Origin of the sequence: Rothia nasisuis (assembly GCF_928381405.1) — a bacterium.
GTDB classification, from domain to species: Bacteria; Actinomycetota; Actinomycetes; order Actinomycetales; family Micrococcaceae; genus Rothia; species Rothia nasisuis.
Window position 1 is genome coordinate 1 of the sequence record NZ_CAKMSB010000015.1, and the last position, 52,521, is coordinate 52,521.

The 52,521-nt window shown below is 58.8% G+C and carries 45 protein-coding genes and 3 tRNA genes; 19 read left to right on the forward strand and 29 right to left on the reverse strand.

Annotated elements, in window-relative coordinates; translation table 11 throughout:
• A partial coding sequence (locus tag L6966_RS10615; protein ID WP_237233357.1) for a pentapeptide repeat-containing protein occupies positions 1 to 1,241 on the reverse strand: 1,241 nt, incomplete at its 3' end.
• A gap of 17 nt (positions 1,242 to 1,258) precedes the next feature.
• On the reverse strand, positions 1,259 to 1,597 hold the full coding sequence (locus L6966_RS10620) for a putative quinol monooxygenase (protein ID WP_237233358.1): 339 nt from the start codon (positions 1,595 to 1,597) through the stop codon (positions 1,259 to 1,261).
• 230 nt (positions 1,598 to 1,827) lie between these two features.
• Between L6966_RS10620 and L6966_RS10625 the strand changes: the two genes are divergently transcribed.
• On the forward strand, positions 1,828 to 3,519 hold the full coding sequence (locus L6966_RS10625) for an ABC-F family ATP-binding cassette domain-containing protein (protein WP_237233359.1): 1,692 nt from the start codon (positions 1,828 to 1,830) through the stop codon (positions 3,517 to 3,519).
• 79 nt (positions 3,520 to 3,598) lie between these two features.
• On the opposite strand, the gene L6966_RS10630 is transcribed toward L6966_RS10625, so the two are convergent.
• Positions 3,599 to 4,696 carry a branched-chain amino acid aminotransferase gene (locus L6966_RS10630; protein ID WP_237233360.1) on the reverse strand — a complete coding sequence of 366 codons (1,098 nt, stop codon included), beginning with the start codon at positions 4,694 to 4,696 and terminating at the stop codon, positions 3,599 to 3,601.
• Between the two features lie 111 nt (positions 4,697 to 4,807).
• The gene (locus L6966_RS10635; RefSeq protein ID WP_237233361.1) at positions 4,808 to 5,866 is read right to left on the reverse strand and encodes a 3-isopropylmalate dehydrogenase; all 1,059 of its coding nucleotides are present in this window, start codon (positions 5,864 to 5,866) and stop codon (positions 4,808 to 4,810) included.
• 141 nt (positions 5,867 to 6,007) lie between these two features.
• On the opposite strand from L6966_RS10635, the gene L6966_RS10640 reads away from it, so the two are divergent.
• On the forward strand, positions 6,008 to 6,517 hold the full coding sequence (locus tag L6966_RS10640) for a hypothetical protein (RefSeq protein WP_143539082.1): 510 nt from the start codon (positions 6,008 to 6,010) through the stop codon (positions 6,515 to 6,517).
• Between the two features lie 45 nt (positions 6,518 to 6,562).
• Here the strand turns inward: L6966_RS10640 and L6966_RS10645 are convergent, their stop codons facing one another.
• From L6966_RS10645 to thrC, 3 genes are all read right to left on the reverse strand, one after another.
• Complete coding sequence (locus tag L6966_RS10645) at positions 6,563 to 6,913, reverse strand: hypothetical protein (protein ID WP_237233362.1); 351 nt, start codon at positions 6,911 to 6,913, stop codon at positions 6,563 to 6,565.
• 130 nt (positions 6,914 to 7,043) lie between these two features.
• Positions 7,044 to 7,304, reverse strand: coding sequence for a type II toxin-antitoxin system RelB/DinJ family antitoxin (locus tag L6966_RS10650; protein WP_237204488.1), 261 nt, complete (start codon positions 7,302 to 7,304; stop codon positions 7,044 to 7,046).
• Between the two features lie 190 nt (positions 7,305 to 7,494).
• Positions 7,495 to 8,922, reverse strand: coding sequence for a threonine synthase (gene thrC / locus L6966_RS10655; RefSeq protein WP_237233363.1), 1,428 nt, complete (start codon positions 8,920 to 8,922; stop codon positions 7,495 to 7,497).
• Positions 8,923 to 9,044: 122 nt separating this feature from the next.
• Here thrC and L6966_RS10660 point away from each other — a divergent pair, with 122 nt between their 5' ends.
• The 4 genes from L6966_RS10660 (at position 9,045) to L6966_RS10675 (ending at position 14,609) form a co-directional block, all read left to right on the forward strand.
• A complete protein-coding gene (locus L6966_RS10660) occupies positions 9,045 to 10,361 on the forward strand; it encodes a sensor histidine kinase (protein WP_083091294.1) in 1,317 nt (438 codons plus the stop codon).
• Between the two features lie 28 nt (positions 10,362 to 10,389).
• Positions 10,390 to 11,160 (forward strand): response regulator, encoded by a 771-nt coding sequence (locus tag L6966_RS10665; RefSeq protein WP_237233364.1) that lies wholly within the window; start codon positions 10,390 to 10,392, stop codon positions 11,158 to 11,160.
• Between the two features lie 80 nt (positions 11,161 to 11,240).
• Positions 11,241 to 11,990: an ABC transporter ATP-binding protein gene (locus L6966_RS10670; RefSeq protein WP_237233365.1), complete on the forward strand. Its 750-nt coding sequence runs from the start codon at positions 11,241 to 11,243 to the stop codon at positions 11,988 to 11,990.
• A gap of 3 nt (positions 11,991 to 11,993) precedes the next feature.
• Positions 11,994 to 14,609 (forward strand): FtsX-like permease family protein, encoded by a 2,616-nt coding sequence (locus L6966_RS10675; RefSeq protein WP_237233366.1) that lies wholly within the window; start codon positions 11,994 to 11,996, stop codon positions 14,607 to 14,609.
• Positions 14,610 to 14,694: 85 nt separating this feature from the next.
• Here L6966_RS10675 and L6966_RS10680 read toward each other — a convergent pair whose 3' ends face one another.
• On the reverse strand, positions 14,695 to 15,615 hold the full coding sequence (locus L6966_RS10680) for a hypothetical protein (protein WP_237233367.1): 921 nt from the start codon (positions 15,613 to 15,615) through the stop codon (positions 14,695 to 14,697).
• 112 nt (positions 15,616 to 15,727) lie between these two features.
• Between L6966_RS10680 and L6966_RS10685 the strand changes: the two genes are divergently transcribed.
• The gene (locus L6966_RS10685) at positions 15,728 to 16,789 is read left to right on the forward strand and encodes a hypothetical protein (protein ID WP_237233368.1); all 1,062 of its coding nucleotides are present in this window, start codon (positions 15,728 to 15,730) and stop codon (positions 16,787 to 16,789) included.
• Between the two features lie 107 nt (positions 16,790 to 16,896).
• On the opposite strand, the gene metG is transcribed toward L6966_RS10685, so the two are convergent.
• The 5 genes from metG to L6966_RS10710 all read right to left on the reverse strand — a co-directional run bounded on the left by metG (position 16,897) and on the right by L6966_RS10710 (position 23,924).
• On the reverse strand, positions 16,897 to 18,438 hold the full coding sequence (metG, locus tag L6966_RS10690) for a methionine--tRNA ligase (RefSeq protein ID WP_083091301.1): 1,542 nt from the start codon (positions 18,436 to 18,438) through the stop codon (positions 16,897 to 16,899).
• Positions 18,439 to 18,513: 75 nt separating this feature from the next.
• Positions 18,514 to 20,109, reverse strand: coding sequence for a phosphoglycerate dehydrogenase (serA, locus tag L6966_RS10695; protein WP_083091302.1), 1,596 nt, complete (start codon positions 20,107 to 20,109; stop codon positions 18,514 to 18,516).
• A 271-nt stretch (positions 20,110 to 20,380) separates the two neighbouring features.
• Positions 20,381 to 21,409, reverse strand: a complete 1,029-nt coding sequence (gene ilvC / locus L6966_RS10700; protein ID WP_083091303.1) for a ketol-acid reductoisomerase — start codon at positions 21,407 to 21,409, stop codon at positions 20,381 to 20,383.
• 167 nt (positions 21,410 to 21,576) lie between these two features.
• A complete protein-coding gene (ilvN, locus tag L6966_RS10705; protein WP_083091304.1) occupies positions 21,577 to 22,086 on the reverse strand; it encodes an acetolactate synthase small subunit in 510 nt (169 codons plus the stop codon).
• Positions 22,083 to 23,924 carry an acetolactate synthase large subunit gene (locus L6966_RS10710; protein ID WP_237233369.1) on the reverse strand — a complete coding sequence of 614 codons (1,842 nt, stop codon included), beginning with the start codon at positions 23,922 to 23,924 and terminating at the stop codon, positions 22,083 to 22,085. Before L6966_RS10710 ends, ilvN begins: the two co-directional genes overlap by 4 nt.
• Before the next feature lie 432 nt (positions 23,925 to 24,356).
• On the opposite strand from L6966_RS10710, the gene L6966_RS10715 reads away from it, so the two are divergent.
• The gene (locus L6966_RS10715) at positions 24,357 to 24,809 is read left to right on the forward strand and encodes a hypothetical protein (protein WP_083091306.1); all 453 of its coding nucleotides are present in this window, start codon (positions 24,357 to 24,359) and stop codon (positions 24,807 to 24,809) included.
• A gap of 86 nt (positions 24,810 to 24,895) precedes the next feature.
• On the opposite strand, the gene L6966_RS10720 is transcribed toward L6966_RS10715, so the two are convergent.
• The 3 genes from L6966_RS10720 to L6966_RS10730 form a co-directional block, all read right to left on the reverse strand.
• Positions 24,896 to 24,968 (reverse strand) — tRNA-Lys (locus L6966_RS10720).
• A gap of 195 nt (positions 24,969 to 25,163) precedes the next feature.
• Positions 25,164 to 25,236: transfer RNA gene (locus L6966_RS10725), tRNA-Lys, on the reverse strand.
• A 129-nt stretch (positions 25,237 to 25,365) separates the two neighbouring features.
• Positions 25,366 to 25,983, reverse strand: a complete 618-nt coding sequence (locus tag L6966_RS10730) for a MarR family winged helix-turn-helix transcriptional regulator (RefSeq protein WP_180377821.1) — start codon at positions 25,981 to 25,983, stop codon at positions 25,366 to 25,368.
• 225 nt (positions 25,984 to 26,208) lie between these two features.
• Between L6966_RS10730 and bcp the strand changes: the two genes are divergently transcribed.
• From bcp to L6966_RS10770, 8 genes are all read left to right on the forward strand, one after another.
• On the forward strand, positions 26,209 to 26,679 hold the full coding sequence (gene bcp, locus L6966_RS10735; protein ID WP_083091308.1) for a thioredoxin-dependent thiol peroxidase: 471 nt from the start codon (positions 26,209 to 26,211) through the stop codon (positions 26,677 to 26,679).
• A gap of 69 nt (positions 26,680 to 26,748) precedes the next feature.
• A tRNA-Leu gene (locus tag L6966_RS10740) sits at positions 26,749 to 26,830 on the forward strand.
• 124 nt (positions 26,831 to 26,954) lie between these two features.
• Positions 26,955 to 28,733 carry an ABC transporter substrate-binding protein gene (locus L6966_RS10745; protein ID WP_237233370.1) on the forward strand — a complete coding sequence of 593 codons (1,779 nt, stop codon included), beginning with the start codon at positions 26,955 to 26,957 and terminating at the stop codon, positions 28,731 to 28,733.
• 113 nt (positions 28,734 to 28,846) lie between these two features.
• Entirely contained in the window at positions 28,847 to 30,358 is a 1,512-nt protein-coding gene (locus tag L6966_RS10750) for a malate:quinone oxidoreductase (RefSeq protein ID WP_083091310.1), read from the forward strand.
• Between the two features lie 174 nt (positions 30,359 to 30,532).
• Complete coding sequence (locus L6966_RS10755; RefSeq protein ID WP_083091311.1) at positions 30,533 to 31,639, forward strand: YihY/virulence factor BrkB family protein; 1,107 nt, start codon at positions 30,533 to 30,535, stop codon at positions 31,637 to 31,639.
• Positions 31,640 to 31,762: 123 nt separating this feature from the next.
• Positions 31,763 to 32,542 (forward strand): alpha/beta fold hydrolase, encoded by a 780-nt coding sequence (locus tag L6966_RS10760; protein WP_237233372.1) that lies wholly within the window; start codon positions 31,763 to 31,765, stop codon positions 32,540 to 32,542.
• A gap of 90 nt (positions 32,543 to 32,632) precedes the next feature.
• Positions 32,633 to 33,724 (forward strand): S-(hydroxymethyl)mycothiol dehydrogenase, encoded by a 1,092-nt coding sequence (locus tag L6966_RS10765; RefSeq protein WP_237233373.1) that lies wholly within the window; start codon positions 32,633 to 32,635, stop codon positions 33,722 to 33,724.
• A 16-nt stretch (positions 33,725 to 33,740) separates the two neighbouring features.
• Entirely contained in the window at positions 33,741 to 34,388 is a 648-nt protein-coding gene (locus L6966_RS10770; protein WP_083091314.1) for an MBL fold metallo-hydrolase, read from the forward strand.
• A gap of 95 nt (positions 34,389 to 34,483) precedes the next feature.
• Here L6966_RS10770 and L6966_RS10775 read toward each other — a convergent pair whose 3' ends face one another.
• Genes L6966_RS10775 through L6966_RS10785 form a run of 3 tightly spaced genes read right to left on the reverse strand, consistent with a single transcriptional unit; the run spans position 34,484 to position 40,151 of the window.
• Positions 34,484 to 35,878 carry an MFS transporter gene (locus L6966_RS10775; protein ID WP_237233374.1) on the reverse strand — a complete coding sequence of 465 codons (1,395 nt, stop codon included), beginning with the start codon at positions 35,876 to 35,878 and terminating at the stop codon, positions 34,484 to 34,486.
• Entirely contained in the window at positions 35,875 to 39,009 is a 3,135-nt protein-coding gene (locus L6966_RS10780; protein WP_237233375.1) for an AAA family ATPase, read from the reverse strand. Before L6966_RS10780 ends, L6966_RS10775 begins: the two co-directional genes overlap by 4 nt.
• On the reverse strand, positions 39,006 to 40,151 hold the full coding sequence (locus tag L6966_RS10785) for an exonuclease SbcCD subunit D (protein WP_083091317.1): 1,146 nt from the start codon (positions 40,149 to 40,151) through the stop codon (positions 39,006 to 39,008). The genes L6966_RS10780 and L6966_RS10785 overlap by 4 nt, the downstream gene beginning before the upstream one ends.
• Positions 40,152 to 40,199: 48 nt before the next feature.
• Between L6966_RS10785 and L6966_RS10790 the strand changes: the two genes are divergently transcribed.
• Positions 40,200 to 41,315: an ADP-ribosylglycohydrolase family protein gene (locus tag L6966_RS10790; RefSeq protein WP_083091318.1), complete on the forward strand. Its 1,116-nt coding sequence runs from the start codon at positions 40,200 to 40,202 to the stop codon at positions 41,313 to 41,315.
• A gap of 35 nt (positions 41,316 to 41,350) precedes the next feature.
• On the opposite strand, the gene L6966_RS10795 is transcribed toward L6966_RS10790, so the two are convergent.
• The 7 genes from L6966_RS10795 to clpS form a co-directional block, all read right to left on the reverse strand.
• Positions 41,351 to 42,232: a phosphotransferase gene (locus tag L6966_RS10795; RefSeq protein WP_083091319.1), complete on the reverse strand. Its 882-nt coding sequence runs from the start codon at positions 42,230 to 42,232 to the stop codon at positions 41,351 to 41,353.
• Positions 42,233 to 42,263: 31 nt separating this feature from the next.
• The gene (rdgB, locus tag L6966_RS10800) at positions 42,264 to 42,896 is read right to left on the reverse strand and encodes an RdgB/HAM1 family non-canonical purine NTP pyrophosphatase (protein ID WP_237224344.1); all 633 of its coding nucleotides are present in this window, start codon (positions 42,894 to 42,896) and stop codon (positions 42,264 to 42,266) included.
• Positions 42,893 to 43,633: a ribonuclease PH gene (gene rph, locus L6966_RS10805; protein ID WP_272878800.1), complete on the reverse strand. Its 741-nt coding sequence runs from the start codon at positions 43,631 to 43,633 to the stop codon at positions 42,893 to 42,895. The genes rdgB and rph overlap by 4 nt, the downstream gene beginning before the upstream one ends.
• A gap of 76 nt (positions 43,634 to 43,709) precedes the next feature.
• Positions 43,710 to 44,573, reverse strand: coding sequence for an MBL fold metallo-hydrolase (locus tag L6966_RS10810; protein ID WP_083091322.1), 864 nt, complete (start codon positions 44,571 to 44,573; stop codon positions 43,710 to 43,712).
• Between the two features lie 33 nt (positions 44,574 to 44,606).
• Positions 44,607 to 45,551, reverse strand: coding sequence for a glutamate racemase (gene murI, locus L6966_RS10815; RefSeq protein WP_083091403.1), 945 nt, complete (start codon positions 45,549 to 45,551; stop codon positions 44,607 to 44,609).
• 177 nt (positions 45,552 to 45,728) lie between these two features.
• Positions 45,729 to 46,286, reverse strand: a complete 558-nt coding sequence (locus tag L6966_RS10820; RefSeq protein ID WP_083091323.1) for a DUF2017 domain-containing protein — start codon at positions 46,284 to 46,286, stop codon at positions 45,729 to 45,731.
• A gap of 2 nt (positions 46,287 to 46,288) precedes the next feature.
• On the reverse strand, positions 46,289 to 46,630 hold the full coding sequence (gene clpS / locus L6966_RS10825; protein WP_083091324.1) for an ATP-dependent Clp protease adapter ClpS: 342 nt from the start codon (positions 46,628 to 46,630) through the stop codon (positions 46,289 to 46,291).
• Positions 46,631 to 46,792: 162 nt separating this feature from the next.
• Between clpS and L6966_RS10830 the strand changes: the two genes are divergently transcribed.
• The gene (locus L6966_RS10830; protein WP_257618011.1) at positions 46,793 to 48,097 is read left to right on the forward strand and encodes a nicotinate phosphoribosyltransferase; all 1,305 of its coding nucleotides are present in this window, start codon (positions 46,793 to 46,795) and stop codon (positions 48,095 to 48,097) included.
• Positions 48,098 to 48,212: 115 nt separating this feature from the next.
• A complete protein-coding gene (locus L6966_RS10835; RefSeq protein ID WP_237233376.1) occupies positions 48,213 to 48,839 on the forward strand; it encodes an isochorismatase family protein in 627 nt (208 codons plus the stop codon).
• Positions 48,840 to 49,181: 342 nt separating this feature from the next.
• On the opposite strand, the gene L6966_RS10840 is transcribed toward L6966_RS10835, so the two are convergent.
• From L6966_RS10840 to L6966_RS10850, 3 genes are all read right to left on the reverse strand, one after another.
• Positions 49,182 to 49,622: a MerR family transcriptional regulator gene (locus L6966_RS10840; RefSeq protein WP_083091327.1), complete on the reverse strand. Its 441-nt coding sequence runs from the start codon at positions 49,620 to 49,622 to the stop codon at positions 49,182 to 49,184.
• Positions 49,623 to 49,637: 15 nt separating this feature from the next.
• On the reverse strand, positions 49,638 to 50,654 hold the full coding sequence (locus L6966_RS10845) for a zinc-dependent alcohol dehydrogenase family protein (protein WP_083091329.1): 1,017 nt from the start codon (positions 50,652 to 50,654) through the stop codon (positions 49,638 to 49,640).
• A 129-nt stretch (positions 50,655 to 50,783) separates the two neighbouring features.
• Positions 50,784 to 52,521, reverse strand: a 1,738-nt coding sequence (locus tag L6966_RS10850; RefSeq protein WP_237233377.1) for a DEAD/DEAH box helicase, incomplete at its 5' end; no start/stop codon positions are given.

The window sequence follows — 52,521 nt, forward strand, 5'->3', positions numbered from 1 at the left end:
CCCTCCAGACCAGCACGTATCAGATCCGCCCCCGCCAGATCAGCACCCACCAGGTACGCCCCCTCCAGATGAGCATCCCCCAGGTTCGCCCCCGCCAGATCAGCACCCACCAGGTACGCCCTCTCCAGACGAGCACCAATCAGGTTCGCACCCCGCAAGTCCCGCCTGCTGAGGTCAAGACCCCGCAGGTCAAGGTAACTGAGGTCAAAGGTGCCCTGCTGGCCGTCTGGGGTTTTATATTCAACATCTTCCTTCTGAGCGCTAGTAGAAACACTATTTTTCTTTCTCTCAACTTCAGGAAAGATATCCTGAATCACAGAATTGAGGGTTCGAATATCGACTTCACTGCGCTCTGAGGAATTTTTTTCGTCTGAGGTATTCTTTTTAGCTGTGCTATTCTTTTCATCTGATTCTTGATAGACACCAAAGAGCAGCTTCAGAATATTCCGCTGCTGACTTTCTTTCTGCAGAGCAATCAGATCTGAGGTTTTTGATAGCGTCTCCCAGTCCCTATAGAGTGAGGCCAGCTGAAAGTAGCTAGCAGACACTAAACCGCTTGTGTCCTTATCATCTCCGCTACTATAGCGGCGGGCAATGACCTCATGCAGGCGGTCATTGAGATTCTTAATCAGCTCCGCGTCCAGCTTCTGCTGTTCTCTTTCCCCCTTGTCATTCTCTAGTGCTCGCTGGTGTTCCAGCTGGGTTTCAAGGTTCCTCTGCTGGCTCTCTAGCTGAGTTTTAAGATTCTCCTGCTGAGCGATTCGATTTTCTTCACCCGTCCTATAGCTAACGACAACAGACACCACCACACCCACAGCGGCAATCAGGGCCGCAAAAGCTGTAGCTATCCCCTGCCGGGCTTCCTTCCAATCCCCGTTATAGGTAGCAAGAGTAAGAACCAAAACAGCTAGAGCAGAGACCAGAAAAAGGGCAGGAAGAACCGCCACAACAATACGGAAAAGCTGCCTATTTTCCCTATCAGCTGACTTCTTGACAGGAGCGCCCCGGAGACTTAGAGCACCTATAATAAAGACTATAATTACCGCAAGGCACCAAACAACCACACCTTTCCTATTAAATATAAGATTCCTATAGTCGAACCCAAATACAGCTCCTGATAAAAGCCAAGCATAAATTATAAAGCCAGCACCCCAAGCAAGCGTGACGAGCCAAGAACTCAAATCACGGCCCCTGACCGGTCTTTTCTCTGACCTATTTTCTACCGTAGGCTCTTTTGCCATCTCACCCTTCCTAGCTATCAAGAATTTTCAGATATAAAAGCCTTGTCCTGCTCGGTAAAGCTCTCCTGGTCACTAACATAGCGGTCAGCTCGCATAGTCAAACCGTATTTTTCCCGTAGCTCCATAATGGTCTGCATCATGGGCGAAGCATGGTGCGCGTCGAGGGATGTCTGATCTTGCCAGCTATCAAAAAGCAGCAGGCTCTGGGGGTCCTCCAGGCTCAAAAAATAGCTGTAGGCCAGGTTGCCGGGCTCCTGGCGGATAGCTTCAACCGTCCCCGAATCCAGCATTTCACGTGCAAAAGCGCGTAGCTTACCTTCTTCGCCCCGGTAATGAACAGCAACGGTGATAGACATCGTCCTACCTCTTTTATCCGCTTGATGAGAGAACTGCTACCACTCTACTCCCCGCATTTTCTACTAGGGAATCTTGACAAGTAATCTGCACGCTTTCTAAGCTAACCTTGTTCGTATTCCCTACGGAAGGCACCCCAGTGGATTTTTCAGCGGCTCTCTAGACCACGCTGAAACCCCTCACCGCGGTTTTCAGTATCTCTCCTCTTTGACGCTGAATGGATCGCACCCTTATGCCTATTTCCGCACCCGAACACCACCTCTTCTTTAACAACCTCAGCCTGACCTGGCCCGATGGCACCCCCTGTTTTGAGAACCTCACCGGCGCCATCAGCGCCCCGGTTACAGCCCTCATTGGCGATAACGGATCCGGCAAATCAACCCTGCTCAAGCTTCTAGCTGGCACCCTAGAACCAACGAGTGGCAGCATCAGCCGGCCCGGTACCGTGGCCTACCTGCCCCAGGATTTAGGGCTTACCCCGCAGACCACCATCGCCGACCTCTTCGGTATCACCGATATTCTCGACGCGCTCACCGCGCTAGAGGCCGGCGACTACTCAGAAGAGCTCTACGAGCGAATCGGTGATAACTGGGACGCCGCCGAGCAAGCCCAGGCTGCCCTGGCCGCGTCCGGCTTCTCTCCCGCCCTAACCACTACCGATGCCCGCGCTCTCATGCGGCGTACCGTCGGCACGCTCTCAGGTGGCGAGGCCGTCACCGCAGCCCTCACAGCCCTAGTTGCCACCCGCCCCGGCGTCCTACTATTGGATGAGCCCACCAACAACCTCGACGCCGACGCCCGCACTACTCTCTACCGGCTCCTAGACACTCTGCCCTGCCCCGTGCTCCTGGTTAGCCACGACCGCGACCTGCTAGAGCGGGTCGATGAAGTTCTGGAACTCAGGCAGGGGGCCTTACGCTCTTTCACCGGTACTTACAGCGCCTACCGGCAGGCTATCGACAGAGAGCAGGACGCCGCCGCCCGCCATCTGCGTGAGGCCAAGCAGGTTGAGCGGCAGGAAAAGCGGGAGCGTATTGAAGCAGAAACCAAGTTAGCCCGTGCAGCCCGGGCTGGGGCGACCGCCCAGGCTAGCCGGCGGGGCTCGCGTATGTCGATGGGGCTGGCTGCTTCCTCAGCCCAGCGGTCAGCCGCTAAGGTTCGGCAGACCCACCAGGGCAGACTTGACGCTGCTACTGCCACCCGGAAGGCCCGGGAACGGGATATCCGCGAGGACCAGGCCATCTATCTTGACCTGCCCGACACCCGGGTGCCAGCAGGTAAACGAGTGCTGGAACTGACCCTGCGGCAGGGTTCCAGCATGGATATCCCCGTCCACCACATCGAGCAGGAGCAGGCCCCTAACGGGGCAGAAACCGCTCCTCCCCTGCCCGAGAATGTTACCGTCCAGGGCCCAGAGCGCCTACGGCTGGCCGGAGCGAATGGCTCAGGCAAGAGCACTCAGCTCCGTGCCATCATGGGCGATGCCCAGGCAGCCGACACCGCCCACTACACATGCGACTATCGGGTAGCGAACACCGGCTACCTGCCTCAGCGGCTGGCCCTCCCCCAGGACCAAAGCATGCTGCAGCTGGTCATGACGGCCAATCCTACGCTGACCGAACAGCAGGTGCGCGACGACCTAGCCCGACTGCTCTTCCGCCGGGAACGAGTACACCTCCCCGTGGGAGTGCTCTCCGGCGGTGAGCGCTTCCGCGTGGCACTAGCAACCGTCCTTTTAGCCAGCCCGGCACCCCAGCTACTGATTCTTGATGAGCCCACCAACAACCTTGATATGGCCTCGGTGGACTGGCTGGTGCAGGCACTAGCCTCCTATGAAGGGGCTCTGCTGGTGGTCAGCCACGACCAAGCCTTCTGTGCGCAGCTAGGCCTGACGGGTGTCCTAACGCTCCCCAAAAACCACTAGAAAAGACCATTTAAACTAGAAAAACCCACCTAGTTGGTGGGTTTTTCTGATTTAGATGGTACCTACCGGGGGGGGGAGGCTAGACCAGCTTGACGTTCCAGCCGAAGCGGTCCTCGACCTTGCCGGTCTGAATACCTACCAGCTCTTGACGCAGGGCCATGGTGACCTGGCCGCCGTCCGCACCTGATGCCGAAGGAATCTCAAAGTCAGCGGCCTTGAGCTTACCCACGGGGGTAATCACAGCAGCGGTACCGCAGGCGAAAATCTCGGTAATCTCACCACCTGCTACGCCCTCGCGCCACTCACTCAGGGTAATCTTGCGCTCCTCCACGGTGTGGCCGCGGTCCTCAGCCAGCTTGATGATGGACTTACGGGTCACACCGCGCAGGATGGTGCCAGTCAGCTCGGGGGTGACGATACGCCCGTCCTTAAAGACGAAGAAGACATTCATGCCGCCTAGCTCTTCGATGGCGTCATCGCGGTTGGGGTCCTTGAAGATGACCTGCTTGCAGCCCTGAGCCTCGCCCTCCAGCTGGGCTGCCAGTGAGGCTGCGTAGTTGCCGCCGCACTTGGCCTCGCCGGTGCCGCCCACGCCAGCGCGGGCATAAGTGGTGGAAAGCCAGATATCAACGGGCTTGGGGGTGCCAAAGTAGTTACCGGCGGGTGAGGCAATGATGAAGAAGGAGACCTCATGCGCAGGTCGGATGCCCAGGAAAGCCTCGGTGGCAATCATGAAGGGGCGCAGGTAGAGGGATTCGCCCTTGCCGGAGGGAACCCAGTCGGCGTCAATGGTTACCAGTTGGCGGATAGCCTCAACAAAGAGCTCCTCGGGCAGGTTGGGCAGCACCAGGCGGTCCGCTGACTTGTTCAGGCGGGAAGCATTCTCTTCGGGGCGGAAGGTGGTGATGGACCCGTCCGCCTGGCGGTAGGCCTTGATGCCCTCAAAGATTTCCTGGCCGTAGTGGAAAACGGACGCCGCCGGGTCCAGGCTCAGGGGTCCGTAGGGCAGAACCTGGGCATTGGTCCATTCACCGCCGTCGGTGTGGCTGCCACGCCAGTCGATGCGTACCATGTGGTCAGTGAAGAAACTTCCGAAGCCGGGGTTGGCGAGGATTTCGGCGCGGCGTTGGTCGCTGGTGGGATTGGGGTTGCGGTTAATCGTGAATTCGAGTGACATACTCATCCTTCAAGCTGTTTGACGGGGTTCACTCTTCTAGGGTACCCCAGGGTCTTTCACTCTGTTAGCTAGCTTATGCAAGACCCCACCGGGTTACGGTGGGGTCAGGGCTTAGCCCAGCTGGGCAAGGATTGCGTCGCCGATTTGATCGGTGGCGCGGGTTGCGCCGGGGTTGGCGGCCAGGTCAGCTTCAACGGCCTGCTCAATGCGGGCGGCTGAAGCCTCGTAGCCTAGGTGGCGCAGGAGCATGGCAGCTGCCAGGACGGTCGCGGTCGGGTTGGCCTTGTTCTGCCCGGCGATGTCGGGGGCTGAGCCGTGCACGGGCTCAAACATGGAGGGGTAGGTGCCGCTGGCGTTGATGTTGCCGCAGGCTGCGTAGCCAATACCGCCGGTAATGGCACCGGCCTGGTCGGTAAGAATATCCCCGAAGAGGTTATCGGTGACGATCACGTCGAAGCGGGCGGGGTCGGTGGTGAAGAAGATAGTGGCTGCGTCGATGTGCAGGTAGTCAGTGCTGACCTGGGGGTATTCTTTGGCGACCTGATTGAAGATGCGGTTGTAGAGGGCACCGGCATTGACCAGCACGTTGGTCTTGTGGATCAGGGTCAGTTTTTTCTTCTCGCGGCTGGCTGCCAGGTCGAAGGCGTAACGCACCAGGCGCTCGATACCGTAGGCGGTGTTGACCGAAACTTCGGTGGCGATTTCAGCGTCGGTACCGGCGCGCAGTACACCGCCGTTACCGGCGTAGGGGCCTTCGGTACCTTCACGTACGACCACAAAGTCAATGTCGCCGGGGTTGGTCAGGGGTGAAACAGCGCCGGGGAAGAGACGGGAGGGGCGCAGGTTGATGTAGTGGTCGAAGGAGAAGCGCAGGTTGAGCAGGATTTCTCGTTCGATCAGGCCGCTGGGCACGGCGGAGGAGCGCGGGTCGGCGCCCACTGCGCCGAAGAGGATGGCGTCGTGCTGGGCCAGGGCGGTCTTGGTCTCTTCGGTGAGGGTTTGACCGGTGGCGAGCCAGTGTTCTGCACCGAGGGGGTATTCGGTGGAGGTGACGGTGATGTTTTCGAGTTCGGCGGCGCGGGTCAGGACGCGGTGGGCTTGGGCTACTACTTCGGGGCCGATGCCGTCGCCGGGGATTACTGCCAGGTTGATGGAGCGGGTTTCAGTCATGGTTTAAGGCTAGTCCTGCGAGCGCAGCTTTGCCCATATTTTGACTGGTGGTTTCATATATTGGGCCTAGGGAAGGTTATAGTATTTGAAGAGACTTCCGCGTCTACGTCATTCCATGAGTTCAGAAAGATGATGCCTTTCATGAGTCAAGACCTTACTGTCCCGGTATATCCGCTGACTTCCGACGAAATTCTCGTCCACCTTGATCAAGAAGGCATTGGCTATAACGATTTTCTTCCCATGTATCTCACGCATAGTAAGTGTCTGCCTTTTACAGAAATAGGTAACCTTACCGTCCGAATTGCTACGCTTGCAGAATTTGGTTTTACTCGTCCTGTGGAGTTTCCAGAGCTTTTGAAAGGCATCGAGAGTCAGGGCTACAGCGCATGCCCTCCCACCACCGGCTTCTACCTAAGAATGATGCTCTCTGACCAAAACCAGAGTACAGACTCAGTGTTATCGGCTGGTCGCACTCCCCAAGGAGCTATCAATGTCCTGACCCAGAAATTTACCGAAGAATTTGAGGTACCTAGGATGCTCTACCTGCGTAATGTGGACGGGAAGTTATGGCTCCGTGCCTCCCGATTTACCGATGACTATGAGCATCCGTTGGACTCTGTTTTTGCGGTTTTAGTAGCAACAAAATTTTAGCTTCCAGCACCTTTACTCCCCTCCCGCAGGGCGGGGAGGGCGAGGCTAGCGCCGCAGGGTACTGGGGGCAGGAAGATCGATCACAGGGGCGTCGGTGGTGGGAGCGACTTCAAGAGTGGTAAGCCTGCCACCAGCCAGATGGGCGAGGACGAGCGCGTCTCCGTCCTTGGTGCTTGCAGCCAGGTAGGTGCGGGGTAGGTCCTGATTGATGGGCTCGCCCGGGTAAAGCAGGTTGTAGGTGAGGCAGGTGCCGCAGTCGCAGGCCTGCACTATCTGAGCTTCTTTAAGGGCAGCAATTGCTGCCTCGCGTTCTGATGTATTCGGTTCACGGTCGCTTGGGGTGTGGGGCTTGGCCAGGCGCAGCACCGCCACAAAGAAATCTTTTTCGCTGAACATAGGGAAACTATAACAATCAAATTACCCCCCGCTAGCTAGTCTCACGATTTATACAAGTGACTGACATAGAAGCGAAGGAGGGGTTTGCGGTGCTTTGGCGTCTCTTTTGAACTGGCTGGTTCGGTGGATTTTAGTCAGCATCAGTCAAATCAGCCATGAGAGCCTCAACCGATGTGAAGGTTTTTCCGTGCCGCTGCTCAGCTTCCTGGCGTGCTCGTACATTGAGAGGGTTCTCGCGGTGCGGAGTAAAGGGCAGACCGTTATCAACGAGCGACTGTTTTAGGAACATATTCAGTGCGGTGCTGAGGTCGAGGCCGAGGTCGCTGTAGAGTTTTCGCACCTCTTCTTTAGTGGCGCTATCGGTGCGGAAGGAAATTGTTGCATCAGTCATGAGTGCTCCTGTTATTACAGTGTCATTACATTTGCACCATACTCGCGTGAATCTATCTTTTCAAGACTTTTGCCGAGAAACTCATGCGTTCGAGCACCCCAGCAACAAGAAACCACATGCCTTGTCACCAGCCCCAGAATTTAATCGGGGCTCAACAAGGCAGGTGGTTCTATAAGAGGTGAGCGAACGGTTAGACGTTCTTCTCAATCAGCTCCTTGACCGCCTTAACCTTGTTGGGCAGGTCAATGACGTGGCGGTCGGCTTCCATGATGCCGGCAAAGCGCTCGGGGATGGCAGGCTCAGAGCCGGTGGCCTCCAGGATGGTTTCAGCGAACTTGACCGGCAGGGCGGTCTCCAGGCAGATAATGGGGGTCTCAACTTTCTGAGCCCAGTCGCGGGCGACCTTGACGCCGTCCGCAGTGTGGGGGTCAAGCAGCACGCCCAGGCGCTCGTGGGCATCGCGAATGGTGGCGACGCGGTCGGCGTGGGTGGAGCGGCCCGAGGCGAACCCGTAGCGCTCAGCAGCTTCGGCAAAGGCAGTATCCTCGCTGAGTGAGAAGCCGCCCTGGCGTACCTTGACCCCGAAGAGATCGGCGGTGCGCTCGGCGTCCTGCCCCAGCATGTCGAAGACAAAGCGCTCGAAGTTAGAGGCGCGGGAGATATCCATGGAGGGGCTGGAGGTCTCAAAAGTATCAGCCGATGAACGCACCCGGTAGTCACCGGTACGGAAGAACTCATCGAGCACATCGTTCTCGTTGGTGGCAACAATCAGGCGGTCAATGGGCAAGCCCATCTGGCGGGCAATATGGCCAGCGCAAATATCACCAAAGTTACCGGTGGGAACGCAGAAAGAGACCTTCTGGTCGTTGGTTTCAGTGGCCCGAATCCAGCAAGAGACATAGTAGACAATCTGAGCCATCAGCCGCGCCCAGTTGATAGAGTTCACCGCGCCAATACGCTTTTCTGCCTTGAAGGCGGCATCGGCAGAGATAGCCTTGACCACATCTTGGCAGTCGTCAAACACGCCGTCCAGGGCAATATTGAAGATATTTTCGTCATCCAACCCGAACATCTGCGCCTGCTGGAAGGGAGTCATGCGCCCGGCAGGGGTAAGCATAAAAACCTTGATGCCGTCGCGGCCGCGCATAGCGTACTCTGCGGACGAGCCAGTATCACCCGAGGTGGCTCCCACAATGTTAAGAGTCTCCCCGCGGCGGGTTAACTCGTATTCAAAGAGCTCACCGAGTAGCTGCATGGCCATGTCCTTGAAAGCAGCAGTGGGCCCCTCGGAGAGGTGGCCGATGAGAATACCGGGCTCCAACTCCGTGACCGGCACAATCTCCTCTGAGGCAAACTTGGGGTAGGAGTAGGCTCGGGCAGTCATGGCTTTAATATCGTCAGCCGGAATATCATCGATGAAGAGTTGCAAGACCTCAGCGGCAAGCGCAGCGTAGCCTTTCCCAGCCAGCACAGCACGCCAGCGGGTTAGGGTAGCGTCATTGAGAGCGGGGTAGGTTTCGGGCAGGTAGAGGCCCCCGTCAGGAGCGAGGCCGCCGAGCAGGATGTCGGTAAACTTGGCCCCCGTGTGCGAGGCATCGCGGGTGGAGATATAGAGCATGCCTCTAGCCTACCGAATGCGGGCACCGGGAGTGGTGAGGTGCTCATACTGCGGTATGAACTCAAGGCGGAGTTCACCGCTTAGAGCAGGTAGCTACCCGGTGGAGATTCTAGACTGAGTTTGTGAGCACTTTTGAACTTGAACCGGGCGGCCTGGCACAGACTATGCGGCGGAAAAAATGGGTGAATGGCTTAACCGTTGCCCTGAGCCAGATTATGCTTGTTGGGTTTATCGGGGTCGCGGGGCAGACCTCACCGCAGAACTGGTGGTACTCGGTTACCGTGTGGGTGCTGGCAACTTTTAGCCTCTACTGGCGGTACTCGCGCCCTCGCTTGGTGACGACGCTGGTGGTGCTGTGTCTGCTGGCAACTGTGCCTCTACCTCTCCCCGCCCTGGATGTGTGGTGGACTGCTCCAATCATTGCCTACCACTGGGCTCGCTACGGCAGCCGGCGGGTTCGCCTGGCAACGCTTGCGGTTGCCACCGTGGGATCCCTGATAGGTGGCTGGGTTTTTGCCCGCTCTATGACGGTGTATGACCAGGGTGCTTTGGAGCTCTGGATTGGCTTCCTGTTTGGGTGCTTCTGTTGTTTGACGGTAACGGTGATTGCCTGGTTCCTGGGTGATACCCGGCGCCTGCGTGAGAACCGCCACCGTGCACTGATCGAGCGCACTCGGCAGCTGGAGCATGAGCGGGAGCAGGAACGCGTTATGGCCGCCCTCGATGAGCGTGCCCGTATTGCCCGCGAGATGCACGATATTGTTGCCCATTCCCTCTCGGTCATTATCACCCAGGCTGACGGGGCACGTTTTGCAGCCATTGCACGCGCCCAGGGGGCTGGGCACGCCCCTGTCACCGAAGATCACGGGAACACCGGCAGCCTGCCCGGCACCCCGGGGCAGGTCAGTGAAGCCCAAGAACCCGTTGAGATCCAGGCCCTGAGCACAATCTCGCAGGCCGCGCGGTCGTCGCTGGAGCAGATGCGTTCGCTCTTGGGGGTGCTTCGCACCGATGAGGGCCGTTCTTTTGAGCCCCTACCTGCCCTGCATAATATTCAGCAGCTAGTTGAGCAGATGCAGGGTTTAGGCTTTACCGTAGAGTTTTTTGCTCAGCCCGACCTTGAAGAAAAATTACCGCAGGGTGCTGAACTCACCAGCTACCGCATTGTGCAGGAGGCCCTGACCAACGTGCGCAAACACAGCCCTACCTCGCCTTTAGTCACGGTGAGACTCAGTGAAGGTAGGAGCGCAAGACGGGGTACCTTAGATATAGATGTGGTCAATGCGGCCGAGCCGTCCCCGTCAGATTCTATGCCCGGTGCACGCCGCGGCCTGCTGGGTATGCGCGAGCGCGTTGATATGTACGGGGGTTCCCTGCATTACGGGCGGCAGGCGGACGGCTCTTTTAGGGTGTTCGCGCAGATTCCTTTTGCTCTCTGAGGCCCCAAGACGATTGAGTGGAAGTACTATGAACGAAGCGATTAAGGTTATGTTGGTTGATGACCAGCAGCTGGTCCGCTCTGGGCTAGCTATGCTGGTGGGCTCACAGCCCGATATGCACGTTGTGGGTGAGGCCTCAAACGGGCACGCTGCCCTTGATTTGGCCAAGCAGCTCGCAGAGCAGGGGCAATCCCCGCAGGTGGTACTCATGGACGTCCGTATGCCGGTGATGGACGGTATTGAGGCGACGGCTCAGCTCACCGCCCGCTACCCGCAGGTGCGTATTATCATGCTGACGACCTTTGACATTGATGACTACGTGTATGCGGCTGTGCAAGGTGGTGCTAGCGGCTTTCTGCTCAAGGACGCTCCGCCCGAGCAGCTTTTGGAGGCTGTCCGCACAGTGTGGCGTGGAGATGCCGTCATTGCCCCTTCTGCCACCAAACGTTTGCTAGAACACATGATTCCGCACCTGGCTGGTGGGTTAGTTCCCCAGCTGGGCACCGACGACCGGTCAGGCGCATCCGGCCCAACGGCAGACCCCGGTACGCAGGGCAGTCACCAGCACCCCCATAGCGCAGCCATTGCCAGCCTCACCGCCCGTGAACACGAGATTTTTTTGCTCATGGCCGCAGGGCTGAGTAACGGTGAAATTGTTGAAGAACTGGTGGTCTCAGGGGCTACCGTCAAAACCCATGTCTCGCATGTGCTGGCCAAACTGGGTGCCCGCGACCGGGTGCAGGCGGTGATTATGGCCTATGAGGCAGGCCTGGTAGGTTCTTCTCATACCTCGGGCTGAGTGTTGGCCTTGAGGTTGTAGCAGGCTTTTCACACTCGGGGCTGATGTGCCGGGCAGGTAAGCTCTGACATGCTGGAGCTATGACTACACACAACATTCCCATCGCGGTTTCAGCCCGGAACCTCTCAAAAACCTACGGGCACGGACCCGGAGCTGTTGAGGCCCTACGCTCACTCGACATTGACTTTGAACGTGGTAAGTTCACAGCAATTATGGGCCCCTCCGGGTCAGGTAAATCCACCCTCTTACACACCCTCGCTACCTTAGATGAGCCCACTGCCGGAGCCGGCACATCCATACAGATTAAGGGGGTAGAAACGGTGGGTCTCAAGGACGCTGCCAAGGCAGAGTTTAGGGCCAAGAATATCGGATTTATCTTCCAGTCTTTTAACCTCATTCCAACCCTCACCGCAGGCCAAAACATTGACCTGCCCCTGGGGCTAGCCAAAATTAAAGTCGATACCATTTGGCGTGATGAGCTCGTTCGCACCCTGGGCATTGAGGACCGTCTCAAGCACCTGCCCGACCAGCTCTCCGGCGGTCAGCAACAGCGCGTCGCCATAGCCCGGGCGCTCCTACCTCGCCCAGCGGTCATCTTTGCCGACGAGCCCACAGGTGCCCTTGACTCAGCCTCCAGCGCTGAGGTTCTCACCCTACTTCAGCAGGCAAGCCGTCTGCAGGGGCAAACTATTTTGATGGTCACGCATGACCCCGTCGCGGCCTCCTACGCTGACCGGGTGCTCCTGCTCAAGGACGGTCAGTTTGCCGGTGGTCTTGAAAACCCCACACAGACCAGTGTGCTGGCTGCCCTGGCAAGGTTAGGTGAGTAAGGTATGGCAACCACGCTTAACACCGTAGCCCTATCAAACCTGGGTAAGCACAGGGTTCGATTTGCGCTCACCTCACTCGGCATCGCACTCTCGGCCTTCTTTCTCACAGCCGTCCTGCTACTCAACGCCTCACTGTCTGCCACACTACGTGCCGGGTCAGAGTCCAACTACAGCAAGGCTGACTTCGTGGTCTCATCAACCGGTCGGTTCAACGCTGATTTTTCACTATCCCAGACCGTTACCCCCAACATCGTTCAAGCTCTTGAAGGCGTAGCAGCGGTAGACCAGGTGTGGGCACGAACCACCATCTACACCCATATGGCCGTGGAACGTGAGGAAGGGGTCTGGGCACGGAGCTACCAGGCTCGGTCTGATTTACCCGGCTCCGCTGAGATGTTCCCCCTCGATATCGCAGAGGGTACCTACCCTCAGTCTGCACAGCAGGTAGTCATACCCAGTACCTTGGCAGAAGAATATAGGCTATCGGTAGGTGAAACCATTGAGCTGGCTGACCTAGATAGGGTGGTCAAGGATCAGCTGTATCTGCAAGAAAATCACCCCATGAAGCCCTTCACCGTCAGCGGCATCTACACAGTCTCTCCCTATGGGGATGAACAGAGCAGGGCCGTTTTCACTCCGGTGCCCGGTGGTTCCGGAGTCAGTGTCTACGACTTTGCCTCGGGCCTCGCTCAGTTCAACGGAGGCGGTGACAACGCCGAATACGACCAGATTCTTATCACCGTTGACGGTGCCCCCGAGGTTGCCCGCGCACAACTACAGGAGGCACTCACCCCCTACTCCGACATCGTCCTTGCCTCCAGGGCTGAGCAGGTCACTCAAGAAGTTGGCAACAGGCTGGGTACGGCCAGCAACTTCACCATCATTCTGCTGGTCTTTTGGCTGCTTGCGCTGGGGCTCTCAGTGTTTATTATCGCCAACACTTTCAAGGTTCACGCGGCGGCACGCGCCCGGGAACTGGCTCTGCTTCGGGTGCTCGGTGCCCGCCAAGGATCGCTTGTGGGCATGCTCCTGCTTGAAGCTGGCATGCTCGGTGGGCTCTCTTCACTTGCGGGTACAGCCGTCGCCTACCTCCTTGCATTCGCGCTGAGTTTCGTATCCACAGGCTTTCTACTGGTGCTTTCACCGGTTGCCGGTCTCACCGCCCTGCTCGTCTGTATTGCCACTACAGTCCTGGGCGCACTGCTACCTGCCTGGCAGACACGTGCTCTCTCACCGGTAGCGGCTCTCACTCCCCAGATGCAACCTGTAACCTCCACAGCAAACGGTCTCAGACGAAGCCCCCTGGTGGTGGGGTTAGTTTTTCTGACGCTTGCGGGGCTGGTTCTGCTGGTGTGGCAGGGAGAACCGCTCGGGTATGTTACTGCCACCACTCTGATAGCTATCGGGCTCATCTGCTTTTTCCCACTGGCTACCCACCTGGGTTCCCATGCCCTGATCCGGTGGGCTACCCCCTACTCGTCCTTGCACCTTGCAGCAAGCAACATCCGCCAGTCCCCTACCCAGGCGGCGGTGGTGGGCAGAATTATTTTCACCTGTTCCGCCGTTCTTGCAGCTATGCTCACCGGTGCAAGTACCGTTCAGCAGAGCATCACCCACGAGATTGAGAGTCATATGCCCTTTGGGGTGGAGGTGCCAGCCCAGCTTGAGACCCTGGACGCGGCCATCCGGCTACAGGAAAACGCGCAGGAGATACCTCAGGTGAAAGCCGCCGTGGTTGCCTACCCGCAGGCCTCAGTTGCTTCGAACGAAGCCGGAATGCCAGACCTTACGGTCTACTCAGCTGACCTAGACCAGGTGCTCAAGGCTGGCCCAGAAAGTTGGGAACTCGAACACCCGGATTCCACCATGTTGGTCGGCCGCCTCATCGCTGAAAACAACGGCTGGGATGAAGGATCGAAGGTTAGGGTGACCGGCACCCAACAAAACAGCCAGGAACTCACGGTGCATGTAGTGCCGCAGGATTTATATGTGCCCCTGGTTCCTCGCGAGGTTGGGCGGTCTGTGAGCGGTAATAGTCCCATCGTTTCAGACAGCTCTGTTCGAACCGAGGGAAATCTCTTGCTCTCTTTCAACCGCGATGCCAGCGAAGATGACCAGGATACTGCCCTCACCCAGATTGAGGAGCTGACCGGTAGCGACCAGCTTGGTTTCTCTGGCCACGTAACGCAAACTCGAACACTAAAACGTGACATGGCCACCGTTATCAATACGGTACTGGGTCTGCTCAGCGCAGCGCTGCTCATCTCTCTGATCGGTATCGCCAACACCCAGGTGCTCACTGCCTACCAGCGGCGCCGCCCCTACGCGCTACTGCGGGCAGCGGGAATGAGCACCGTCACACTTCGCAAGGTCATCAGTTTAGAGACAGTGCTGATTGCCAGTACCGCCGTGCTTCTCGGTATTCTGGCTGGAATCGCTACCGGCCTGCTCCTACTGCAGTCTATTGAAGGTCTTGACCTCACCTACACGGTGAATGTTCTAGGGCTCCTGTTGGTTGCAGTGGGCGGCCTGGCGCTGGCTTGGCTCACAGCCCTGATTCCAGCCGTCCGTGCCTCGCGGTACCCACCGGTGAAAGCTCTTGCAGAAACAGCCTCCTAGAGCTCGGTCTGCGGCAGTGCTGGGCCCTACCCTCAGACCGGGGTGGGGCCAGCTTGATTCATAAGCCCGGACGCCCCGGCCGGCTCTAGCTACCGGAGGGGCTCTCGCTGGGAGTAGGTAGGGTCACCGGCGAAGTGGTCTGAGGGTTTGAGGCATCGGCAGCCACTCGCTCACTAGCGGTAGCGTGAATAGCGTGCAACTCCTCAGAGAACTGCTCCAGGCGCTGATAGACCGACTCATAGTAAGAGTTTTTGATGTCTGATACTGAGGAGTCAAAGTTCAGTGATTCGCGGCAGAAAATATCTCGCTCAAGCATACTCTTGGCAGTTTTCTCATCGAGCAGGCTGGCGGCGTAGACTGCTGCGTCAGTGCTGGTGGCCTGATCAAATCCGTCTTCCTGCATGCACCCAGCCCAGTCGCTTTGTAGCTGTATATATTTTTCGTCAGCACGCAGGGATTCGGCAATTGCCTGGCCAAACTGAGGCGCGAGCAGGGCCGCCTTGATGCCGTTTTCAGCTGACCCGTAGATGTACTCGTAACTCTGAGCCATACAGCCGGCGGAATCTATCTCACCGCTGGAATATTCCATGAAGGTTACGGTAAAGGTCTGGCCGCCCTGCCCCAGGTAAGAGGCCAGCCCTGCGTCATCAAACTCGGCAGTAGCCCGTAGCTTGGTGTCGGGTAAGGCCTCGTAACCACTCTCAATCAGTTCCTTGGTGGAGCGGCCGGTGTATACAGCGGTCTCCAGCGACTGGGCAGACTCTGGCTCAGCATACGTACCACCAGCGGCCTTGACGCAGCGTTCCACGAAGCCCCGCCGAGCTTTCTCGGCGTCAGCTGGTGGATAAACCCACCCCTCTAAAGCGGTAATGTGCTCAGCGTTAGCTTCTTCAGCGGTGAGCTCTTCAAAATTTTGGGGCGGGGAGGAACACCCCGCAACTAGCAAAACTGTGCTCACGCTGAGAACCGACAGGCCTTTTCCACAGCGGTTCGTAAGTAATGACACGGTGCCCCTCCCTAGATACTCAGCCTCAATTCTAACTACTATTAGTAAGCGTGAAGCGTGCCGATGACGGGTACGATCACGAAGTTCTCGTCACAGAAGGTACAAAAGATTCATGGTACATACAGAACACGCAGATTTGACAACTTCTCGCCGCGGTCTCATGCGTTTTGCCGCGTTCACCGGCGTAGCTGGAGTCACCTCTGCGGCTCTGACCGCTAATCGTAGCGCCACCGCGGCCGATGCCAGCTCCGCCATTTTTCCTTCAGATTTTAGCTACCCCACCGTATCGGGTCCTTCACTTGCCCTCTGGGGCAGTTCTTCCTTTGAAGGAGCCCACGCTGATCAGGGGGTACCAGCGGGATACGATGCCACAATTGCAACCCAACTAGCAAGCTACCTCAACATTCCTGTGCTCATGTTCGGCCGTGGCGGCGAAACCTCTACCATGGTGGCAGCCCGCCGGGGTGTACCTGAGTCCATGTATAAACTGGTCTTTCCCAACGACACAATTCCAGCCTCCGGCTCCGTCGTCGTTACTATCTCCGATGGCAGCAACCTGGCCTGGGGCTCAGCAGCTCACCTACCCGGCTATGTTTCAGCTGTACCCGGCGTCCTCACCGCCGGTAGCGTCGAGGGCACCTATACGTTCACCCGCACCGTGCCGGGCGAAGCTATCTACGCCCCGGCTGAGACCCCGGCCTCCTGGTTCCACTCCTACCAAGAGATGATTAGCCGCTCCTCCTACCACGCTATTCAGGTGGGCCGAAACAACATGGGTGACATAGCCCGAATCAAGAAGGACACCGAGGCCTGCTTCGCCCAGGCGCCCAAACGCACCGTAGTGGTGGGGCACTTCGCTTCGCGCGGGGACGGAACCGATTCAGATCGTGCCCAGCAGGTGCGTGCCTACAACAGTTGGGCGGCAGAGACCTACGGCAACCTCTTTATGAACCCTGAGACCTACCTTCGGGAGACCACCCAGCAGTCCTGGCTCCGTTACGGTGCCCTGTCTGGTTCAGGCGTCTGGTCATCAGATGCCGACCGTAAGGCCTATGACGAGGGCAAGGTTCCGCCTTCGCTCTTCTCCTCAGACGGCCTCCATCTCAACGGCTGGGGGTACATCGCCCTGTCACAGATGATTTACTACAAAATCACGGAGCTTGGCTGGTTCTAATACCGCTTCTAACACCCGAGACCAAGGGCGCCGTACGCTCCCCTTCCTCACGGAAACGGAGCGTACGGCGCTCTTGATTCTATCTACCGGGTCAGGACGCAGGACGTTTAGGCGTCCTTGGGCTCCTCGTAGCGGGGGAAGACGGGGGCGGGGGCGGGCAGCTCCGTGCCAGTAGCCAGAGCGGTGCCCAGGCCTGCAAAGACACGATTCTCGGGGGCCACTGCCAGCAGGTCAAGCAACTTACCCATGGAGGTAGGCATGACCGGCTGGGTGAGAGTGGCAACAATACGTAGCACCTCAGCGGTCACGTAGAGCACCGTATTCATACGCTCCGGGTCAGTCTTGCGGAGCTTCCAGGGCTCCTGGGCGGTGAAGTAGCGGTTGGCCTCACCCACCACCTGCCAGATGCGTTCGAGGGCGCGGTGGAAGGCCTGCTCGTCGAAGTCGGCACGGACAGGCTCGTACAGGGCCGCTGCCATATCTAGCATGGCGGTATCTTCGGCCGTGAAGTCACCGTGGGCAGGCACCTTACCCTCGCAGTTCTTGGCGACCATAGAGAGAGAACGCTGGGCCAGGTTGCCCAGGTCGTTGGCCAAATCTGAGTTGATGCGGTTCTTGATACCTTCGGCTGAGTAAGAGCCGTCTTGGCCAAAGGAGACATCGCGGAGCAGAAAGAAACGCAGCTGATCCAGGCCGAAGCTGGCAACCAGGTCAGCGGGGTCAACCACGTTGCCGATGGACTTGCTCATCTTCTCGCCATCGACCAGCAAGAAGCCGTGACCAAAAACTCGCTTGGGCAGTTCAATGCCTGCTGACCAGAGGAAGGCAGGCCAGTAAATAGCATGAAAACGGGTGATGTCCTTGCCAATCAGGTGCAGGTCAGCAGGCCAGAAGGTGCTAAAGAGTTCACCCTCAGTATCGGGGTAGCCCAGACCGGTGATGTAGTTGGTCAGGGCATCCACCCACACGTACATGACGTGCTTTTCGTTGCCGGGTACGGGCACGCCCCAGTCGAAGGTGGTGCGAGAGATGGAGAGGTCGGTCAGGCCGTTCTTGATGAAGGCGGCCAGCTCGTTGCGACGAGATTCAGGGTAGACAAAGCCCTCAGTCTCATAGAGTTCCAGCAGACGGTCGCCGTACTTGGAGAGGCGGAAGAAGTAGGATTCTTCCTCTGCCCACTCGACCTCGGTCCCGGTTGCAGTTGCGTAGCGTACCCCGTCCTGCACCTCGGTTTCGTCCTCGGTGTAGTAGGCCTCGTCGCGCACCGAGTACCAGCCGGCGTACTTATCCAGGTAGATATCGCCGTTCTCTTCCATCTTCTTCCAGATGGCCTGGGAGGCTGAGTAGTGGTCGGTATCGGTGGTACGGATAAAGCGATCGAAGTCAGCGCCAACCAGCTCAGCCATGGCACGGAAGCGGGCCGCATTCTCATCAGCTAGTTCTTTAGGGGTTATACCCTGCTGTTCGGCAGTGGTCTGCATCTTCTGCCCGTGCTCATCAGTACCGGTCATGAAGCGCACGTCGAAGCCGTCAAGCTTCTTAAAACGGGCCATGGTATCAGCAGCAATTACCTCGTAGGCGTGCCCGATGTGGGGGGCCCCATTGGGGTAAGAAATCGCAGTGGTGATGTAGTACGGGGTAGAAGTCATGGTTACAACTTTACCCGCTCACACCAACCACTGCGAACGATATTTCCACGGATGAAAAGCGCTGTGCGCTTCCGTTTAGTCAGCCAGATTGATGGTGGCTGCGCGGGAGGCGTTGACTACGCGCTTGATGGATTCGAGAACCTCGGCTGACAGGGCTGAATCCAGAGCCAGGACGCAGAGGGCTTCAGCCTTCTTGTCGTTGCGCGATACCTGCATACCGGCGATATTGATGGAGGCGGTGCCCAGCAGGGTACCGATGGAGGCGATGACGCCGGGGCGGTCCTCGTATTCAAGCACCAGCATGTGGTCGGTGATGGGGATTTCCACGTCGAAGCCATTGACATTGGTCAGCTTTTCAATGAGCTTGGGGCCGGTGACGGTACCCGCTACCTTGACGACCTCGCCGTTGGCTAGAGCACCGGAAAGCACGGTTTCATTGCGAAAGTAGTCGGTCTCGGTGGTGGTAACCAGCTCAACCTCAACACCGCGCTGCTCAGCCAGTACCGGGGCGTTCACGTACGAGACCTTGTCTGAGACAACGTCGGTGAAGACGCCCTTGAGGGCTGAGAGTTTGAGGGAGGTCACATCCTTGGTGGCGATTTCACCGGCAATCTTGACCTCCACGCGGGTGAGGGCTTCGTCGCCGCCGATGGCGGTGAGAATGCGACCAATCTTCTCGGCAAGGGGAACGCCGGGGCGGACGTCCTTGTCGATAGCTCCGCCTGCCACGTTGACGGCATCAGGTACCAGGTCGCCCTCAAGGGCCAGGCGCACAGACCTGGCTACAGAGATACCGGCCTTTTCCTGGGCCTCAAAGGTGGAGGCCCCCAGGTGGGGGGTGGCAACGACGTTGGGCAGGGTTACGAAGGGCACGTTCTTGGCGGGTTCCTTGACGTAAACGTCAATGGCGGCCCCGGCAATCTCGCCTGTGCGCAGGGCTGTATCCAAGTCGGCTTCGTCGATTAGGCCACCGCGGGCAACGTTGACCACGTAGGCGGTCTTCTTCATCTTTGTGAAGCTCTCGGCGTTAATGAGCCCCAGGGTCTCGGGGGTACGGGGCATATGGATGGTGATGAAGTCGGAGCGCTCTACCAGTTCGTCGAGTTCAACGAGTTCAGCGCTAAGGGATGCTGCGCGGGCTGAGGTGACGAAGGGGTCGTAGGCGATAATTTCGGTGCCGAAAGCCTTAAGACGCTCTGCGACCAGGCCACCGATACGGCCCAGGCCGATGATGCCAACGGTTTTTTCAAAGAGTTCTACACCCGAGAAAGCTGAGCGCTTCCACTCCCCCGCTTTCATGGAAGCATCTGCGGCAGCGATATTGCGGGCCAGATTAAGGATGTGGCCGACAGTGAGTTCGGCAGCTGAAATCACGTTAGAGGTCGGTGCGTTGACCACCATGACGCCGGCCTTGGTGGCGGCTTTGATATCGACGTTGTCGAGCCCTACACCTGCGCGGGCGATTACCTTGAGTTTCTTGGCGGCAGCAATGGCTTCAGCGTTAACCTGGGTGGCGGAGCGTACCAAAATAGCGTCGACATCTGCTATGGCAGGCAGTAGTTCGTCGCGGTTGGCACCGTCGCAGGAGCGGATTTCGAAATCGGGGCCCAGGGCTTCAACGGTGGCAGGTGAGAGTTCTTCAGCGAGCAGAACGATAGGTTTTTCGGTCACAGGTTCTTTCCTTAGATGACTGGTGACGGTTGTGGTTTGTGGGATTAGCCGGCGCTTCGGACCCTAAAGGACGCCGCTGGTGGGGTTGCTCTGACGCGAGCATCTCGTGCGGTGGTGGGCTACAGTTCACCGTACGGCTGTAGCCTGACCGCTCTGCCCCTCATTGTACCGGGGTGAGGGAGTTAGAGGCGGCAAGAGCCGACTACCTAAACCGTTGTGGGTCTAGCTAGTCGGCTCTCGTCTTCACTGCGGGTGCAGAGATATGTTCGGCTTAGCGGGCTACAGAGCCGTCGACGTAGTCGGAGTCAACTGAGTTATTCCAGGCGAAGAGCTTGCGCAGTTCACGGCCGGTGGTCTCGATGGGGTGCGCTTCACCCTTGGCACGTAGCTCCTTGAATTCGGGGCCGCCCGCTGCCTGGTCTTCCATGAAGCGCTTGGCGAAGGTGCCGTCCTGAATGTCTGAGAGAACAGCCTTCATGTTCTCCTTGACCTGAGGGGTGATGACGCGGGGGCCGGAGACGTAGTCGCCGTATTCAGCGGTGTCTGAGATGGACCAGCGCTGCTTGGCGATGCCGCCTTCAATCATGAGGTCAACGATGAGCTTGAGTTCGTGTAACACCTCGAAGTAGGCGATTTCGGGCTGGTAGCCTGCTTCGGTCAGGGTTTCGAAGCCGTACTGGATCAGCTGTGAGGCACCGCCGCAGAGTACTGCCTGCTCACCGAAAAGATCAGATTCGGTCTCTTCTTTGAAGGTGGTTTCGATGACGCCTGCGCGGGTTGCGCCCAGGCCCTTGGCGTAGGCCAGGGCCAGGTCGAGAGCCTTGCCTGAAGCGTCCTTTTCAACAGCAACCAGGGCGGGCACAGCGCGGCCTGCTTCGAACTCGCGGCGGACGGTGTGGCCGGGGCCCTTGGGGGCGACCATAGCCACGTCAACACCTTCGGGGGCTTCGATGTAGCCGAAGACGATGTTGAAGCCGTGGGCAAAGAAGAGGGCGTCGCCGTCGTTGAGGTTGGGGGCGATGTCGTTCTTGTAGACCTCTGCCTGAACCTGATCGGGGGTCAGAATCATGATGACGTCGGCCTCTGCGGCGGCGTCAGCAACGGTCAGGACGCGCAGGCCTTCGGCCTCTGCCTTGGCGCGTGATTTGGAGCCTTCTGCAAGACCAACGCGGACGTCTACGCCTGAGTCGCGCAGGTTCAGGGCGTGGGCGTGGCCCTGAGAACCGTAGCCGATGATGGCGACGGAGCGTTCTGCGATGTTGGCCAGGTCGGCATCGTCGTTGTAGTAGATCTTTGCCATGGTTTTCGATCTCCTTGATCGGTTGAGGGGTAGCTGACGCTACGTGACCTTGGGTTGAGTGAACCTTCAGTGTCTAGCGTAGCTGGCTACACTTGTTTTGAGACACAGGTTCCATATTTTGAAATGAGCCTGGGTTGCGCTGACTACCTCGCCCACCCAGCGGCATTTTAGCTACGGAGCGCCTTCTCGCTCATGGAGCGGGGCCCCCGTGAAAGGCCGATGGTGCCGGCCCGAACAATTTCGCGCACACCAAAAGGCTCAAGCACTTCGAGCAGGGCGTTAATCTTGTTGGCTGAACCGGTTGCTTCAATGATGACAGACTCGGTCGAAACATCAACAATCTTGGCTCTGAAAAGGTCGGCGGCCTGAGTGACCTGAATACGGGCTGCCGCATCGGCCTTGACCTTAATGAGGATGTGGTCACGCTGCGCCGACTGGTCATCAGGCAGCTCCACAATTTTAAGCACGTGAATCAGCTTATTGAGTTGCTTGGTGACCTGTTCCAGCAGCACACCTTCAGCATCTACCACCACGGTGATACGAGAAATGCCGGGGACCTCGGTGGGGCCCACCGCTAGAGAGTCAATATTGAACATGCGGCGAGCAAAGAGGCCAGACACACGGGCCAGAACACCGGGTTTGTCTTCTACGAGAACTGATAGGGTGTGGCGGCTCATAGCATCTCCTCGTTGTCTTCGCCCCAGGAGGGTGAAATATCTTTAGCAATCTGAATCTGGTCGTTTGAGACGCCCGAAGGAACCATAGGCCAGACCAGCGCGTCGGGGCTGACATTGAAGTCAACGACAACGGGGCGATCATTGATCTCAAGTGCCCGAGCGATTGTAGCTTCTACGTCCTCGTCCCGCTCGCAGCGAAGCGCTGCGCAACCGTAGGCTTCGGCAAGTTTGACGAAATCAGGGACGCGTTCAGTTCCCATACCGGTCTTCAGGTGGGTGTTGGAGTAACGGCCATCGTAGAAAAGGTTCTGCCACTGGCGTACCATACCCAAGGAGGAGTTGTTGATAATAGCAACCTTGATGGGGATGTTGTTCTGCACGCAGGTGGCTAGCTCCTGGTTAGTCATCTGGAAGCAACCGTCACCGTCAATCGCCCAGACCACAGAGTCGGGGAAAGCGACCTTTACACCCATAGCGGCGGGAACGGAGAAGCCCATGGTACCCAGGCCTGCCGAGTTAATGAAGTGGCGGGGCTTCTCGCTATCGATGAACTGGGCCGCCCACATCTGATGCTGCCCCACCCCGGTGACGTAGTAGGCGTCAGGGCCGGTCATGTCACTGAGCTTTTGAATAACGTATTGGGGGGAACCCAGGCCGTCATCGGTCTTGGTGTAGCCCAGGGGGAAGGTTTCCTTAAAGCGGTTAACCAGAGTCCACCAGTCAGTGAGATTGGGCAGGGAACCTGCAAATTCTTCGGTGAGAATTTCGTTCAGTTCGGGCAGGACGTAGCGAAGATCGCCCACGATGGGCACATCGGCAACGCGGATTTTCGAGATTTCTGCCGGGTCAATGTCTACGTGGATAACCTTGGCAGCGGGAGCGAACTCGTCTACCATGCCGGTGACACGGTCATCAAAGCGAGCGCCAAGGGCAATGAGCAGGTCAGCTTTTTGCATGGCCGTCACGGCAGGCACGGTGCCGTGCATGCCGGGCATACCCAGATTCTGAGCGTCAGAGTCAGGGTAGGCCCCGCGGGCGGTCAGGGTGGTTACCACCGGCGCGCCAATGGTCTTAGCCAGCTTCATGAGCTCTTCTGAGGCTCCGGCACGCACCACACCGCCGCCGACGTAGAGCACGGGGCGCTTGGACTCTGTAATCAGCCGTGCTGCTTCGCGAATTTGCTTGGAGTGACCGCGCGTGACTGGGTTATAGCCGCGGGGGTCGGTGTTGGCAGGGGGCCAGGTAAAGTTCATGAGACCCTGCTGGGCATCCTTGGTAATGTCCACAAGGACGGGGCCCGGGCGGCCGGTTGCCGCAATTTTGAAGGCGGTGGCGATACAGCGAGGAATCTCTTGGGCATCGCGCACCATGAAAGAATGCTTGGTGATGGGCATGGTCATGCCTACGATGTCAGCCTCTTGGAAGGCATCGGTGCCAATCACCTTTGAGGAGACCTGGCCGGTGATGCAGACGATTGGCACAGAGTCCATGTTGGCATCGGCGATAGCGGTCAGCAGGTTGGTAGCACCGGGCCCCGAGGTGACGATAGCGACACCGACCTTGCCGCTGGCAATAGCGTAGCCTTCAGCGGCATGGCCTGCGCCCTGCTCGTGCCGGACCAGGATGTGATTGAGCTGCTCTGAGTCAAAAAGGGGATCGTAGGTAGGTAGAATCGCGCCGCCGGGCAGACCGAAGATATCGGTGACACCCAGTTTTTCCAGGGAACGTATGATGGCTTGAGAGCCGGTGATACGCTCTACCTGTGAAGCCTCTGGGCCGTTAGTGGTACCCAGATTTTTAGCTAAATCTGCAGGGTTGATGGGATTTCCCGCTGTCATTTGGTGATCCTCGTGGTGGTCTGAAGATGATCTTGTGGGTGAGCGGTGGGTACGCCCATAAAAGTAGGTGAGCCGGGGTTGCGGTTGAACCTAGAAAAAAACCCTCCGCCTGGTGGAGCGAAGGGTGCGCACGCTAGGACACGAAAGCTTTCCTCATGCTGCGCGCTCGCTCAGGAGACGCACCACAAGAATAACCTGTGACTGCTGGCGTGATGTCATACCTCTTATTGTTGAGGTCAGAGCGCCCCCGGTCAAACTGGTCTTAGAATGTGACATTTATGTTTCGCTATGGAAAAGAATATTTGCATGGCCCACCCGCTGCGTCTTACGGCGTGTTGCAGCTGTGAGTTACCGGGGCGTCATTTAACGACTTATAGCAACCCTCAGGTCTTTTCACAGCAGAGGCCACCCTATAGAACGTAGACTGAGGGCATGACTGCACTCCAGCTCACCAGTAGTGAAATCGCCAAGGCCCTGCATACTGTCTTTGACAGTCAGATTATTAATTACGGGGCCTACAACCTGGTTTTTGCTACCGGTTCATCGATTTACCGCAACCCCGATGTAGCCGCGCTGCACGAGGAAAACCAGACCCACTTTTTGATTGGGTACAGAGATACCCCTCGTGAAGCGGTCATCGCCCCTCTAACTCTTCCCGAGGTGCGCGGTACGGGTACTCCTAGCTCCATTGATAACACCAACGCAGCGCGAACCTTCGAACTCTCCGATTTGTCCTTCGGATTAGAATCCACCAACGGTACATCTTTCACCCTCACTTTTGAGCCTAAGATGGTGGTTGAGACTGCTAAGGGAACGGGAGTACTTGACCAGGAGCTTGATATTGAAGATTTTAAACGGGTCATCATCGATGCCTGGAAAATCTAACCTCTTTTTGAGAGTAAGCTCGCCTCGGGTAGCCTATTGACAGCAAGAAGCCCGACCGGTTGACCGGTCGGGCTTCTCATCTTCTGTGCGCCCCCTGGGACTCGAACCCAGAACCCATTGATTAAGAGTCAATTGCTCTGCCAATTGAGCTAGAGGCGCAGACGTGTTGACCAGGCCTGCCTGGGCAACGGGTTCTACTATACGCACCTTTCAGAGCGGGCGCAAATCAAACAATCTATGTGTGATGGTTTACATAAACCTTTTTCTTTTAGCCAGCAGGGGTGGAGCCCGTCTCACCTCGCACCGAACGCCAAGAAGCCCGACCGGTTGACCGGTCGGGCTTCTCATCTTCTGTGCGCCCCCTGGGACTCGAACCCAGAACCCATTGATTAAGAGTCAATTGCTCTGCCAATTGAGCTAGAGGCGCAGACGTGTTGACCAGGCCTGCCTGGGCAACGGGTTCTACTATACGCACCTTTCAGAGCGGGCGCAAATCCCGCCCGTCATGCCCAGAGGTAACCTCGCAGGGGCGGGGCAGAGGGAGCCCCGCAACCACCTACTTTTGCTGGTGTTCTGCGAGCATCTCTGGGGTAATCACATCCATCACAGCGGTATTGACACGCTCCCCCGCAGACTCAGCCACATTAACCTCGGGAGTATCAGCTGGTGCCGACGGCGCCTCCGCTAAAGAACTTGAAATCGCTCCAATTTGAGTTGAGTGTTCCTGAGTGACGTCGGCAAGAACCTCACGACCACCCTGCTGTTCACTGAGACTCTCAATAATATGAATCAGCATCTCACGGAATTCAGGGCTGGAAAGATCACCGACCGAACCTAGTTTGCGGTCAATATTCTCAGCCTCAGCAAGAACGCGGCGGCCCTCCTCAGTAATACCGAGCAGGTAACTGCGGCGGTCAATGGTGTTGCGTGTACGGAAGACATGGCCGTGAGCTTCGAGGCGAGCCAGGGTTTTACCCATGGTCTGTGCCTGAACACCTACGAGGGAGGCAACCTTCACCTGAGAAATCATGCCTTCACGGGCAATGACCCCCAGGGCGGTTACGCCAGCGTGGGTGAGCCCCAGGGCTTTGAGCTGATCGTTCCAGCTGTATTCCAGCATGCGAGCTGCAGTAGAGAGGAGTCGATTAATCGACCAATTTCGAATTTCTGGCATAGGCCCATTATAAGCATGTTTACCACTTATGTGCCTAGACATGCTAGTTACTGACACAAATCAACGCATACTGAGCAAATGGGGCAGTTGCCCTGGCACAGCTCCCCGTTTCCGGCCTCTCTGGGTTACGTTCTCTTGCTAAGCTAGGGTGCGGAGCCGAAGAGCTCCCCTCCTAAAATTTATATTTAGCGTGACAGTGGTTTCAGAGTGTGAAAGGAGTCAGCGATGACTCGACTTGAACCGGGTTCCCCAGCACCGGATTTTTCGTTACAGTCAGCCGACGGAACAATGGTTTCCCTGGCTGATATGCGAGGCAAGAAGGTGATTGTGTATTTCTACCCCAAGGCCGCTACCCCCGGCTGCACCACCCAGGCCTGCGATTTCAGAGACAATCTAGAATCGTTGACCGCTCACGGCTACACCGTCGTAGGTATTTCCCCCGACCCGGTTTCAGCCCTTGAAAAATTCACCGAGGGTCAGAGCCTGACCTTCCCCCTACTCTCTGACGAAGACCACGCGGTGGCCGAGGCCTACGGTGCCTGGGGTGAAAAGAAAAACTATGGCAAGACATACGTGGGGCTGATTCGATCAACAATCGTCATCAATGAGCAGGGTACTGTACATCTAGCTCAATACAACGTGCGGGCCAAGGGGCATGTTGCCAAGCTCCGCCGTGACCTAGGAATAGACAGCTAGCGCAGCGCCGGTTAGCAAATCCCAGTGCGGTACTGTAGCATGGTCTCTGTTGTGCTAACAGCATCATAGGCGCGAGTGGTGAAATTGGCAGACACGCAGGATTTAGGTTCCTGTGCCTTACGGCGTGAGGGTTCAAGTCCCTCCTCGCGCACACAACATGTAAGACCCGTTTAGCTCGGTTGATTCCGGTTAGACGGGTTTTTAGTTTAAGGTAAAGATAAGGATGGCCGGACGTGAGGTAGCCGGCTAGTTGTTTCTCAGGAGGGCGCGAAGCTGTGACTGTTGAGCCTGCAAAGAGAGTCGATGCCACAGGGGCGGTAACCCGTAGGGCGGCTCTGAGCTGGGGGGCTGCTCTGGCTGCAGGTCTTGCCCTGACCGCCTGCTCGTCATCACCCTCCGCGCAGAAACCCGCTCCCGCCGGGGCCGCAACAGAAACTCCCGACCCTTTCACATTTCGCTTCGCCCAAAGCGCCCAAATTCTTTCTCTTGACCCGGCTTATACAACCCGCCTCGAAAGCCACCGCATCTCGGCTCAGATATTAGAGCCACTGGTGCGAGCCGATGTCAACACCGGTGAACCGGTCGCGGCTCTGGCCCGTGAGTGGTCGATTTCAGATGACGGTCTCACCTACACCTTCACGCTGAATGAAGACGTTACCTTTAGTGACGGCACAGCCTTCACAGCCCAGGCCATCACCGCTAACTTTGATCGCTGGGCCCGTCTCGGCCGTCAAGAACTCACTCATATCACACAGCCCTTCCACCTACTTTTTGGTTCGCTACCCCAGCAGGAGGGGGCAGGTGGCACCACAGAGCCAGAGCTGAAACCGCTGGTAGCGCAGTGGGAGGCAGCTGATGCTACAACTGTGCGCGTACAGCTAGAACGACCCTCCCGCAGTTTCTTGAAGGTACTCACTCAGCCCGCCTACGGTATCGTCCTGCCCTCACTGATGACCTCTAGCGGCCCCCTCAGCTCCCACCCCGTTGGCACCGGTGCTTTTGCCCTTGAATCATGGGAGGAACAAACCGTCACGCTCACTCGTCATACCGGCTACCGGGGTAAGGCACCGCAGGTTGAACGGTTGGTTTTCACCACCGTCCCTGACCCAGAAAAACGCTATTACAACCTGCTTCAGGGCAATATCGATGCCTACGACCAGGTAGCGCTTAAAGACTACGTTCCCCTGGCGCTGGACGGCTACGCGGTACAGTCCCGTGACCCCTACGCCATTACCTATCTGGGGCTCAACCTCTCGCACCCGGCCTTCGCAGACCTGAGAACCAGGCAGGCTCTGGCATGCTCGATTGACCGTTCAGCTCTCTCTGGAACCTACTACCCCCAGGGCACCAACACCGCCAGTGACTTTCTACCAGCACTCTTTCAGATGAAAAATGAAGACATGGGTCAGCCCTATAGGTATAACCTTGAGCGCGCCAAGGAGCTCTTAGCGGCCTCAGAGTATCAGGGCGATTCTATCGACTTCTATTACCCCACCAATCTTTCCCTGCCGTCACTGCCCTCACCAGAAGCCATTTATTCGATGGTGGCTGCCGACCTGGTCGAGGCCGGGTTTACTATCGTGCCTAAACCCTACCGCTGGGACGATGAGGGTAGCGAAGATATTGCCAGCTCCCACCCCGATTTCGGGCTTGAACTTACCGGCTTCGTAGGCGCCTACCGTGACCCTACAGCTTTTCTTGGCAGAATACTGGCTCCCGCAGCCACCGCGCCAGCTAGTATCAGCCAAACACCAGCGTCCTCGGAATCAACAAGCAGCCCTTCACCTAGCCCCACCAACTCAGATACCCAAACCGGTGTCTCAACCACGAGCTATGGCACTATCACACGAGCCATCGCCGAGGCAGATACCCTCACCGATATCGGTGCCTGGCGTGATGCCTACCGCAGCATCAACGAAGATATCGCCGAGCTCATGCCCGCCGTCCCACTCTTCTACCCGGTTTCGGGGCTCTCACAGGGCGAGCGCGTCATCAGTTACACTGTTAGCGCCACCTGCATTGACGACTTCGCCACCGTCGCTCTCAACACCTAGAAAAGACCGTAACGCAGGCTGCTGTGTTAGGTAGGTCGCCCTATCTGTACTACTCTAAAAGAGGACCTGGGGTGCCTGAGCCCCACACCACATAGGTACCCAACGAAGGGTGCATAAGACTTACCAGTGTCTGGAGTGTTAACCACGTGGCTAATGAAGTAAAGACAGACGTCGTCCTGGTTGGCGGCGGCATCATGAGCGCAACCCTGGGTGTACTGCTCAAAGAAGTAGAACCCAGCTGGAACATCACCCTGCTTGAACGGCTCGATGAAGTCGGCCAAGAGTCCTCAAACCCCTGGAATAACGCGGGCACCGGCCACTCAGCACTGTGCGAACTCAACTACGCACCCGCAGGGCCCGACGGGAGCGTCGACCCGGCTAAGGCGCTAGGCATCAACGAACAGTTTCAGGTCTCCCGCCAGCTCTGGGCCTCACTCGTTGAAGAAGGCAGACTTAAGAACGCCAACTTTATCAATCCGGTGCCCCACATGTCACTGGTTTTCGGCGAAGACCATTCACGCTACTTAGACAAGCGTTTTGAAGCATTTAAGGGCCAAAAACTCTTTGAGAGGATGGAGTTCTCCACCAACATCGAGCAGATTCATGCTTGGGCCCCACTGGCCGTAGAGGGGCGCCAGCCGAGCCAGAAGATTGCTGCGACCTGGGCGCCGGAGGGAACCGACGTCGACTTTGGCAACCTGACCCAACAGATGGTGGACTACCTGGTTGCCAACGGTGTGACCGTTCAGTACGGTCAGCAGGTCACCGGCCTCGACCGGCAGTCTGACGGTAGCTGGCTCATCAAGGTCAAAAACCGCCTGAACTCCGAGCACAGCCAGCTTATTCGCGCCAAGTTTGTCTTCCTAGGTGCCGGTGGCGGCGCCCTGAACTTGTTGCAGAAGTCAGGCATTAAGGAAGGTAAGGGCTTCGGTGGCTTCCCCGTCTCGGGTCTCTTCTTCCGCAACACCAACGAAGAAACCGCCCTCAAGCACAATGCCAAGGTGTATGGGCAGGCCTCCGTAGGTGCGCCCCCCATGTCTGTACCACACCTCGACACCCGCTACGTGAACGGCAAGCGCTCCCTGCTCTTTGGCCCCTACGCCGGCTTTAAGACCAACTTCCTCAAGCAGGGCTCCCTGCTCGATATGCCCCTCTCCCTGCGGCTGGACAACATCGTCCCCATGATTCGCGCTGGGCTCGACAACATGGACCTCACCAAATATCTCCTCGGTGAGCTACTCAAGAACCGTGATGAGCGCGTGGCCTCCCTACGCGAGTACTACCCCACCGCTCACCCCGATGAGTGGGAGCTCATCACAGCCGGGCAGCGCGTGCAGGTCATCAAGAAGGACGCTACGAAGGGTGGCGTGTTGCAGTTCGGTACCGAGCTCATCGCCTCCGGTGACGGCTCCATCGCAGCCCTGCTAGGTGCCTCCCCCGGCGCCTCCACCGCTGCACCCATCATGCTCACCCTACTCGCCCGTTGCTTCCCCTCTAGGATGAGCCAGTGGGAGCCCCGCATCAAAGAACTGGTACCCGGCTACGGGGTCAAGCTCAACGATAACCATGCCCTGGCAGATGAACTTTTCGCCCACACAGCCAGGGTTCTCGGTATCAACAACTAGCTGGTAGCTAGATGGCCTGCCCCTCCCCTCCACTGGGCAAGAAGGCAGACTAGGCGCCCCGGTGTATTCCGAGGCACCTGGTCATAGCGGGGAACACCTGCGCCGCCCTAGCATCAATCATGGTACTGATAAGATGTTTACTGATTAAATGACAGTGCCCGAAGGGAACAGGCTATGGCCCTAGAAGAACAGACCATCAGTAGATCTCACACAGAAGACGCCCACGAAAAAGCATCCAAGCCCGCCAAGCTCTCAGACGTGAGTGGCTCCAGCTGGAAGTACATTTTCAAGCGTGCCCTCAGCGAATTCACCAACGACGGCTGCACCGATCTTGCTGCCGCGCTGACCTACTTCACCGTGCTCTCTATCTTCCCGGCCCTGCTGGCCGTCGTCTCGCTCCTCGGTGTTTTCGGCCAGGGGCAACAAACTACCGACGCCATCCTGGGTTTTTTGCAAGACTACGCGCCGGCAGAAATGCTGACCCTACTCGAAGACCCCATCACCCAGCTCACTAGCTCCAGCGCTGCAGGTCTCGCCCTAGTCACCGGTATAATTGGCGCTCTCTGGACCGCCTCGGGCTACACCGGTGCCTTCGGTCGCGCCATGAACAAAATCTACGGCGTCGTTGAGGGCCGCCCCATCTGGAAGCTGCGCCCCTTCAACCTGCTTGTCACCGCAGTCATGGTGCTCATCATCGTTACCATGATGCTGGTTTTGCTCTCATCTGTAGACGTACTCACCGCCATCCAAGATGCCATCCCTGCTATAGAGCTCGGCAGTTTCATCGGTATCTGGATGTGGCTCCGCTACCCCATCATGCTGGGCCTGGCAGTCATCCTAATCAGCCTGCTCTACTTTGCCACCCCCAACGTCAAGCAACCCAAGTTCCGCTTTCTCAGCCCCGGTGCCGCCATCGCCCTGGTTGTGATGGCTCTGGCCGGTGTCGGCTTCTCCTTCTACGTCTCCAACTTCAGCTCTTACAACGCCACCTACGGCCTCATCGGCGGCGTCATCGTCATGCTCCTCTTTATCTGGATTATGAACAACGTCCTCTTACTCGGTGCCCAGATTGATGCTGAAATCCAGCGTGGCCGTGAACTCCAGGCAGGCATCAAGGCGGAAGACTCGCTGCGTCTGCCGCCGCGCGATGACACCATGGCCATCAAGCTCCAGAAGAAAAAAGAAAATCTGGTTGAAGAGGGCCGCCAGATTCGTCTGCAGCACAACGGCGTAGACTTCGCCGAAATGGCAAAGAAGCAGGATGGCAAGAGCGGTCAGTAGACGCGCTGAGCTAGTAGGAGTGCGGTAGGTACCCCGCCCCTGCGCCTTCCCCGGCGACCGCGTTTTCGCGGTCGCCGGGGTTCTATATGAGGGGATGAAATGCACGAGCCCTATGTGAGTATTATGAATCTTCCTGAACCGGGTGGGAACGGGGGCGGCGCAGAGCGGCCTCTTGAAGGCCAGCACCTGGTTCTGGTGCACGGGTTCGCTTCTACCCCGCAGGTCAACTGGGTGGCAACCCGCTGGGTTCACCAGTTCCGGCAGGCCGGAGCAGCCGTCCATCTGCTTACTCTGCCCTACCACCGGTCAGCTGAATCTTCTGACTCAGCTAGCACCCGGCAGGTCAATATCGCTCTCGATGGGCAGACGCACCTGATAGCTGCCACCGCGAGCGCTCTTACCGGTTATCTGGCTACCCTACCTGCCCTAGCGCATCTGGTCGGATTTTCGTTTGGGGCACGGGTGTGTTGGGAGCTGGCCGGGCAGGAGGCCTATAGCCCGGGCGGGGCGGCACGCCCCCGTGCTGCCAGCCTCATCGCGGGTGCTATGCCCCTCGAAAACCACTTCCCCGGCCTGAATCGGGCTCTCACCGGTGCCGGGCCGGTGCCCTCTGGTTTTGAGGCTATTCTCAAGTCCACACCGGTACCCCGTGACCGGCTAGCGGCCTTCACCGCACATGCTGCCGGGGCTTTACCGCCCAGCCCCAGTCCGACCTGCCCCGTCTTACTTTTTGCAGGTGATAGGGACGCTGTGGCCCCCACGGCAAGGCGGGCAGGCCAGCTGTTGCCAGCAGGGAACTGGGAATGGTACTCCGTAGCAGGCCGGGACCACGTGAATGTGCTGACCAGCGGTCAGCTACGCAGGGCCGCTGTCGACTTCATAGCGCGTCACAGGGTGAGCTGAACTCGCGGGCTAAGCGCCGCACACGGTAGCCTAAAGCTAGAGGCCTGCCCTGCCGGGTGGGTGAAAAAGCCCCGTGTTTCAAGGAGTATCATGCATAAGGTCAAAGCCGTTGTCTCACTGGCTCAAAATGAGCCGGTTGAGGTCGTCACCATCAATGTTCCAGACCCTATCGAAGGTGAAGCCCTGGTGAGGGTGTTGACCTGCGGAGTCTGCCAAACCGACCATCACTATGTTGAGGGTGGCGTGGGTAGCGACTACCCCTACCTGCTAGGTCACGAGTCAGCGGGCATCGTTGAGGCTGTGGGCGAGGGCGTGACCAATGTTTCCCCCGGTGATTTGGTTATTCTGAACTGGCGTGCTGTCTGCGGCGAGTGCCGTGCCTGCGCGAAGGGCAAGCCCCAGTACTGCTTTGCCACCCACAACGCCACCCAGAAGATGACCTTAGAAGACGGTACAGAGCTCTCCCCCGCCCTAGGTATTGGTTCTTTCGCTGAGAAGACCCTGGTGGCTGCTGGCCAGTGCACCAAGATTGACGCTGACCTGAATGAGGACCAGTACGCCGCTGTCGGCCTGCTGGGTTGCGGTGTGACCGCTGGCTTAGGCGCTGTACTCAATACCGGCGAGGTCGCCCGTGGTGAGTCCGTGGCCGTGATTGGCTGTGGCGGCGTGGGTACTGCCGCTGTGGCGGGGGCCCGGCTGGGAGGCGCCACCACCATCATCGCTGTTGATATTGACGATGAGAAGCTGGCTCGAGCCCGGGAGCACGGGGCAACCCACCTCGTCAACTCCAAAAATCAGGATCCGGTCGAGGCCATCAAGGAACTCACCGGTGGCTTTGGCGCTGACCTGGTCATTGATGCGGTGGGAGTCGCGGCCACCTTCAAGCAGGCCTTCGAGGCCCGTGACCTGGCTGGCCGCGTCGTCCTGGTCGGTGTGCCCGCCCCCGGTACTACCTGGGAGGCGCCCCTGGACGAGGTCTTTGGTCGCGGTGGCTCTATCAAGTCAGCCTGGTACGGCGATACCCTGCCCTCCCGAGACTTCCCCATGTTCGTGAACCACTACCGGATGGGCAACCTTGACCTTGACGGGTTTGTGACCGAACGTATCGGTCTGGACCAGGTCAACGAGGCCTTTGAGACCATGAAGACCGGCAAGGTCCTACGCTCGGTCGTTGAGCTCTAACTTTCAAGGAGATACCGTGTCAGAACGCATTGAACGAGTCATTACCTCGGGTACTTTCTCCCTTGATGGGGGCACCTGGGAGGTCGATAACAACGTCTGGATTATTGGCAACGACGAGTCGGTTATTATCATTGATCCCGCCCACGATGTCGATAAAATTTCAGCCAAGGTCGCCGGGCGCCGCGTCCAGAAAATCCTGCTCACCCATGCCCACGACGACCATATCCGCTCGGCCAAAGAGGCCGCAGAACGCTTTGATGCGCCGGTCTACCTCAATCCGGCTGACCGCCCCCTCTGGGAGATGGTCTACCCCGCCTGGGATTTCGATGCGCAACTGGCCGAGGGAGATACCCTCACCATCGGTACCACTGAGCTGCATGTGCTAGCTACCCCCGGTCACTCCCCCGGCTCGGTCTGCTTCTACGCGCCAGCCCTCAGCTGGGATAATTCAGAGGGCGTGGTCTTCTCAGGCGACACCCTTTTTTCCGGTGGCCCCGGTGCCACCGGCAGGTCTTTCTCCAGCTTTGAAACGATTATCGAGTCCATTAAGACCAAGCTTCTGACCCTGCCCGAGTCTACAGCGGTGCTCACCGGCCACGGAGAATCCACCGGTATCGGGCTTGAAGCCCCCGAGCTCGCAACCTGGATTAAGCGCGGTCACTAGCCCCCCCCCCGGTGCCCGTGCCCTTCTGCCCGCAACCGGTAGCCACCAGGTACCGGTTGCGGGCAGGTCTAACCCTGGCAGGTCTCCGGGGCGTCCTACGGTAGCAGGCTCAGGCGCTCCTCGTAGGTGCGACGCCAGAGGAAGCCATAGAGATGCCCCAGGCAAAAGAAAATCGCACCTGCAATGAGCGGAATAATCAGGGCAACCTGGTAGCTGTAGGACCCGCTCAAATCGCCTGCCCACACAAAGCCCACAGCAATACCTCCTAGGGAGCAGGCCTGTAGTGTAGAGAGGGCCAAATCAAGGTTCTTACGGACTGACAGACTGGTAACCACCGAATCCATCGTGACCAGCGAGATGCCGTAGGCCAGCCCTAATCCAAGGAGGGCAGGAACCATGCCCTGAGCTGAGGTGGGTAACGACACCGTCATGGCAGTCAGGGTGAGGAAGATACCGCTCACCAGCCAGGCCATCCAGCCGAACATGGGCAAGCGCTCAAACAGGACGAAAAGGGCCGCCCCTACAGCGCAAATACCTAGCAGGGCAACCAAGAAGCCCGCGATTCCCAGTTGATCAGTGGAGATAGAGTAGGCTATCAGGGCGGCCTGGGTGGCTCCCAGTGAGATTCCCAGGCAGATAGTTCCAAGCTGAGGAATCCAGAGCAGGGAGCGACTGGCACCTCGCAAGGGCGTGTGACCGGTGGCTTCCGTTACATCACGGGGTTCAACCGGCAGGGTTTCGGGCCGCCACAGGATCATAAGTAGGCCCAGCGCATCGATAATAATAACGGCAAAGAGAGCTGACTGGGCAGTGAGAAAAACAGTGGTCATACCCGCAATGACGGCACCGGCAGGTAGCGCGGTCACATCGAACATAGTCTCAAGTGAGATAGAAGAATTGAGCTTACGGCGATCCTTAGTGGTCAGGTACTCGGCGCTCCAATAGGAGCGCATCAGTGCCCCTAGAGGCACCGTAGTCACGCCGGTCACCGCGCACGCTATCAGGAAGGTGCCGTATGATTCGCTAGAGGTTTCTGAAAAGTGTAGCGACTCAATCATCAGCCAAAGGAGCGCCGCGATATTCAACAGGGTCACGGCGAAGAAGATACGCCGCTGGCCGTAGCGTTCTGAAATGGATCGGTAAACCGGCACCATGAAGGCGGCGCTCAGTCCCACGATGCCCGCAGCGTAACCACCCAAAGTGGCCTCACCGTTTTGAACGGCCAGCATCATCATGACAGCTAACATGACCATAGAGGCGGGCAGGCGCATCAGCAACGAAAAAATGAGGAAACGCCAGCCGTGTGAAATGAGCAGGCTCCGTATCCGAGTGCGGGCATAGCGGGCCGATATGACCAAACGATCGATGCCACTTCGGACGCCGGCGCGCAGGTCAGCGCCCTCTTGAGGGGTATGGCTTCGAGAGCTCCGGTAGGCGGAGTCCCCTAGGTGCAGTCGTGATTTATCGTGGGGATTGTGATGGAGGCTCACTGGGGTGCTTTCGAGGTTGTCAGGGCAGAGCCCTGGGGGCTGGCAGTCAATTGCACGTGTTTGCTGATACGGTTTTTCATTTCGGCAACGTGTGAGATAAGACCAATCACGCGGCCGTTCTCGCGTAAACCGTCAATGGTTGACATGACTTCTTCGAGGGTTTCCTCATCTAAAGATCCGAACCCCTCATCGACAAAGAGGGTGTCTATGTCGATACCTCCGTGGGTTTGCTGCACCACGGTGGCTAGGCCCAGTGCTAGTGAGAGCGAGGCCATGAAGGTCTCTCCGCCTGAGAGGGAGCTGGGGTGGCGGCGGTCGTTGTGCCAGGCGTCATAGACATCCAGGCCAAGACCGGATTTCTTGCCGCGGCCCTCAGCCCGGTCGGTGTGTTCGAGGCGGTAGCGGCCGTGAGTCATCTGCTGCAGGTGCTCACTGGCAGCTTCGGCTACCTCAGAGAGCTGGTGGGCCAGCACGTAGGTGGTGAGAGTCATGCGCAGACTGTTCTCGCCACTCCGCTCCGCATGAGCGGTGGCCGATAGCTCACCCACCATGTGAGCCTGCTCATACAAGGCCCGACTTTGGGTCGCAGCGGCGGAGTATCTCTGGCTGATGTCGGTGAGTTCCTGCTGGGCTCCCCGCAGGCGGACGCTGTGGGTGATAAAGGCGTCCCTGGTACGCTGCCGGGTGCTGATACTGCGGGTGAGCTCGTCAATCTGGGCTTGTTGGGGCGCTGTTTCACCGGCTTCGGCTCTCTGAGCGAGCGCCCGTAGCGCCGGGCTCGACAGGCGGGAGTTGACGCTGAGCAAGGCTTCCTTATGCTCCTGTACCTTCTGTTCAAGCGCCTGAGCCCGGGAGGCGGGCAGGGTAGCGGCGTGAAGGGCTGCCCTATCGGTAAACCCGTTCGCGGTCAGGGCCTGATCGGCTTCTGCGAGGGCCTCAGTGCTCCTGTGTATCAGGCGGTCTGCCTCTTGGCCCGCAGCCACGGTGCGGGCCAAAGCGGTAACCAGGCCCGTAAGAGCAGTGGCGCGGTCAGTAAAACTAGGGCGCTGACGGTGCGGTTCAAGGGAACCGGTCAGCTCCTGCTGGGTTGTGGTCAGCTCCTGCTGCCTGGTTGTCAGAGCAAGCAGCTGATCCTGGGCCTGACGCAGACTCTCTGCATCACGTTCAACTTGAGCCGTAGCGTCCTTGGCCTGAGAGGCCAGCAGGATGCGCTGCTGCACCCGGTCTTGGGCGGTAGCCACCCGATGTTGGGCGTCTATCAGAGCCTGCTGGGCCTGCTCGGGTTCGGGGGCCTCCGCCTGCTGGAGCTGTGTCAGAGCGGCCTCGGCGGCGGCGAGATTGGTGAGTGCTTTCTGCGCGGCGGCTTCGGTGGCGGCGCGCTTTTCTTGTGAGTCGTTGAGGGCCCGATCGCTGACCTGCTGAGCCTCACCGGAGTAGGTGGCCGGGGCTGGGTGGTCGGTTGAGCCGCACACTGTGCAGGGCTCACCGTCCACCAGGGTTTCCGCCAGGATTTGTGCCGCGTTATTAAACCGCTGACGCTGTAGCTGCTCGGCATGGGCGGCCGCCTGCCTGCGGTGGTTCTCGGCGGTCTCGGCAACCTGCCGAGTGCTGGCAACGCGATCACGGGCAGCTGCAAGGGCCTCGGACTGGGCCACAGCCTGCTGGGCACGGGTCAAGGCGGCTTCAGCTAAATCAACCTGGGCGGCGGCTCCTTCACTCTTCTGTAGGTCAGACTGAGTCGACTTGAGGTGCTGCTGGGCCTGAGTCAGCCTTACGGTGGCCTTCTCGGCAGCCTGGGTGGCGAGGGCCTGCTCCTGCTCGGTCTGAGCCAGTTTGGCGGTCACGGCGGTCAGCTGAGCCTCGTCACGCTCGTAGGCGCTGAGCGTTTCGGCCAGTTCCTTGGCCTGGGCCCCTAGATTCTCTGCGACATCTTCGGTGAGCCTCTGCTGTAGCTGCTGAACCAGAAGATCAAGCAGGTCAGCTTCAAGAGCTGAGACCTCCAGTGAGGCTCTGGCACGGGTGGTCTTGTCACGGATCAGATCGGCCTGCTGGCTGGCTCGCTGAACTGCCTGCTGAGCTGCTTGCTCAGCCTGGTCCTGTGCTTTGAGGGCGGGCAGGACGCTGACGGCCCGTTGGTGAGCGGCGAGAGCTTGCTCTTGTTCAGCAATAGCGGGTTGCTGCTCCACCAGCTGCTGGTGCCGGGCGGTGAGCTCGGCGAAGTCTTGCCAGTCTTTCATCTGCTGAGTCAGCTCACTCCTGCGGTTGCTCAGCTGTTCTAGCTCCCGGGCCGCCTGCTGTTGGCCTTCATCCAGTTGCGCCGTCAGCTCAGCCATGTGCGCCAGGGTCTGTGACCAGCGCTCTATCACCGTGGAATCGGCGCTTGGCGTGCTGTGCGCAGTGTCAGCGCCGGCCCCTGCTTCTGGGTAGCCCAGTGCCTCCCGCGCGGCTTCTAGTTGCGCGGCCTGCTCGGCCCTGTCAGCGCGGGCTTCAAGATCGGCCAGCTCACGGGCAGCGGTGTTCGCGGCCGCTTCAGCGCTCCTGGCCCGATCCTTGAGCACCTGCTGAATCTGCTCAAACTCGTAGGTTCCAAAGAGCTGTTTGAGTAGTTGTTCACGGTCAGCTGACGAGGCAACCAAAAACTCCTGAAATTTACCCTGAGGTAGGAGCATCACCTGCTTGAACTGGGCGGCAGTCAGGCCAAGGACGGCATACATGTAGTCTGCGGCGTCCTTGTGGCGGGTCGCCACCGGATCCGCTCCCCAGGTTCCGCTGGCCGAATCATACTTTTCAATCAGCGATGTGGCCTGTTCACGAATCGTCCCGGTGCCCCGCTGTTTTGGGCGGTCATAGGCCGGGCTGCGTTCAATACGGTAGCGGCTCTGACCGATAGTGCATTCCAAGTAGACCCGGGGCTTAGCGGCAGGGTCAGCAAAGCGTGATTTGAGGTCGGTGCGGCCAGAAGCCGTAGTACCGTACAGGGCGTAACATATCGCGTCAAGAATCGAGGACTTGCCCGAGCCCGTGGGGCCGTTGAGTAAGAAGATACCCTCTTCGTTCAGTTCTTCGAAGTCAAGGGTGACGGTGCCCGGGAAGGGCCCGTAAGCGAACAGTTCTAACCGGTGAATCCTCATGCCTGTTCCCCGTTCGTCCGAGCCTCTTCAATCACGCCCGCCAGGTAAACGGTTTCAGGTTCGCTCAGGGGGCGCCCGCGTACGTGCTCGTAGAAAGAAGCGCACAGCTGCGCTGCGCCCGCCGTCGAGCGGGAGCGTCGGTAGCTGTGACGCGGCCGACTCTCGGCTCCCTCTGGCGCAAAAAAGAGCTCCTGCAGGTTCTCGTAACGGGCTTTGAGCCGTTCGAGGGCCTGAGCCGGGCGAACCGTGTCTGTGAGTGTAATGCTCACAAAGGCAGACCCAAACTGATCTACGGTCTGGGGCATCAGAATCTCATCCAGCGTACCCTTCAAGGTTTTGAGTACCAGATGGGTTTCCCAGGTATGCTCCCGCACGGTCGTTGCTCCGCCGGCCTCAATATCCACAAGCCACGCGCCTTTACGGTGGTTTTGCTCGCTAAAGGAATAGGCCAGCAGGGATCCCGAGTAGCGCACAGTTTCAATGGGTGCCTGCCTCCCGTGTAAATGCCCCAAAGCGGTGTAGGTAGCAGAGGAAAACACCGAGACAGGAACGTGTTGCACACCGCCGACCGAAATATCACGTTCAGACTCTGAGGGCTCTGCCCCCGTGGCAAAGCAGTGGGCGAGCACCACCGTAGCATCGACCTGCCGCTCAGCGGCGTCCCGGTCAACCCGAGCCATTGCTTCTGTCAGCACCTCGGTATGGCTGGCACCAACACCCCAGCGGTCAGCGGTCGGGCGCGGCTCTAAGTAGGGGATGCCGTAGAAGGCCACCTGAACCCCGCCCTTGTCGAGAAGGACGGGTGTTCCCACCTGAGTCTGCGAAGTCACCAGGTGCACTCCGGCTACCTCGAGCAGGGACGAAGCGAACCCCAGGCGAATCGCTGAATCATGGTTGCCGCTGATTGCCACCACTGCGGTACCAGCCTGAACCAGGCGCTCCAAGGTTCGGCTTAAGAGTTGCACGGTCTCGGTGCGCGGCTGAGCCTGGTCATAGATATCACCTGAAATCAGCACCACGTCAACTGACTCCCTGATGACCAGCTCAACCAGTTCATCGAGAACCTGTTCAGCCGTAGAGTGCAGGGAGGTGCCGTGAAAGGTTCGGCCCAGGTGCCAGTCTGAGGTGTGCAAGATACGCATAGCACCAGTCTAGTAGGGCGGTCTCCCTGCTCGCTTAGAATAGGGTGCATGGACTCTGTTTTTCCTGCTCCCGACGCCCTCTCCCCCGCCTACCGTCTGGCCCTGCGCGGCTCGCTCTACGGCACAGCTCTCGGTGATGCCCTGGGCTACCCCGCAGAACTCTTGACCGTAACAGGGCTATATGAGCGCTACGGAGTTAAGGACGCCAGCGAGCTGATGGCCGCGTTAGGTCAGGGGCCCTTACAGGTCTCGGACGATACCCAGCTGACGTTGGCAACCCTCGACGGGTTGACGGAGGTGCTGGAATGGAACAATGAGGGCCAGGCAGCTGACGAGCTGGCCTGCATCTGGCTGTCCTATCTGCGCTGGTACACGGGTACTGGCCACCCTGCACCGCCTACCGCCCCCTATTCGCTGCCACGCCCGCTGAACAAGGTGCCCGTCATGCAGCGGTTTCGCGGCCCGGGCAAGGCCACCTTGGCGGCCCTTGCCACCGGTGAGATGCAGTTTATCTCTAAGAACATCAACCCGCAGGCGCTGGGGACCGGGGCGCTCATGCGTTCAGCGCCCTTTGGGTATCTGCCGGTGGCCGATGATGCGACAGTGGTGAAGCTAGCTACCCACGCGGCGGCACTCACTCACGGCCACCCGGAAGCGGTGATTTCGGCGGCAGCCTACGCCCTATTTATCCGCTACCTGTTGGGGGTAGCAGGTAGCAACGTGAAGAAGCCTCTGAGCTCAGCTGCTCAGGCTGTATTGACCTGGCTGGGTACAATCGAGTGTTCGAAGGCTCTGCCTGGGAATGCTGCCCTCACCATTGCTGCGGTCACCCGGGCCCAGGAATTGGCGGCCACTGCTACCCCACACGAGGCGGCCCGGCTAGATTTCGGGGAGTTAGGGCTGGCCACCGACTGTTTAGGTTATGCCCTCTACCTGGCCCTGTGCGTAGAAGACCAGAGCCGCAGCCCCGAAGCCCTACTCCATGCAGTCGGTCTGGCTATCGCGGTGGACGGTGACTCCGATTCGATTGGTGCGCTGGTCGGCTCACTTTTAGGTGCCCTCTGGGGTGAGGAGGCTCTGCCTCAGAACCTCATTGCACAGGTTGACGCCCGCCAGGCAATTGAGCTAGCGGCTGCTGGCTGGTTCACGCAACTCGGCCTCTAGAGGCCCGGGATCTCGCCCCCTTGTGCCCCTAGTATTTATGCCGCAAGAACCTCGGAACGGTGGTCCAGGTACCATTCGTCGGCCCTCTCAACTGCTAAGCGGGTGATGGCCCCTCCCATCCCGTTGCGCATGGAGTAGGCCAGGGATTGGAGGGGCAGTAGCCGGGCCACAATTTGGGCTCGTTCAATCTGTTCCGTTGTAAGTGCCTTGGTGAGCGAATCCCAACCATAGAAGTTGCCCAGGGCGGCATGATCGACGGCTGGGTCCCCGATAGATGCATGATCCCAGTCAATGACACCAACAAGTTTGTCACCGTTCCAGAGGATATTGTGGCCAGCAAGATCCCCGTGAATCAGGACGGGGTCAACGGGATCTAGGCTAACAACCCGGTCGATAGCTGCCAGAGCTATTTTTTGGGCACCAGAAAGAAGCTGCGGCACGACTTCTGTGCGCAGAACTTCCTCCCAGTTCTCGCGCCCTCCCCAGTGTTCGTGGACCATATCGAGGTAGGGCCCATAGCCACGGTAGTCGATGCCGTGAATGGCCTTCAATAGTGTAGCCAGTTGCTTGGGCGGAGCCGCCCCCTGCAGGCGGGGTTCACCTTTAATCCAGGTCAGACCCACAGCGGTGAAGCCGTTGCGGGTGATGACGCGTGTGATTGGCCTGGGCACGGCAAAGGGCAACGCTGTAGGTAGCCTACGTAATATTTCGGTGCGGCGGGCTACCAGGTAGCCGGTTTGCTGAGTTTTTGCGACGCGAACGGAAAGCTCTGCCCCCATATTGACAATGACGTGGGCGGAACCGGTGGTGCGAACGTCCCAACGGTCACGAGGGACGTTGACGCCAGCCTGCTCCATGACCGCAGTGACCACGGGCAAAACTTTCATTTGGTCTAGGTGTGCAAGGTGCGCTGCCATAGAGAACCTCTTACAGACGAAACAAGGGTGGTTAGGCCAGGGCGGCCTGCAGGTGCGGTATCAGAGCGGTGAGAGCCTGGCCGCGGTGGCTGATGGCGTTTTTGACAGACGCCGGTACCTGGGCGCAGGAAAGCCCGGCGTATTCTCCGGTAAAACCTTCCGGCGCCAGAATGGGGTCATAGCCAAAACCGTGTTCGCCGCGGGGCTCACGTAAGAGCATGCCAGGTAGGGTGCCGTGTTCAACAACTTCGAACCCGTCGGGAGTGACCAGGGAGGCCGCGCAGACAAACTGGGCGCCGCGGTGGTGGTCTGCGATATCGGAAAGCTGGGCCAGTAGCAGGTTGAGATTGGCTTGGTCGTCACCGTGACGGCCTGCCCAACGGGCGGAGAAGATGCCGGGGGCACCGCCTAACACGTCAACGGCTAGGCCTGAATCATCAGCGATGGCGATCAGACCTGTGGCTTGTGCTACGGCACGGGCCTTAAGCAAAGAGTTCTCAGCAAAGGTCACACCGTCTTCTACTACATCGGGGGCGCCTGCCGCGCCAGCGTCAATAACCTGGGTATCGACGTCCAGCCCCTCAAGGGCGCCTCGGAGAATCTCTCGCAGTTCACGCAGTTTTCCCTGGTTGTGAGTAGCGAGAACAATGCGTGGGGCCGTCATGAGTTCTCCAGAGCTTCGCGCTGAATCTGTGCCAGCTGGGCAGTACCTTGCAGGGCTAAATCGAGCAGGGAGTTGAGTTCGTCCCGGTCAAAGGGTGCCCCTTCAGCGGTGCCCTGCACCTCAACGAACGTGCCGTCACCGGTGACCACGACGTTCATATCGGTTTCAGCCCGTACGTCCTCTGCGTAAGGTAAATCAAGCATCGGGGTGCCATCGATAATACCCACAGAAATAGCAGCAACAGAACCGGTCAGAGGCTGATTTTTAGCTGAGATAATACCTTCTTTTCTGGCCCAGGTCAGGGAATCAGCCAGGGCAATGTAGGCGCCAGTGATAGCGGCGGTGCGGGTACCACCGTCCGCCTGGAGCACGTCACAGTCAAGCACGATGGTGTTCTCACCCAGCGCTCTAGTGTCAATGACGGCGCGGAGTGAGCGGCCAACGAGGCGGGAGATTTCGTGGGTACGGCCACCAATCTTACCCTTGACGGATTCACGGGAGTTCCGGGTGTTGGTGGCTCGCGGTAGCATGGCGTATTCTGCGGTGACCCAGCCGGTGCCCTGGCCTTTGAGCCAGCGGGGTACCCCCTCAGTGAAGGAAGCGGTGCAGAGCACCCGCGTGTTCCCAAACTCGATGAGAGCTGAACCCTCTGCGTTCTTGGCCCAGCCGCGAGTGATAGTGATGGGGCGGAGCTGGTCGGGGGTACGGCCGTCGCCGCGCAGGATGGGTGCTACCATGTTTTCTGTCATGGTTTCAGACTAACCTCTGCGACCCCCGGTGCACAAAAAACAAACAGGTGTGTTGAGTGACTACCTAAACAGGTTTACGGCTAATAACGTTAAGCGTGGTGGTGTGCGGGTTGAGCGCATATTCTTCTGCGCTGCGGCGAGGATTAACCCGGTAGGTGGCGGATGCTTCAGCAACCGAGATCGGCCCGTCAAAAACACTGCGAGCTTCAGCCAATGCGGTGGCCGAGTCATTCCATATAGGCAGGTGGGTGAGTAGCAGGTTACGGACGCCTGCCTCGGCTGCCGCTTCACCGGCACGTTTGCCGGTGAGGTGGATGCCACGCAGGGCGTCATCGCGCCCCTCCTGGTAGGCAGCTTCGCACAAGAAAAGGTCGGCGCCGCGGGCCGCTTCAATGAGGCCGATACAGGAGTCAGTGTCACCCGAGTAGGTCAGCACGGTTTTGCCCTCACTGGTTTCGCACTCAATGCGCAGGGCGTAGGGCTCTTTGGTGGGATGAACCACCACGTGCGGGGTGACGGTGAAGGGGCCTATTCTAACCTCGGAGTGGTTGTTCCATTCGTGGAACTCGAACTCGGTGTGCATGCCCGGTTCAAGGGGTAAGCCGTGGGTATTGACCAGGTACTGGTGAATGTCGCTGGGCCCGTAGAGCGGAATGGGGCCCTTAGACCAGCCGTTAGGGTTCCATTTGACCGCTACGTGCAAGCCCGAGAGGTCTATGCAGTGGTCTGGGTGCAGGTGCGAGATGAGGATGGCGTCAATATCTTCGAGGTTAATGTGGGTCTGTAGTGTGCCCAAGGCACCGTTGCCCATATCAACAATGATGCGCCAGGTCTTACCCAGGTCATCGATTGTTGAAACCATGTAGCAGCTAGCCGCTGCGTTGGGCCCAGGAAAGGAGCCGGTGCAGCCGATGACTGTCAATTGCATGGGTGGGTATTCCTTCTGTGTACTGGTGTTAGCTTAGGGAGTGACGGTGACGTGAGGGGAAGCGAGCTCGGGTGGAACGACGGCCAGGGAGCCGGTGGGGAATCGTTCTGCCACGGAGTTTGTGTGCCTCACCCGAGCGACTTCTGGGCCAAGGAAGCGGCGAGCAAGCTGTTCGAAGGTCTCGGTGGGGCCGGTAGCTAAGAACTCGTGGGTGGGAGGCAGCAGAGCAGGGCGCTCGAGCCCGGTCTGCAGAAGCGCCCTATAGACGTCCTTGGCGGACTCTTCGGAGGATGAGACCAGTGTGACCTTGTCTCCCATGATGTAGGAGATAACGCCGGTCAGCAGCGGGTAGTGGGTGCAGCCGAGTACCAGGGTGTCCACCCCGGCCTCTTTGAGCGGAGCCAGATAGGTCTCGGCGGTTTCCAGTAGCTCAGGCCCGCTGGTCACGCCCTTTTCCACGAATTCGACAAAGCGGGGGCAGGCCACCGAAAAGATTTCAAGGTCGCTCATGACCGAGAAAGTATCATCGTAGGCTCTCGAAGTCACGGTGGCCTCAGTGGCAATGACGCCGATTTTGCGGTTGCGCGTTGCGGCAACTGCGCGGCGGGCTGCTGGCTGGATGACCTCAACCACCTGAATACCGTACTTGCGAGTATAGCGCTCACGGGCATCCCGCAGGACGGCCGCCGAGGCCGTATTGCAGGCAATCACCAGTAACTTGACCCCGGAGTCCACCAGTTCATCCATAATGCGTAGCGCGTGCGCACGCACCTGGGCGATGGTCAGCGGCCCGTAGGGGCCATGTGCCGTATCGCCCACATAAATCACCGACTCGTGCGGCAACTGATCCATCACCGCGCGCGCCACGGTGAGCCCACCCACACCGGAGTCAAACACACCGATCGGAGCAGATGGTGTCGGCTCAGCCAACACCTGGCTGCCCCAGGGGGTGACGAGAGTGGGGTTAGAATCGCTCATAATAGACCTGACATTAGCTAAAAAATAAACAAAAAGTAGAGCGGGCATCGCACCTGCAGGGTATTGAGTGAACCATCACGCCTATTAACGGCGTACGTGCGTCATAAAAAGACACGATGGTGAGCCAGCACAAGGTTGCAGGCACCCAGCAGAGCGCGGGAGCACAGGGTAAGACGGCTAGTCATCAATTCCCTCCAGCAGGGTCTGCATTAAGCTGTCTTGGAGCCACGTTACAAAGTTATAGAGCAGGGCCATATAGTCTTCGGTGGTTTCAACAGAATGCCAGTCGGTCTGCTCGCCTACCCGATCAGCGTCCGCAGCGCTGGCAATACCTAAGCGGGCCCCCAGGGTCAGCCTCACATCATTGAGAGCAGCCGCCCAGCTGTGCGCCCCAGCGGTGTCAAGTCGTACGGTGCCACCCTGGATATCCATAGCCGCCTGCGTCAGGTGCTCAATCTTTGCCCGGCGCAAGGTAAGGTCAGTAAACCGGCGGTACTCATCGGCAACCTCAGGGTCATCGCTGGCCACCGGGAGCATGCGGGCCACTGCCGGGTCGCTAGGCACGTCTACGTTCTCAGAAATCCCCACCAGGGCAGCCAGTGGATCATCGTCAGGGCTACTTTCAGGTTCCAGCGCCAGTGCCACGTCTTCAAATAATCGTGTGAGCACCTCTACCTCTTCCGGAGTAAATCGTGCCGTAATCCCCCGGGCCGTCGACATAAACGGTTGTGCCATGGCTAGAACTCACCCGCTTGCTCGAAGGTTGCCCACAGCCCCCACGTGTGCAGGGCGGTGGTGTGGCGCTCCGCCTCTTCCTTGCTTCCGCTAAACACAGCGGCCTTGCCCTCGGTGTGCACCTGCATCATCAGCTGGTGAGCCCTCTCTCCGCTGTAACCAAATTGAGTACGAAAAACATAGGTGACAAAACTCATCAGGTTAACGGGGTCATCCCACACCACTACCGTCCAGGGAAGGTCAGGGTTAACGGCTGAGTCCTGGGCAAGGTCACGTTCAAGATCGGTGAGCGTATCACTTGCCACTGCGCTCCACGTAGCGCAAACTGCTGGTGACAATGTCATTACTCCTTTGTGCTAGCGCCGTACATGAGGTGGGGTAGACCTTATCTATCATACGACTGGGGGCATACCGTAGCGAACCGTGTTCACCGGCAGATAAGGAGCCCTCACTGTTTTACAGCGTAGGGGCTGGGCTTTACCGCAGGTAGCCGATAAGGTTATAGCGTGCGACAGAAAACTTCACTTTTGACTGACCACTACGAGCTGACCATGGTCCAGGCAGCCCTTGCCTCGGGGGCAGCCCACCGCAGTACGGTCTTTGAGGTCTTCGCCCGCAGGCTCTCAGGTGGGCGCCGTTACGGGGTCCTGGCAGGCACCGGCCGGTTACTTGCTGGGCTAGAAGACTTTCGCTTCTCCACCGAAGAACTGGACTTTTTGGCCGCCCGCAAGGTCGTTAATCAGCAGACCCTCGACTACCTAGCAGACTTTAAGTTCTCCGGTTCAATTCGTGGCTACGCGGAAGGGGAAATTTTCTTCCCCCACTCCCCCGTACTCCAGGTTGAGGCCACCTTTGCAGAAGCCTGCCTACTAGAGACCTATATACTCTCCATTCTTAACTTTGATTCTGCCGTTGCCACCGCAGCTTCCCGCATGACCGTGGCCGCCGGTAACCGCCCCTGCCTTGAGATGGGCTCCCGCCGCGCACACGAGCAGGCTGCGGTATCAGCAGCCCGCGCCTCCGTCATTGCGGGATTTACCGCGACCTCCAATCTAGAAGCGGGGCGCCAGTATGGCCTGCACACTATCGGCACGTCGGCTCACGCCTTCACCCTGCTTCACGACAGCGAGCGCCAGGCTTTTGAGGCCCAGCTTGCTTCCCAAGGGGTCGGTACTACCCTGCTGGTTGATACCTATGACGTTGAAGCAGCGGTACGTCTGGCTGCAGAGCTCGCCGGGCCCGGCCTCGGTGCCGTCCGGCTCGACTCCGGCGACCTGGTAGCCCAAGCTCAGTTCGTGCGTCAGCTTCTCGATTCTCTCGGTAACACCGGTACGAAAATCACCGTAACCTCAGACCTTGATGAATATGCCATCGCCTCTTTAGCTGCGGCTCCGGTTAACTCTTACGGTGTCGGTACAAAACTCGTCACCGGATCTGGTGTACCCACCTCATCCATGGTGTATAAGGTCGTGCTGCGCGAAAACGCCCAGGGTCTTATGGAGCCGGTAGCCAAGGCCTCCTCGGGTAAGGCCTCTGTGGGTGGCAAGAAGAGCGCCGTGCGCCGTCTCAATGCCGGTGGTATCGCTACCGCTGAAGTCATTGGGGTTGATCTGCAAGCACCGGCCGACTCCAACGATCGCCCGCTCATGGTTGACCTGGTTGTGGACGGTCAGGTGCAGCCTGGATTTACCGGCGCTGAAGGTGTACGCAATGCGGCTGAGCGCCACGCCCGATCACTCGAAGAGCTACCACCGGCAGCCACCCGCCTTTCACCCGGCGACCCGGTTATTCCCACCGAATTTGTCTCCTAGCAAGCTCCATCATTGGATATCTCAGGGCGGTAAGACGGGGCGGGCCCACCGAACCTGACCGGTGCGACCGCCCCGGCAACCCGCCGTCCTGCACTTAAGCGAAAGTAAAGAGAAAATGCCTAAAGCACTTATTGTTGTTGATGTTCAGAACGATTTTTGCGCCGGTGGTTCGCTGGCCACCGAACGGGGTGCCGAGGTTGCTGCCCTGATTAGCGAGTACCTAGAGAACCACCACGGGGACTACGAGGCAATCGTGGCTACCCTGGACTGGCATGTGAACCCGGGCGACCACTTCTCAGAGAACCCTGATTTCAAGGAGTCCTGGCCGGTACACTGCAAGGCGGAGAGCCGGGGGGCCGAGCTGCACGAGGATCTGGATACCGACTATATTGAGGCCTACTTCCGCAAGGGGGAGTTTGAGGCCGCCTACTCGGGCTTTGAGGGCCTGCTGGCCCCCGAGGATACGGTGATGACCGGCGAGCGCGAGGCCGGAGCCCCGGCCCAGGACGACACCCCCAAGCTATCTCTCGATGACTGGCTGGCTGAGCGCGATATCACCGATGTTGATGTGGTGGGTATTGCCACCGATTACTGCGTCAAGGCCACGGCCCTGGATGCGGTGGATGCCGGTTATGAGACCCGCGTGCTGCTTGATTTGACGGCTCCGGTGGATGAGGACTCCCTGGACGATGTGAGCGATGAGCTGAAGGACGCCGGGGTGACGGTGACCGAGGTGCTCTAGGGTTCATTCACGGTAGAAGATTAGCTACCCGAGAGCAAAAACTGGCAGGTTCAGTTCTTTACAGATCTCACCATTGCCAAGAATCAATAAAACTTGAGGCAAGAAGCTTTGGGAGCGTGGTGTTCAGCTCTGTAGGCCGCGGGGCCGTACCCAGCCTACGGGCGACGTCCTCGATGGTGTTCTCCCCCGCAGGTAGAAGTTCTACCAGGGCGGTGCGCACCCGTTGGCCTTTCCTCCTCGTCATACTCAGAAATTTCAAAGGCTTGAAATCAAACATGTTAAACCTCAGGGGCGCTCCCAACCTCTATTGGTTGGGAGCGCCCCTCCTTTGTGCCCTAGGGCTTAGCGGAATTGCTGGGCCAGTGAGATAGCTTCCTGGGCAAGATGCCTGGCGAGTTCCTTGTCGCCCGCTTCGACCGCCTGCCAGTAGCGTATTTTGAGGGCCAGGTAGTCCCGGCGGAGGCTCAGGCGTTTCAGGTCTGCCTCAAGCACCGCGTCGTGTTTCTGTAAGAGTTCGATCTGGAGCGCAGCATTGTGGATATGGTCTTTACCATTAGCTACGTACTGGCGCATTTCGGCTATACCCATTCCGGTTGCCGCTAGACAGGCGATCCAGCCGAGTAGCTCGACGTCATCTGCAGAGTAAACACGGTGCCCGCTGGATTCATCTCGCGTGATGGCAGGGCTGACCCCTACAGATTCGTAGTACCTCAGAGTTGGCGCAGTGAGTCCCGTGAGTTCTGAGACCTGTTTGATGCTGTAGGTGGTCTGCCCTGTTTCCATGTCTTGGTCTTTTCCTTAGATACGGACGAAGGTTTTGATGGCTTCTCGATCTGCCATGGCCCGGTAGCCTTCAGCGATGTCGTCTAACGCCACGGTCTTGTTAAAGACCTTACCCGGCTCAATTTCTCCCTTGTAGATGAGGTCGATGAGGTGGGGTAGGTATTTGCGGACGGGAGCAGGGCCACCCATGAGGTGGACTTCGGCGAAGAAGAGGGGGAGGCCTTCTAGCGTCACGTCATGGGAGACGCCAACGTAGCCGATGTGGCCGCCCGGGCGGGTGATGGCGATAGCAGTTTCCATGGACTGCTGGGTGCCTACGGCCTCGATGACGGAGTGGGCGCCCAGGCCGTTGGTGAGTTCTTTGACCTTGGCAATTCCTTCGTCCCCTCGTTCTTCCACGATATCGGTTGCCCCGAATTCGCGGGCCAAGGCCTGGCGGTCGGAGTGGCGGCTCATGACAATGATGCGCTCAGCTCCCATCTGCTGGGCGGCTAGTACGCCGAGCAGGCCGACTGCGCCGTCACCCACGACGGCTACGATTTTTCCGGGGCCTGCCTGGGCTTCGTCGGCAGCGAACCAGCCGGTACCCAGGACATCGGAGGCAGCCATGAGGTGCTTGAGCTGCTCTTCGGTAGGTTCGGCAGGGGTGGCTACCAAGGTGCCGTCTGCCTGGGGTACGCGCAGGTATTCCGCCTGGGCACCGCTTACAAAGTCGCCGTGGACGCAGCGGGAGGGGTAGCCGTCCGCGCAGATTTCACAGGTGTTATCTGAGATGCAGAAGGAGCCCACAACATAGTTGCCGACCTTGATGTCGTGCACCTCGCTACCGACCGTTTCGACGATTCCGACGTACTCGTGCCCCATTGGCTGGCGCTCGGTGACGGTATCTTCCCCGCGGTAGGGCCAGAGATCTGAGCCGCAAACGCAAGTGGCGGTGAGCTTAATGACGGCGTCGGTGGGGTCGATGATGGTCGGTTTTTCGGCCTCTTCGACACGGACGTCCTTAGGGCCGTAGATAAAGGTGGCTTTCATAGCTGTTCCTTAGGTTGAGGTGGGTATTTCTTCCACGCTGTGTTGTGCTGTTTTATCCTAAGAAACTTAAAGCGCTTGAAGTCAAGCAACTCCTGTTGAGAGCGGCAGTGTCACCGCCGTATACACACCTTACTTGCGCCCGACGAACCAGTCCTGCAACTTATCCAGGCGGGCCTGGAGCTGTTCGGCTGAGGCCTGGGCAACGGCAGGCCCACCACAAATACGGCGCAGTTCGTTGTGGATTGAGCCGTGGGGCTTGCCGGTGCGGGCGGCCCAGGCGGCCACGTTTTTAGCAAGCTTGTTCCGCAAATCTTTGAGCTGACGGTGGTCAACGACCTGGGGGGCTGCGGACGACGGGCGGCGGGTGGCGTGGTCCTGCTGGCGGGCACGCAACAGGGTACCTACCTGGTCAGCGTCCAGCAGGCCGGGGATACCAAGGAAGTCTTGTTCCTCGTCTGAGCCGACTTCGAGGCCGCCTGTGGAAAATTCTGATCCGTCAAAGAGCACGCCGTGGAAGGAGGCCTGGGAGCCAATAGCTTCGAATTTGCCGCGGGTGAGCTGGTCGCTTGCGGCTTCCTCTTTGTTGGCTTCTTCAATCAGGTGATCGTCCAAGCCCTCATTGAGGGGGTCGATGACTTCGTCGCTGGCACCTTTGCGGTCCAGGGCGTGATCGCGTTCGGTTTCCATTTCGTTGGCCAGCATCATGAGCTGGGGAACGGAGGGCAGGAAGACCGATGCGGTTTCGCCGCGTTTGCGCGAACGTACGAAGCGGCCGATAGCCTGGGCGAAGAAGAGGGGGGTGGAGGTTGAGGTGGCGTAGACGCCCACAGCCAGGCGGGGTACGTCCACCCCTTCAGAGACCATGCGCACAGCGACCATCCAGCGGGCTAGCCCCGCTGAGAACTCTTCGATGTTGTTGGAGGCTTCTTTGTCATCGGAGAGAATCAGGGCGGGTTTTTCGCCGGTGATTTTCTGCAGCTGTTTGGCGTAGGCGCGGGCGTCGGCGTGGTCGGTGGCAATGACCAGACCACCGGCGTCGGGCACAGTGCGGCGCACCTCGGTCAGGCGTTTATCAGCGGCGGCGAGCACGGTGGGGATCCATTCGCCGTCGGGGTTGAGGGCGGTGCGCCAGGCCTGGGCGGTGACGTCCTTGGTGAAGCCCTCCCCCAGATTGGCGGCTATTTCTTCACCGGCGGACGTGCGCCAGCGCATCTGGCCGGAGTAAGCCATGAAGATGACGGGGCGCACGACATGGTCTTTGAGGGCGGGGCCGTAACCGTAGGAGTAGTCGGATCTTGAGCGGCGTATGCCGTCGGCGTCCTCTTCGTACTGGACGAAGGGAATAGCTGCGGTGTCGGAGCGGAAGGGGGTACCGGTCAGGGCCAGACGGCGGGTGGCAGGCTCGAAGGCTTCACGCAGGCCATCGCCCCAGGAGAGGGCGTCACCGGCGTGGTGGATTTCGTCCATGATGACCAGGGTTCGGCCGTTTTCGGTGCGGGCCCGGTGCAGCATGGGTTTGTTGGCAACCTGGGCGTAGGTGAGGGCGACGCCCTGGTAGCCGCGGCCCACTGTGCCGTCTGAGTTTTTGAAGTTAGGGTCGATAGAGATCCCGACGCGGGCTGCGGCATCGGCCCACTGGCGTTTAAGGTGGTCGGTGGGGGCTACCACGGTCATGCGGTTGATAGTGCCCCGGTTGAAGAGTTCTTTGGCCACGGTCAGGGCGAAGGTGGTTTTACCTGCACCGGGGGTTGCCACGGCCATGAAGTCGCGGGGGTTCTGAGTGAAGTAGCGGTTCATGGCCTCGGTCTGCCAGGCGCGGAGCTTGGGGGCGGTTCCCCAGGCGGCGCGGTCGGGGTAGGCCGGGGGT

Bases quoted from the DNA above. Each gene is read 5' to 3' on its own strand.
- L6966_RS10620 (WP_237233358.1), bottom strand. From the start codon at position 1,597: ATGTCTATCACCGTTGCTGTTCATTACCGGGGCGAAGAAGGTAAGCTA.
- L6966_RS10625 (WP_237233359.1), top strand. From the start codon at position 1,828: ATGCCTATTTCCGCACCCGAACACCACCTCTTCTTTAACAACCTCAGC.
- L6966_RS10630 (WP_237233360.1), bottom strand. From the start codon at position 4,696: ATGTCACTCGAATTCACGATTAACCGCAACCCCAATCCCACCAGCGAC.
- L6966_RS10635 (WP_237233361.1), bottom strand. From the start codon at position 5,866: ATGACTGAAACCCGCTCCATCAACCTGGCAGTAATCCCCGGCGACGGC.
- L6966_RS10640 (WP_143539082.1), top strand. From the start codon at position 6,008: ATGAGTCAAGACCTTACTGTCCCGGTATATCCGCTGACTTCCGACGAA.
- L6966_RS10645 (WP_237233362.1), bottom strand. From the start codon at position 6,913: ATGTTCAGCGAAAAAGATTTCTTTGTGGCGGTGCTGCGCCTGGCCAAG.
- L6966_RS10650 (WP_237204488.1), bottom strand. From the start codon at position 7,304: ATGACTGATGCAACAATTTCCTTCCGCACCGATAGCGCCACTAAAGAA.
- thrC (WP_237233363.1), bottom strand. From the start codon at position 8,922: ATGCTCTATATCTCCACCCGCGATGCCTCGCACACGGGGGCCAAGTTT.
- L6966_RS10665 (WP_237233364.1), top strand. From the start codon at position 10,390: ATGAACGAAGCGATTAAGGTTATGTTGGTTGATGACCAGCAGCTGGTC.
- L6966_RS10670 (WP_237233365.1), top strand. From the start codon at position 11,241: ATGACTACACACAACATTCCCATCGCGGTTTCAGCCCGGAACCTCTCA.
- L6966_RS10675 (WP_237233366.1), top strand. From the start codon at position 11,994: ATGGCAACCACGCTTAACACCGTAGCCCTATCAAACCTGGGTAAGCAC.
- L6966_RS10685 (WP_237233368.1), top strand. From the start codon at position 15,728: ATGGTACATACAGAACACGCAGATTTGACAACTTCTCGCCGCGGTCTC.
- metG (WP_083091301.1), bottom strand. From the start codon at position 18,438: ATGACTTCTACCCCGTACTACATCACCACTGCGATTTCTTACCCCAAT.
- ilvC (WP_083091303.1), bottom strand. From the start codon at position 21,409: ATGGCAAAGATCTACTACAACGACGATGCCGACCTGGCCAACATCGCA.
- ilvN (WP_083091304.1), bottom strand. From the start codon at position 22,086: ATGAGCCGCCACACCCTATCAGTTCTCGTAGAAGACAAACCCGGTGTT.
- L6966_RS10710 (WP_237233369.1), bottom strand. From the start codon at position 23,924: ATGACAGCGGGAAATCCCATCAACCCTGCAGATTTAGCTAAAAATCTG.
- L6966_RS10715 (WP_083091306.1), top strand. From the start codon at position 24,357: ATGACTGCACTCCAGCTCACCAGTAGTGAAATCGCCAAGGCCCTGCAT.
- L6966_RS10730 (WP_180377821.1), bottom strand. From the start codon at position 25,983: ATGCCAGAAATTCGAAATTGGTCGATTAATCGACTCCTCTCTACTGCA.
- bcp (WP_083091308.1), top strand. From the start codon at position 26,209: ATGACTCGACTTGAACCGGGTTCCCCAGCACCGGATTTTTCGTTACAG.
- L6966_RS10755 (WP_083091311.1), top strand. From the start codon at position 30,533: ATGGCCCTAGAAGAACAGACCATCAGTAGATCTCACACAGAAGACGCC.
- L6966_RS10760 (WP_237233372.1), top strand. From the start codon at position 31,763: ATGAATCTTCCTGAACCGGGTGGGAACGGGGGCGGCGCAGAGCGGCCT.
- L6966_RS10765 (WP_237233373.1), top strand. From the start codon at position 32,633: ATGCATAAGGTCAAAGCCGTTGTCTCACTGGCTCAAAATGAGCCGGTT.
- L6966_RS10780 (WP_237233375.1), bottom strand. From the start codon at position 39,009: ATGAGGATTCACCGGTTAGAACTGTTCGCTTACGGGCCCTTCCCGGGC.
- L6966_RS10785 (WP_083091317.1), bottom strand. From the start codon at position 40,151: ATGCGTATCTTGCACACCTCAGACTGGCACCTGGGCCGAACCTTTCAC.
- L6966_RS10790 (WP_083091318.1), top strand. From the start codon at position 40,200: ATGGACTCTGTTTTTCCTGCTCCCGACGCCCTCTCCCCCGCCTACCGT.
- L6966_RS10795 (WP_083091319.1), bottom strand. From the start codon at position 42,232: ATGGCAGCGCACCTTGCACACCTAGACCAAATGAAAGTTTTGCCCGTG.
- rdgB (WP_237224344.1), bottom strand. From the start codon at position 42,896: ATGACGGCCCCACGCATTGTTCTCGCTACTCACAACCAGGGAAAACTG.
- rph (WP_272878800.1), bottom strand. From the start codon at position 43,633: ATGGTAGCACCCATCCTGCGCGGCGACGGCCGTACCCCCGACCAGCTC.
- L6966_RS10810 (WP_083091322.1), bottom strand. From the start codon at position 44,573: ATGCAATTGACAGTCATCGGCTGCACCGGCTCCTTTCCTGGGCCCAAC.
- murI (WP_083091403.1), bottom strand. From the start codon at position 45,551: ATGAGCGATTCTAACCCCACTCTCGTCACCCCCTGGGGCAGCCAGGTG.
- L6966_RS10820 (WP_083091323.1), bottom strand. From the start codon at position 46,286: ATGGCACAACCGTTTATGTCGACGGCCCGGGGGATTACGGCACGATTT.
- clpS (WP_083091324.1), bottom strand. From the start codon at position 46,630: ATGACATTGTCACCAGCAGTTTGCGCTACGTGGAGCGCAGTGGCAAGT.
- L6966_RS10835 (WP_237233376.1), top strand. From the start codon at position 48,213: ATGCCTAAAGCACTTATTGTTGTTGATGTTCAGAACGATTTTTGCGCC.
- L6966_RS10840 (WP_083091327.1), bottom strand. From the start codon at position 49,622: ATGGAAACAGGGCAGACCACCTACAGCATCAAACAGGTCTCAGAACTC.
- L6966_RS10845 (WP_083091329.1), bottom strand. From the start codon at position 50,654: ATGAAAGCCACCTTTATCTACGGCCCTAAGGACGTCCGTGTCGAAGAG.